Origin of the sequence: Agrobacterium sp. LAD9 (assembly GCF_003031125.1) — a bacterium.
GTDB lineage: Bacteria > Pseudomonadota > Alphaproteobacteria > Rhizobiales > Rhizobiaceae > Agrobacterium > Agrobacterium radiobacter.
The window spans coordinates 227,715-284,467 of record NZ_PHGS01000007.1 but is presented as its reverse complement, the minus strand read 5'-3'; the positions used below and the strand labels follow the sequence as shown (position 1 = coordinate 284,467).

55 protein-coding genes and 3 tRNA genes (2 of these 58 cut by a window edge) are annotated in these 56,753 nt (G+C 59.4%); 31 read left to right on the top strand and 27 right to left on the bottom strand.

The window, feature by feature from the left end:
- The 5 genes from DA915_RS08055 to recJ form a co-directional block, all read left to right on the top strand.
- A protein-coding gene (locus tag DA915_RS08055; RefSeq protein WP_031233911.1) for a nucleoside hydrolase crosses the window boundary here: on the top strand, positions 1–352 show its 3' portion. The gene continues 608 nt to the left of window position 1, outside the view; the window shows 352 of its 960 coding nt (coding positions 609–960); its start codon lies beyond the left edge, outside the window; its stop codon occupies positions 350–352.
- Between the two features lie 302 nt (positions 353–654).
- Positions 655–1,875, top strand: coding sequence for an LL-diaminopimelate aminotransferase (locus DA915_RS08050; protein WP_003502876.1), 1,221 nt, complete (start codon positions 655–657; stop codon positions 1,873–1,875).
- A 61-nt stretch (positions 1,876–1,936) separates the two neighbouring features.
- Positions 1,937–3,247: a homoserine dehydrogenase gene (locus tag DA915_RS08045; RefSeq protein WP_020012584.1), complete on the top strand. Its 1,311-nt coding sequence runs from the start codon at positions 1,937–1,939 to the stop codon at positions 3,245–3,247.
- Between the two features lie 187 nt (positions 3,248–3,434).
- Complete coding sequence (locus DA915_RS28845) at positions 3,435–3,659, top strand: hypothetical protein (protein ID WP_035212441.1); 225 nt, start codon at positions 3,435–3,437, stop codon at positions 3,657–3,659.
- Between the two features lie 95 nt (positions 3,660–3,754).
- Entirely contained in the window at positions 3,755–5,563 is a 1,809-nt protein-coding gene (gene recJ, locus DA915_RS08035; protein ID WP_080570139.1) for a single-stranded-DNA-specific exonuclease RecJ, read from the top strand.
- Positions 5,564–5,691: 128 nt separating this feature from the next.
- Here recJ and DA915_RS08030 read toward each other — a convergent pair.
- The 6 genes from DA915_RS08030 to DA915_RS08005 form a co-directional block, all read right to left on the bottom strand.
- Positions 5,692–5,766: transfer RNA gene (locus tag DA915_RS08030), tRNA-Glu, on the bottom strand.
- Between the two features lie 451 nt (positions 5,767–6,217).
- A tRNA-Glu gene (locus DA915_RS08025) sits at positions 6,218–6,292 on the bottom strand.
- A gap of 421 nt (positions 6,293–6,713) precedes the next feature.
- The gene (locus DA915_RS08020) at positions 6,714–7,487 is read right to left on the bottom strand and encodes an amino acid ABC transporter ATP-binding protein (protein ID WP_003502869.1); all 774 of its coding nucleotides are present in this window, start codon (positions 7,485–7,487) and stop codon (positions 6,714–6,716) included.
- A gap of 12 nt (positions 7,488–7,499) precedes the next feature.
- On the bottom strand, positions 7,500–8,657 hold the full coding sequence (locus tag DA915_RS08015; RefSeq protein WP_003502867.1) for an amino acid ABC transporter permease: 1,158 nt from the start codon (positions 8,655–8,657) through the stop codon (positions 7,500–7,502).
- Between the two features lie 2 nt (positions 8,658–8,659).
- Positions 8,660–9,856, bottom strand: coding sequence for an amino acid ABC transporter permease (locus DA915_RS08010; protein ID WP_020809434.1), 1,197 nt, complete (start codon positions 9,854–9,856; stop codon positions 8,660–8,662).
- Between the two features lie 109 nt (positions 9,857–9,965).
- Positions 9,966–10,988, bottom strand: a complete 1,023-nt coding sequence (locus DA915_RS08005) for an amino acid ABC transporter substrate-binding protein (RefSeq protein WP_003502863.1) — start codon at positions 10,986–10,988, stop codon at positions 9,966–9,968.
- A gap of 376 nt (positions 10,989–11,364) precedes the next feature.
- On the opposite strand from DA915_RS08005, the gene DA915_RS08000 reads away from it, so the two are divergent.
- Entirely contained in the window at positions 11,365–12,552 is a 1,188-nt protein-coding gene (locus DA915_RS08000) for a cystathionine beta-lyase (protein ID WP_107675572.1), read from the top strand.
- Positions 12,553–12,569: 17 nt separating this feature from the next.
- Here DA915_RS08000 and DA915_RS07995 read toward each other — a convergent pair whose 3' ends face one another.
- The gene (locus tag DA915_RS07995; RefSeq protein ID WP_107675571.1) at positions 12,570–13,751 is read right to left on the bottom strand and encodes an FAD-dependent monooxygenase; all 1,182 of its coding nucleotides are present in this window, start codon (positions 13,749–13,751) and stop codon (positions 12,570–12,572) included.
- A gap of 29 nt (positions 13,752–13,780) precedes the next feature.
- On the bottom strand, positions 13,781–14,026 hold the full coding sequence (locus DA915_RS07990) for a zinc-finger domain-containing protein (protein WP_003502857.1): 246 nt from the start codon (positions 14,024–14,026) through the stop codon (positions 13,781–13,783).
- A gap of 170 nt (positions 14,027–14,196) precedes the next feature.
- Here DA915_RS07990 and DA915_RS07985 point away from each other — a divergent pair, with 170 nt between their 5' ends.
- The 3 genes from DA915_RS07985 to DA915_RS07975 all read left to right on the top strand — a co-directional run bounded on the left by DA915_RS07985 (position 14,197) and on the right by DA915_RS07975 (position 16,285).
- On the top strand, positions 14,197–14,973 hold the full coding sequence (locus DA915_RS07985; protein ID WP_087744343.1) for an alpha/beta fold hydrolase: 777 nt from the start codon (positions 14,197–14,199) through the stop codon (positions 14,971–14,973).
- A gap of 142 nt (positions 14,974–15,115) precedes the next feature.
- Entirely contained in the window at positions 15,116–15,940 is an 825-nt protein-coding gene (gene cysE / locus DA915_RS07980; RefSeq protein WP_003502853.1) for a serine O-acetyltransferase, read from the top strand.
- A 141-nt stretch (positions 15,941–16,081) separates the two neighbouring features.
- On the top strand, positions 16,082–16,285 hold the full coding sequence (locus DA915_RS07975) for a DUF3126 family protein (RefSeq protein WP_003502851.1): 204 nt from the start codon (positions 16,082–16,084) through the stop codon (positions 16,283–16,285).
- Between the two features lie 55 nt (positions 16,286–16,340).
- Here DA915_RS07975 and DA915_RS07970 read toward each other — a convergent pair whose 3' ends face one another.
- Positions 16,341–17,732, bottom strand: a complete 1,392-nt coding sequence (locus tag DA915_RS07970) for a cytochrome P450 (protein WP_107675570.1) — start codon at positions 17,730–17,732, stop codon at positions 16,341–16,343.
- A gap of 110 nt (positions 17,733–17,842) precedes the next feature.
- Here DA915_RS07970 and DA915_RS07965 point away from each other — a divergent pair, with 110 nt between their 5' ends.
- Entirely contained in the window at positions 17,843–18,502 is a 660-nt protein-coding gene (locus tag DA915_RS07965; protein WP_107675569.1) for a TetR/AcrR family transcriptional regulator, read from the top strand.
- A gap of 95 nt (positions 18,503–18,597) precedes the next feature.
- Here the strand turns inward: DA915_RS07965 and fdhA are convergent, their stop codons facing one another.
- Positions 18,598–19,788, bottom strand: a complete 1,191-nt coding sequence (gene fdhA / locus DA915_RS07960) for a formaldehyde dehydrogenase, glutathione-independent (RefSeq protein WP_003502846.1) — start codon at positions 19,786–19,788, stop codon at positions 18,598–18,600.
- A gap of 161 nt (positions 19,789–19,949) precedes the next feature.
- The gene (locus tag DA915_RS07955) at positions 19,950–20,822 is read right to left on the bottom strand and encodes an ATP-binding protein (protein WP_020809425.1); all 873 of its coding nucleotides are present in this window, start codon (positions 20,820–20,822) and stop codon (positions 19,950–19,952) included.
- A gap of 206 nt (positions 20,823–21,028) precedes the next feature.
- Here DA915_RS07955 and yajC point away from each other — a divergent pair, with 206 nt between their 5' ends.
- The 5 genes from yajC to DA915_RS07930 all read left to right on the top strand — a co-directional run bounded on the left by yajC (position 21,029) and on the right by DA915_RS07930 (position 25,895).
- The gene (gene yajC, locus DA915_RS07950; RefSeq protein WP_020012565.1) at positions 21,029–21,376 is read left to right on the top strand and encodes a preprotein translocase subunit YajC; all 348 of its coding nucleotides are present in this window, start codon (positions 21,029–21,031) and stop codon (positions 21,374–21,376) included.
- A gap of 80 nt (positions 21,377–21,456) precedes the next feature.
- Positions 21,457–24,030 carry a protein translocase subunit SecDF gene (secDF, locus tag DA915_RS07945; protein ID WP_003502840.1) on the top strand — a complete coding sequence of 858 codons (2,574 nt, stop codon included), beginning with the start codon at positions 21,457–21,459 and terminating at the stop codon, positions 24,028–24,030.
- Positions 24,030–24,422 (top strand): Mth938-like domain-containing protein, encoded by a 393-nt coding sequence (locus DA915_RS07940; RefSeq protein WP_107675568.1) that lies wholly within the window; start codon positions 24,030–24,032, stop codon positions 24,420–24,422. Before secDF ends, DA915_RS07940 begins: the two co-directional genes overlap by 1 nt.
- A 23-nt stretch (positions 24,423–24,445) precedes the next feature.
- Positions 24,446–25,291, top strand: a complete 846-nt coding sequence (locus DA915_RS07935) for a phytoene/squalene synthase family protein (RefSeq protein WP_107675567.1) — start codon at positions 24,446–24,448, stop codon at positions 25,289–25,291.
- A 145-nt stretch (positions 25,292–25,436) separates the two neighbouring features.
- Positions 25,437–25,895, top strand: coding sequence for a hypothetical protein (locus DA915_RS07930; protein ID WP_003502835.1), 459 nt, complete (start codon positions 25,437–25,439; stop codon positions 25,893–25,895).
- A 20-nt stretch (positions 25,896–25,915) separates the two neighbouring features.
- Here DA915_RS07930 and DA915_RS07925 read toward each other — a convergent pair whose 3' ends face one another.
- From DA915_RS07925 to lipB, 3 genes are all read right to left on the bottom strand, one after another.
- Entirely contained in the window at positions 25,916–26,851 is a 936-nt protein-coding gene (locus DA915_RS07925; RefSeq protein WP_192886436.1) for a DMT family transporter, read from the bottom strand.
- Positions 26,852–26,924: 73 nt separating this feature from the next.
- The gene (locus DA915_RS07920) at positions 26,925–27,992 is read right to left on the bottom strand and encodes an NAD(P)-dependent alcohol dehydrogenase (RefSeq protein WP_107675566.1); all 1,068 of its coding nucleotides are present in this window, start codon (positions 27,990–27,992) and stop codon (positions 26,925–26,927) included.
- A gap of 66 nt (positions 27,993–28,058) precedes the next feature.
- Positions 28,059–28,790 (bottom strand): lipoyl(octanoyl) transferase LipB, encoded by a 732-nt coding sequence (gene lipB / locus DA915_RS07915; protein ID WP_107675565.1) that lies wholly within the window; start codon positions 28,788–28,790, stop codon positions 28,059–28,061.
- Positions 28,791–28,979: 189 nt separating this feature from the next.
- Between lipB and DA915_RS07910 the strand changes: the two genes are divergently transcribed.
- Both DA915_RS07910 and DA915_RS07900 read left to right on the top strand, forming a co-directional pair.
- Positions 28,980–29,064: transfer RNA gene (locus DA915_RS07910), tRNA-Leu, on the top strand.
- 581 nt (positions 29,065–29,645) lie between these two features.
- The gene (locus DA915_RS07900; protein ID WP_020012558.1) at positions 29,646–30,032 is read left to right on the top strand and encodes a PAS domain-containing protein; all 387 of its coding nucleotides are present in this window, start codon (positions 29,646–29,648) and stop codon (positions 30,030–30,032) included.
- A gap of 75 nt (positions 30,033–30,107) precedes the next feature.
- On the opposite strand, the gene DA915_RS07895 is transcribed toward DA915_RS07900, so the two are convergent.
- Positions 30,108–30,275 (bottom strand): Thivi_2564 family membrane protein, encoded by a 168-nt coding sequence (locus DA915_RS07895; RefSeq protein ID WP_107675564.1) that lies wholly within the window; start codon positions 30,273–30,275, stop codon positions 30,108–30,110.
- 110 nt (positions 30,276–30,385) lie between these two features.
- Here DA915_RS07895 and DA915_RS07890 point away from each other — a divergent pair, with 110 nt between their 5' ends.
- Positions 30,386–30,811, top strand: coding sequence for an OsmC family protein (locus tag DA915_RS07890; protein WP_107675563.1), 426 nt, complete (start codon positions 30,386–30,388; stop codon positions 30,809–30,811).
- Positions 30,812–30,814: 3 nt separating this feature from the next.
- Here the strand turns inward: DA915_RS07890 and DA915_RS07885 are convergent, their stop codons facing one another.
- From DA915_RS07885 to DA915_RS07875, 3 genes are read right to left on the bottom strand one after another with little or no spacing between them, the layout of a single operon-like run.
- Complete coding sequence (locus tag DA915_RS07885) at positions 30,815–31,309, bottom strand: peptide deformylase (RefSeq protein WP_107675660.1); 495 nt, start codon at positions 31,307–31,309, stop codon at positions 30,815–30,817.
- 17 nt (positions 31,310–31,326) lie between these two features.
- The gene (locus DA915_RS07880; protein ID WP_107675562.1) at positions 31,327–31,629 is read right to left on the bottom strand and encodes a hypothetical protein; all 303 of its coding nucleotides are present in this window, start codon (positions 31,627–31,629) and stop codon (positions 31,327–31,329) included.
- Complete coding sequence (locus DA915_RS07875) at positions 31,629–33,929, bottom strand: FdhF/YdeP family oxidoreductase (RefSeq protein ID WP_192886435.1); 2,301 nt, start codon at positions 33,927–33,929, stop codon at positions 31,629–31,631. Before DA915_RS07875 ends, DA915_RS07880 begins: the two co-directional genes overlap by 1 nt.
- Before the next feature lie 393 nt (positions 33,930–34,322).
- Here DA915_RS07875 and mgtE point away from each other — a divergent pair, with 393 nt between their 5' ends.
- Both mgtE and DA915_RS07865 read left to right on the top strand, forming a co-directional pair.
- The gene (gene mgtE / locus DA915_RS07870) at positions 34,323–35,750 is read left to right on the top strand and encodes a magnesium transporter (RefSeq protein ID WP_003502821.1); all 1,428 of its coding nucleotides are present in this window, start codon (positions 34,323–34,325) and stop codon (positions 35,748–35,750) included.
- Between the two features lie 71 nt (positions 35,751–35,821).
- Entirely contained in the window at positions 35,822–36,208 is a 387-nt protein-coding gene (locus tag DA915_RS07865) for a MerR family DNA-binding transcriptional regulator (protein ID WP_003495942.1), read from the top strand.
- A gap of 252 nt (positions 36,209–36,460) precedes the next feature.
- On the opposite strand, the gene DA915_RS07860 is transcribed toward DA915_RS07865, so the two are convergent.
- Positions 36,461–37,426 (bottom strand): heparan-alpha-glucosaminide N-acetyltransferase, encoded by a 966-nt coding sequence (locus DA915_RS07860; RefSeq protein ID WP_035212433.1) that lies wholly within the window; start codon positions 37,424–37,426, stop codon positions 36,461–36,463.
- A gap of 93 nt (positions 37,427–37,519) precedes the next feature.
- Entirely contained in the window at positions 37,520–38,212 is a 693-nt protein-coding gene (locus tag DA915_RS07855; RefSeq protein ID WP_003502819.1) for a DUF599 domain-containing protein, read from the bottom strand.
- A 501-nt stretch (positions 38,213–38,713) separates the two neighbouring features.
- Here DA915_RS07855 and cobU point away from each other — a divergent pair.
- From cobU to ccoP, 5 genes are all read left to right on the top strand, one after another.
- The gene (gene cobU, locus DA915_RS07845; RefSeq protein ID WP_107675561.1) at positions 38,714–39,235 is read left to right on the top strand and encodes a bifunctional adenosylcobinamide kinase/adenosylcobinamide-phosphate guanylyltransferase; all 522 of its coding nucleotides are present in this window, start codon (positions 38,714–38,716) and stop codon (positions 39,233–39,235) included.
- 239 nt (positions 39,236–39,474) lie between these two features.
- Entirely contained in the window at positions 39,475–41,121 is a 1,647-nt protein-coding gene (ccoN, locus tag DA915_RS07840; protein ID WP_060725810.1) for a cytochrome-c oxidase, cbb3-type subunit I, read from the top strand.
- 10 nt (positions 41,122–41,131) lie between these two features.
- Positions 41,132–41,863 carry a cytochrome-c oxidase, cbb3-type subunit II gene (gene ccoO, locus DA915_RS07835; protein WP_026364104.1) on the top strand — a complete coding sequence of 244 codons (732 nt, stop codon included), beginning with the start codon at positions 41,132–41,134 and terminating at the stop codon, positions 41,861–41,863.
- Between the two features lie 13 nt (positions 41,864–41,876).
- A complete protein-coding gene (locus DA915_RS07830; protein WP_003502810.1) occupies positions 41,877–42,029 on the top strand; it encodes a CcoQ/FixQ family Cbb3-type cytochrome c oxidase assembly chaperone in 153 nt (50 codons plus the stop codon).
- Positions 42,030–42,032: 3 nt separating this feature from the next.
- Positions 42,033–42,896, top strand: coding sequence for a cytochrome-c oxidase, cbb3-type subunit III (gene ccoP, locus DA915_RS07825; protein WP_003502808.1), 864 nt, complete (start codon positions 42,033–42,035; stop codon positions 42,894–42,896).
- 56 nt (positions 42,897–42,952) lie between these two features.
- Here the strand turns inward: ccoP and DA915_RS07820 are convergent, their stop codons facing one another.
- From DA915_RS07820 to DA915_RS07810, 3 genes are read right to left on the bottom strand one after another with little or no spacing between them, the layout of a single operon-like run.
- On the bottom strand, positions 42,953–43,399 hold the full coding sequence (locus tag DA915_RS07820; RefSeq protein ID WP_003502805.1) for a VOC family protein: 447 nt from the start codon (positions 43,397–43,399) through the stop codon (positions 42,953–42,955).
- A gap of 16 nt (positions 43,400–43,415) precedes the next feature.
- The gene (locus tag DA915_RS07815; RefSeq protein WP_003502804.1) at positions 43,416–43,772 is read right to left on the bottom strand and encodes a VOC family protein; all 357 of its coding nucleotides are present in this window, start codon (positions 43,770–43,772) and stop codon (positions 43,416–43,418) included.
- A gap of 10 nt (positions 43,773–43,782) precedes the next feature.
- Complete coding sequence (locus tag DA915_RS07810) at positions 43,783–44,187, bottom strand: SRPBCC family protein (RefSeq protein WP_003502802.1); 405 nt, start codon at positions 44,185–44,187, stop codon at positions 43,783–43,785.
- 120 nt (positions 44,188–44,307) lie between these two features.
- Between DA915_RS07810 and ccoG the strand changes: the two genes are divergently transcribed.
- From ccoG to gndA, 5 genes are all read left to right on the top strand, one after another.
- Complete coding sequence (gene ccoG, locus DA915_RS07805; RefSeq protein ID WP_107675560.1) at positions 44,308–45,891, top strand: cytochrome c oxidase accessory protein CcoG; 1,584 nt, start codon at positions 44,308–44,310, stop codon at positions 45,889–45,891.
- Positions 45,888–46,388, top strand: coding sequence for a FixH family protein (locus DA915_RS07800; protein ID WP_020812817.1), 501 nt, complete (start codon positions 45,888–45,890; stop codon positions 46,386–46,388). Before ccoG ends, DA915_RS07800 begins: the two co-directional genes overlap by 4 nt.
- Complete coding sequence (locus tag DA915_RS07795) at positions 46,385–48,676, top strand: cation-translocating P-type ATPase (RefSeq protein ID WP_107675559.1); 2,292 nt, start codon at positions 46,385–46,387, stop codon at positions 48,674–48,676. Before DA915_RS07800 ends, DA915_RS07795 begins: the two co-directional genes overlap by 4 nt.
- The gene (gene ccoS / locus DA915_RS07790; RefSeq protein ID WP_003502794.1) at positions 48,673–48,831 is read left to right on the top strand and encodes a cbb3-type cytochrome oxidase assembly protein CcoS; all 159 of its coding nucleotides are present in this window, start codon (positions 48,673–48,675) and stop codon (positions 48,829–48,831) included. Before DA915_RS07795 ends, ccoS begins: the two co-directional genes overlap by 4 nt.
- 164 nt (positions 48,832–48,995) lie before the next feature.
- On the top strand, positions 48,996–50,426 hold the full coding sequence (gene gndA / locus DA915_RS07785) for an NADP-dependent phosphogluconate dehydrogenase (protein ID WP_003502791.1): 1,431 nt from the start codon (positions 48,996–48,998) through the stop codon (positions 50,424–50,426).
- Positions 50,427–50,660: 234 nt separating this feature from the next.
- Here gndA and DA915_RS07780 read toward each other — a convergent pair whose 3' ends face one another.
- The 3 genes from DA915_RS07780 to DA915_RS07770 form a co-directional block, all read right to left on the bottom strand.
- Entirely contained in the window at positions 50,661–50,987 is a 327-nt protein-coding gene (locus tag DA915_RS07780; RefSeq protein ID WP_003502789.1) for an RcnB family protein, read from the bottom strand.
- 176 nt (positions 50,988–51,163) lie between these two features.
- Positions 51,164–52,195, bottom strand: a complete 1,032-nt coding sequence (gene mgrA, locus DA915_RS07775) for an L-glyceraldehyde 3-phosphate reductase (protein ID WP_107675558.1) — start codon at positions 52,193–52,195, stop codon at positions 51,164–51,166.
- A 124-nt stretch (positions 52,196–52,319) separates the two neighbouring features.
- Positions 52,320–54,785 carry a glycoside hydrolase family 2 protein gene (locus tag DA915_RS07770; protein ID WP_107675557.1) on the bottom strand — a complete coding sequence of 822 codons (2,466 nt, stop codon included), beginning with the start codon at positions 54,783–54,785 and terminating at the stop codon, positions 52,320–52,322.
- 488 nt (positions 54,786–55,273) lie between these two features.
- On the opposite strand from DA915_RS07770, the gene DA915_RS07765 reads away from it, so the two are divergent.
- Positions 55,274–56,326, top strand: a complete 1,053-nt coding sequence (locus tag DA915_RS07765) for a LacI family transcriptional regulator (protein WP_107675556.1) — start codon at positions 55,274–55,276, stop codon at positions 56,324–56,326.
- 182 nt (positions 56,327–56,508) lie between these two features.
- On the opposite strand, the gene znuA is transcribed toward DA915_RS07765, so the two are convergent.
- On the bottom strand, positions 56,509–56,753 hold the final stretch of the coding sequence (znuA, locus tag DA915_RS07760) for a zinc ABC transporter substrate-binding protein ZnuA (RefSeq protein ID WP_003502781.1). The gene runs 748 nt beyond the window's last position; only the last 245 of its 993 coding nucleotides appear in the window; the start codon falls outside the window, past its right edge — the gene reads right to left on this strand; the stop codon is at positions 56,509–56,511.

Below are 56,753 nucleotides of genomic sequence, written 5' to 3'. Positions count from 1 at the left end.
CTTCATGGCTGACATGGCAAAGGCCGGCGGCAAGCCGGTGCAGCTGCTTTCGGACCTGTCGCAGTTCTACATCGATTTCTACAAGACCCGCACCGGCGACGGCATGGTGGTGCATGACAGCTGCGCCTGCGTCTATCTTGTGGCGCCTGAGCTTTTTGAAACCCGCAGCGGCCCGGTACGCGTCGTCTGCGGCGGGCTTGCCGACGGCCAGACGATCCAGAAGCCGGATGGCCGCGCCTTTCCGCCCGGTGACTGGGATGGGCATCCGAGCCAGCTCGTCTGCACAAATATCGAGCCGGAGCGCGTGCTTTCGGTCATCCGCGCCGCAATTGTGACAGGGGAGCGCGGCTGAAGGGCGGGAATGGCCGTTCTTGAGCATGGCTTGCCTTGCATTTTCCAAGAATCTGGCGTTATGCAAGTTCCCTGATCGTAGTGCGCGATCCGCCATGCCGGAGGGGCTGAAAAGGCCGTGACGGAAGGACGGGCGGATGGCCGCTATGCGGCGTGGGCCGAGAAAACCCCTGTAGGTTTTCCCGTGCTTTGCGCTACAATGAATAACGCCTGCCGGGTCGGTTCGTGTCGGCGGCGTTTAACAACAAAAAACGAACCTTCGTTATGGACCGGCAGTACCGGTCCATTCCCATGAGGAAAGAGATGGAAGAGTTTCATAAGGTCCGGCGTCTGCCGCAATACGTCTTCGAACAGGTCAACCGTTTGAAAGCGAGCGCGCGAGCGGCCGGGGCCGATATCATCGATCTCGGCATGGGCAATCCCGACCTTCCGACCCCCAAGGCGATCGTCGACAAGCTTTGCGAGGTCGTTCAGGATCCGCGTACCCATCGTTATTCCTCCTCCAAGGGCATTCCAGGCCTTCGCCGCGCGCAGGCCGGTTATTATGCCCGCCGTTTCGGCGTGAAGCTGAACCCCGATACGCAGGTCGTCGCGACCCTCGGCTCCAAGGAAGGCTTCGCCAATATGGCGCAGGCCATCACCGCGCCGGGCGACGTCATCCTGTGTCCGAACCCGACCTATCCGATCCATGCCTTCGGTTTCCTGATGGCGGGCGGCGTTATCCGTTCGATGAATGTCGAGCCTGATGACAGCTTCTTCGGCCCGCTGGAGCGCGCCGTGCGCCACTCCATCCCGAAGCCGCTGGCGCTGATCGTCAACTACCCGTCGAACCCGACGGCGCATGTCGCCTCGCTTGATTTCTACAAGGACGTGATCGCGTTTGCGAAGAAGCACGAGATCATCGTGTTGTCCGACCTTGCCTATTCGGAGATCTATTTCGACGACAACAATCCGCCGCCTTCGGTTCTGGAAGTTCCCGGTGCAATCGACGTTGCGGTGGAATTCACCTCCATGTCGAAGACCTTCTCCATGCCCGGCTGGCGTATGGGCTTTGCCGTCGGCAACGAGCGGCTGATCGCGGCGCTGACGCGTGTGAAGTCCTATCTCGACTACGGCGCCTTCACGCCGATCCAGGTTGCGGCAACGCATGCGCTGAACGGTGATGGCTCTGACATTGCCGAAGTGCGCAATGTCTATCGCCGCCGTCGCGATGTCATGGTCGACACGTTCGGCAAGGCCGGCTTCGAGGTTCCGCCGCCGGCGGCGACAATGTTCGCCTGGGCGAAAATCCCGGAAAAGTTCCGCCATCTCGGCAGCCTGGAGTTTTCCAAGCTTCTGGTCGAGAAGGCCGATATTGCCGTTGCTCCCGGCATCGGCTTTGGCGAGATGGGCGATGATTACGTCCGTCTCGCGCTCGTGGAAAACGAGCACCGAATTCGTCAGGCAGCGCGCAATCTGAAGCGTTTCCTGTCGAGCGCAGACGAAACGATGCACAACGTCGTTTCGCTTAACGCCCACAGATAAGGGCAACCGAAGGCGGCCGGGCCTCGGCCGCCACCATCACCAGCAAATCAGGAACATACCCATGGCAGATTCATTGAGAATCGGCATAGCGGGGCTCGGCACTGTCGGCGCTTCGCTCGTGCGCATCCTCCAGCAGAGAAGCAACGAACTTGCGATTACCTGCGGACGCGCGATTGAGATTATTGCGGTGAGCGCGCGCGACCGTTCGCGCGACCGCGGCATCGATCTCAAGGGTATTACCTGGTTCGACACGCCCGAGCAGATGGCAAGCGAAGCCGATATCGACGTCTTCGTCGAACTGGTCGGCGGCGCTTCCGGCCAGGCGGAAAATGCGGTGCGGGCCGCACTCGCCCGTGGTCTCCATGTGGTGACAGCCAACAAGGCGCTGCTGGCCAAGCATGGCGTCGAACTGGCGACCATTGCCGAAGACAAGGGGGCGCTTCTCAATTTCGAAGCGGCGGTGGCCGGCGGTATCCCCGTCATCAAGGCGCTGCGCGAATCCCTGACCGGCAACCATGTGTCGCGCATCTACGGCATCATGAACGGCACCTGCAATTACATCCTGACCAAGATGGAGAAGGAAGGGCTGTCCTTCGAGGCCTGTCTGAAGGAAGCGCAGCGGCTGGGTTATGCCGAAGCCGATCCGGCCTTCGATATCGAGGGCAACGACACCGCTCACAAGCTCGCCATTCTGACCACGCTTGCCTTCGGTAACAAGATTTCGGCTGATGACATCTATCTGGAAGGCATCACCAATATCTCCAGCGAGGACATTCAGGCGGCCGCCGAACTCGGTTACCGCATCAAGCTTCTCGGCGTGGCGCAGGTGACCGAATCCGGCATCGAGCAGCGCGTGCATCCGACCATGGTGCCGCTCGATTCCGTCATTGCCCAGGTGGACGGCGTGACCAATGCGGTGGCGATCGAATCCGACATTCTCGGCGAATTGCTGATGGTCGGGCCGGGTGCCGGTGGCAACGCCACGGCGTCTGCCGTGCTTGGTGACATCGCCGATATCGCCAAGAGCCGTCCGGGCGCCCAGCAGGTGCCTGTCCTCGGTCGTCCGGCGAAATCGCTGTCGGAGTATCGCCGCGCCAAGATGAAGAGCCATGAGGGCGGTTATTTCATCCGCCTGACGGTGAAGGATCAGGCAGGCGTCTTCGCCTCCATCGCCACCCGTATGGCCGATAACAACATCTCGCTGGAATCCATCGTGCAGCGCCAGCGCGTGCATGTGGAAGGCGCGCCGCAGACCATCATCCTCGTCACCCATGCGACGATGGAAGATGCGATCCGCAAGGCCGTGAAGGCCATCAAGAACGAGAAATATCTCGTCAGCGAGCCGCAGGTCATCCGCATCGAGCGGACCTGAGACGCTTCATTATTTTGATGACATCGAGAGCCGCGCTTCCATATGGAGGCGCGGTTTTTCGTTGTATGGCTGCCTGTATAGCGCCGGTGGTCCGGCGCCCATAAAATTTGAGGGGAAGGCGTCGGAAGCGCTGGAAAACAAGGCGATTCGGCATTATGGTTAATCCTGTTCACCAAGCGAGGGAGGCGTGGCCGTGACATCGATCATCCTGTTCAAGGACAATAAGCGCGCTGGCATTGCGGCCGCCCATCACCGGGCGCGGCCTCACAATGCCAATGACAATATTCGCACTATGGAATTCGACATGGGGGAGCATGAGCGCAACTGGTGTTCGCTCGCCGTCTTCTCGCTGCTGCTGCTCGTTGGCGCTGTCTCGATCGTCAGCCCGTTTTTCTCGATTTTTTCGGTGTGAAACCTCATATGCGCGTTTTTGCTTGAAAAACGCGCCACCGCCATTTAGCCCGTCTTAAGAGCGCGATCAGGCGCATGACAGGACGAATGGACAGGATGGCAATGATGGAGCCGGCCGATACCGTGGCCCGCGCATTTTTAAGCGTGGAGCGGTCGGCGACAGAACAGCGCTGGGTATCGCGGCTGGATCAGGCCGGGCAGAACCGCGCGCTGGCCATGTCCCAGATTCACGCCATTCCCGAATTGATCGCACGCGTTCTTGCCGGACGCGGGGTGGGTGTCGATGACGCCCTGGCATTCCTTGATCCGACCATCCGCTCCCTGATGCCCGATCCGCATATGCTGACCGATTGCGAGAAGGCCGCCGAGCGGCTGGTACGCGCTATCGAGACCGGCGAGAAGGTGGCGATATTCGGCGACTACGATGTCGACGGTGCAGCCTCTTCCGCACTGATGTATCGCTTTCTCGCGCATTTCGGTCTGACGCCGGAAATCTATATTCCCGACCGTATTTTTGAGGGCTACGGGCCGAACCCGGCGGCGATGCAGCAGCTTGCTGCCAATGGCGCGACGCTGATCGTGACGGTCGATTGCGGCTCAACCAGCCATGAATCGCTGCAGGCCGCCAGGGACGCGGGAACGGATGTCGTGGTGATCGATCACCACCAGGTCGGCACGGAGCTGCCGCCGGCGGTGGCGCTGGTCAATCCCAACCGCGAGGACGATCTTTCAGGGCAGGGGCATCTCTGTGCGGCAGGCGTGGTGTTCCTCGTGCTGGTCGCCACCCTGCGCCTATTGAAGGACAGGCGGAACCGGCAGGCCTTCACGCTCGATCTGCTGTCCCTTCTCGATATCGTTGCGCTTGCCACCGTATGCGATGTGGTGCCGCTGAAGGGCCTCAACCGCGCCTATGTGGTCAAGGGGCTGATTGCCGCGCGCCACATGAACAATGCAGGTCTCGCTGCTCTGTTCAAGAAGGCGGGGCTTGGTGGCCCTGTGACGCCTTATCATTTCGGTTTCCTGATCGGGCCGCGCATTAATGCCGGCGGCCGCATCGGCGATGCGGCGCTCGGCAGCCGACTGCTGACGATAGATGATTCCTCGCAGGCCGAGGTGATCGCGGAGCGGCTGGATGAGCTGAACCGTGAGCGGCAGGCGATGGAAGCGGTGATGCTCGCGGAAGCCGAAGCGGAGGCTCTGTTCGAATATGGCGACGGCTCGGGTGCGGGCGTCATCGTCACCGCCCGGGAAAACTGGCATCCCGGCATTGTCGGCCTGCTCGCCTCGCGTCTGAAAGATCGTTTCCGCCGCCCGGCTTTTGCCATTGCTTTTGATCCCTCCGGCAAGGGCACCGGCTCCGGCCGCTCGATCAACGGTTTCGATATGGGGCGCATGGTGCGCGCCGCCGTGGAGGCTGGCTTGCTGGTCAAGGGCGGTGGGCATGCCATGGCGGCCGGTCTGACGGTGGAGCGCGCCAATCTCGGCAAGCTCAGGACCTTCTTCGAGGAGGCGGCCGCAAAGACCGTGAATGAGCTGGTGGAAAGCAGCGTGCTGAAAATCGACGGCGCCATCGGCGCTTCGGGCGCTACATTGCAGCTTGTCGACCAGTTGGAGCAGGCCGGTCCTTACGGATCAGGCCACTCGCAGCCGATCTTTGCCGTGCCGGCGCATCGCCTGCGCGACGTGCGGCTCGTGGGTACAGCTCACGTCAAGATCACGCTGGAGGCCATGGACGGCTCGCGGCTGGACGGTATCGCGTTTCGCGCTGCAGAAGCGCCTCTGGGGCAGATGCTGCTGAATGCACGCGGCAGGAACATTCACGTCGCAGGCACCGTGGGCGCCGATCTGTGGCAGGGCCAGAGGCGCGTGCAGCTGCGCGTTCTGGACGCGGCTTTCGCGCCCTGACGGGGCCTTGGAACTTACCCTGAATTTTGGGAACACTGTCTCTGACGAATGGCCGAGACACGCCAATGCGTCTTTACGCGATGCGTGAAGATTTTCGTGCAGGCTGCTGATTTTTATGGAGAAGCAAGTGGCACGCCCTAGGGGAGTCGAACCCCTCTTTTCAGAATGAAAATCTGACGTCCTAACCGATAGACGAAGGGCGCGTGCGCTTGTGGTGTGGCGCCCTTATAGTCAGGCTCCCGTTGCTCCGCAAGCGGAAAAATTGATTTTTTTCGCTTCACGACGAGTTTTTTTATGGAAGCCGAAAGGGCTGTGGAAAACTGAGCCGGGACCGGCCAAGGCCTTGAAATTTCGCCGCTATCGCTGCGCGCCGGTGATGCCTTCATGCCTCGTGGAAGGCCCGGGGGTGCTTTTCCCAACCCTTAGCTGGCATCTGCCGCCCGCCGGAAAGAACCGACGCTATGATTTGTGCAAAGGGGGAAAGGCAAGCCGGTCGATTTGCCCGCTGGCGCTTCATCCGGCTTGCCTTCCATCGGGGGGACAGCACTCTAACGTGCCGACCGGGAATCGGTTCCGGCGCATCGATCGCGCGCGACGAATTCGCGATCTGCGAAGCTGCTTTGTATTTTTGAAGGGGAAGAACACGAAGGCAAGTGGCACGCCCTAGGGGAGTCGAACCCCTCTTTTCAGAATGAAAATCTGACGTCCTAACCGATAGACGAAGGGCGCGTGCGCTTGTGGTGTGGCGCCCTTATAGTCAGGCTCCCGTTGCTCCGCAAGCGGAAAAATGCATGATTTGACAAAAAAATGACATGGACCGCCAGAAGCCCTGAGAAACAAGGATTCTTGTTTCGTAACAAATGGTTAAATGGTCGGGCTGTGGCTATTTTTGAGGCCTGTTGCTTTGGATGTGGGCTGTGAAACGACGACTCAGCACAAGCGTAGGCTGGATTGGAACTAACGGCGAGGCAGTAATGAGGTAGAACATATTTGCCGTCATCCTCGCCCCTGAGGCGAGGATCCGCTCTCTAATCGCCCATGGATCCTCGCCTCAGGGACGAGGATCACGGTGGGTGTGGCCAACTGTTTCTGCAATAAAAAAACGGGGCCGAAACGGCCCCGTTGGATAATGCGTTGATGGCAAAAGTTCTCAGTGCAGAATCTGGCTGAGGAACAGCCGGGTGCGCTCGTGCTGCGGATTGTCGAAGAATTCGGCGGGCGAATTCTGTTCAACGATCTGGCCCTGGTCCATGAAGATGACGCGGTTTGCGACCTGGCGGGCAAAGCCCATTTCGTGGGTGACGCACAGCATCGTCATGCCGTCTTCGGCAAGGCTGACCATGGTGTCGAGCACTTCCTTGACCATTTCCGGGTCGAGCGCCGAGGTCGGCTCGTCGAACAGCATGATCTTCGGCTTCATGCAGAGCGAGCGGGCAATCGCCACGCGCTGCTGCTGGCCGCCGGAGAGCTGGCCGGGATACTTGTGCGCCTGCTCGGGGATCTTGACGCGCTTCAGATAGTGCATCGCCACTTCTTCAGCTTCCTTCTTGGGCATCTTGCGAACCCAGATCGGCGCCAGCGTGCAGTTTTCGAGGATCGTCAGGTGCGGGAAGAGGTTGAAGTGCTGGAACACCATGCCGACTTCACGACGCACTTCGTCGATCTTTTTCAGGTCGTTGGTAAGCTCGATACCATCAACGTTGATCAGCCCGGACTGATGTTCCTCCAGCCGGTTGATGCAACGGATCATGGTCGATTTGCCCGACCCCGAAGGACCGGCGATGACGATGCGCTCGCCTTTCATGACCTTCAGATTGATGTCGCGCAGGACGTGGAAGTCGCCATACCACTTGTTCATGCCGACGAGTTCAATTGCTACGTCCGTTGTCGAAACGGCCAGTTTTTTTGTTTGGGTTTCTGCCATTTTGAGCGTCCCTTATCGTTTATGCCCGGTGTCGAGGTGCCGTTCCATGAACAGCGAATAACGCGACATGCCGAAGCAGAATATCCAGAATACGAAACCTGCGAAAATATAACCTGTCATTGCGGTGACGGGTGTCGCCCAGTTCGCATCCGATTGGTTGAGTGTGACAATGCCGAGCAGGTCGAACATGCCGATGATCGAAACCAGCGACGTGTCCTTGAAAAGCCCGATGAAGGTGTTGACGATACCAGGAATGACGAGCTTAAGCGCCTGCGGTAGCACGATCAGTCTCGTCTTCTGCCAGTAGTTCAGGCCGAGCGAATCCGCCCCTTCGTATTGTCCTTTCGGAATGGCCTGCAGGCCGCCGCGGATCACCTCCGCCATATAGGCGGATGAGAAGAGCGACACGCCGACTAGCGCGCGCAGGAACTTGTCGAAGGTCCAGCCGTCGGGCAGGAACAGCGGCAGCATGATGCTGGCGAAGAACAGCACGGTGATCAGCGGGATGCCTCTGATGACTTCGATGAAGAGCACGCAGAGCATTTTGATGACCGGCAGGTTCGACCGTCGGCCGAGCGCCAGAAGAATGCCGAAGGGGAGCGACACGGTGATCCCGAAGAAGGACAGGATGAGCGTCACCATCAGGCCGCCCCACAGCTGCGTTTCCACCTTCGGCAGGCCAAAGACGCCGCCGATGAGCAGGAAAAACGCAATGAAGGGCAGGATGATGAAAAGCACCAGCGCGTTGAGGCGCTTGAACGGCGCTTTTGGAATCAGCATCGGTATCAGCAGGATGGCGAACGTCACCATCACGAGGATGGGACGCCAGCGTTCGTCGATCGGATAGCGGCCGAAGACGAATTGTCCGAGCTTTGCCGAAACGAAAGCCCAGCACGCACCGGACTGGCCGTCCGGCAGCGCGCCGCCCTGCGAAGCGGTCAGGCAGGCGATACGATCGCTGCCGGTCCACACCGCGTCAATGAACAGCCACTTGATGACCGGCGGCACCAGATAGGCGAGCAGGGCAAGGGCGATCACCGTCAGGACCGTGTCCTTGGGGGTGGCGAAGAGTTTGGTGCGCAGCCAGTGACCGAAGCCGACCGCGCTCGAGGGCGCGGGTCTGGCGTCCTCGATGGTCTGCCGCACGAAAGCGTGATTGCTTGTTGTCATCGTCATCTCTCCACCAGGGCCATTTTCGCGTTGAACCAGTTCATGACCACGGCCGTGAGCAGGGACAGCGAGAGATAGATGACCAGCCAGATCGCAACAACTTCGACCGCCTGACCCGTCTGGTTCAGGATCGTGCCGCCGACGGAGACGATGTCGGCGAAGCCGACCGCGACCGCAAGCGAGGAGTTCTTGGTCAGGTTGAGATATTGACTTGTCAGCGGTGGGATGATGATGCGCATCGCCTGCGGAACGACGATCAGGCGCGTCGTGGTGCTGGAGCGAAGCCCGAGCGCATCCGCAGCTTCCGTCTGGCCCTTCGCCACGGCCTTGATGCCGCCGCGAACGATCTCGGCGATGAAGGAGGCGGTGTAGAAGGAAAGCGCGAGAAACAGCGACATGAATTCAGGTGCGACGACCGCGCCGCCCGAGAGGTTGAACCGCCCGGCAATCGGGTAGTCGAAAGTCAGCGGTGAGCCGAGCGCGAGAAATGTCGCGGCCGGAAGGCCGATGATGAGAAGTGTAGCCGTGATCCCGGTGCGGAACTGCTGACCGGTCTTTTCCTGTCTCGCCTTTGCCCAGCGGTAAATGAAAAAGCTGATGACGATGGCGACCAGAAGGGCGAGCGGTATCAGCCACGTGCCTTCGCCCCAAAGGGGCTTCGGAAAGAAGAAACCGCGATTGTTGAGGTAGCTTCCGAGCGGAAGCTCCAGCGAATCACGCGCCTGCGGCAGGACTGAGATGACGCCCTTGTACCAGAAGAAGATGACGAGCAGGGGCGGGATGTTGCGGAAGATTTCCACATAGGCCTGCGCGAGCTTCGAAATCAGCCAGTTGCTGGACAGCCGGGCGATACCGACGATGAAACCGATGATCGAGGCGGCGATGATGCCAAAAAACGCAACCTGGATCGTGTTGAGAATGCCAACGAGCAAAGCCCGGCCATAGGTCGCGTCGCTGGTATAAGCGATCAGCGACTGGCCGATATCAAAACCGGCTCTTCCATCGAGGAATCCGAAGCCGGACGAAATGTTTGACCGTTGAAGATTGGTGATCGTATTCGTCACGATGATCCAGACGAAGGCGGCCAGGATGACGACTGTCAGGACCTGATAGAAAATTCCGCGTATGCGTGGATCGTAGATAAGTGACGACGCGCTTTGCGCGCGCGATCGTTGCGAACTGACCGCGTTGCCTGCCATAGGCACCTTTCCCTTTTATATGCTCTTTGCGAGCTTATTTATATAATTTTAAAATGGAGGCCGGGCGTTGCCCAGCCTCCTGTCATGATCTAGCCGACGATGGGGCCGATCAACGGACCGGCGGTGCGTATTGCAGGCCGCCCTTGGTCCACAGCGCGTTCTGGCCGCGCTCGATCTTCAGCGGGGAGCCTGCGCCGACGTTGCGGTCGAAGACTTCGCCGTAGTTACCCACCAGCTTGATGATGTTGTAGGCCCAGTCGTTGGTGACGCCGAGATCGGTACCGATCTTGGTGCCTTCTTCTGTGCCGAGCAGGCGCTTGATATCAGGGTTGGCGCTGGTCTTCTGCTCATCGACGTTTTTCGAGGTGATGCCCAGTTCTTCGGCATTGACCATGGCGTAGTGAACCCAGGTCACGATGTCGAACCACTGGTCGTCGCCCTGGCGAACGGCCGGTCCAAGCGGCTCCTTGGAGATGACCTCAGGCAGAACGATGTTGTCGTCCGGGTTCTTCAGCTTGAGGCGGATGGCGTAAAGACCGGACTGGTCGGTGGTGTAGACGTCGCAACGGCCGGAATCATAGGCGGAGGTTGCGTCGGCTTCCTTTTCGAAAACGACCGGGTTGTACTGCAGATTGTTGGTCTTGAAGTAGTCGGCGAGATTGAGCTCGGTGGTCGTGCCGGTCTGAACGCAGACGGCGGCGCCGGAAAGCTCGAGCGCGGACTTAACATTCAAGCCCTTCTTGGCGATGAAGCCCTGGCCGTCATAATAGTTGACGGTACGGAAGTTGAAGCCGAGCGACGTGTCGCGGCTGATCGTCCAGGTGGTGTTACGGGTCAGAACATCGACTTCACCGGACTGGAGAGCCGGGAAACGGTCCTTGCTCGAAAGGGCGACGAACTTGGCCTTGGAAGGATCGCCGAAAACCGCAGTGGCAATACCACGGCAATAGTCCACGTCGATACCGGACCATTCGCCCTTGTCATCGGGATTGGAAAATCCCGGAATGCCGGCGCTGACGCCGCAGGTGACGAAACCCTTGCCCTTCACATCCTGAAGTGTCGCAGCCGAAGCGACCGAGGCTCCTCCCAAAACTGCTGCGCCGATGGCGGCTGACAGAATTGCCTTTTTCATTTTTCCCAACCTTTGTTTGTTATCGTCACTTGGAAGAGGACCGGCATATTGTCTTGCCCCAGCTCCCCCTTCAGCGAGACCTTTTCGATCCGCTTTTTCTATCACAATCGCAATTGGCAGCGGGGTCAAGACGTGCGGGCAATAATTGTGCCTATAAAACGGAATTTTCCAAATTTTGGTCGGGAAGTGTGCAAAGGGTGAAAATATAAGCATATTTTTGCGGAAATTTGAACTTGCACAGTATTTGTATACTTGTTGTATGCTGGCTCTCGGTGGATCAATTCAGGCCGTTTGAGAGGAGCCTGCGGGACTTGACCTTGCGGTCCGCTCTTAGCATTGTCGCACGCGTCAATGTTCCTTCGAAAGCTGATCTGAAATGACCAAGACAAATGACCTGCTTTCCGTCGCAGGTGTGAATACGCGCCTGACCCACGGCGGCAACGATCCCGCGGACTGCTTCGGTTTCGTCAATCCGCCCATCGTGCGTGGCTCTACTGTGCTTTTCCCCGATGCCGAGACGCTTTCGACCGAAAACCAGAAATACACCTATGGCACCCATGGCACGCCGACGACCGATGCGCTGTGCAGTCTCGTCGATGAGCTGGAAGGGTCTGCCGGAACCATTCTCGTGCCGTCGGGCCTTGCGGCGATCACCGTGCCGTTCCTCGCCTATCTCGGCGCTGGCGATCATGCGTTGATTGTCGATTCCGTCTATTATCCCACGCGCCGCTTCTGCAACATGATGCTGCGGAAGCTCGGCGTCGAGGTGGAATATTACGACCCGGCAATCGGCACGGGCATCGAGGCGCTGATCCGTCCGAATACCAAACTCGTGCATCTGGAAGCGCCGGGCTCCAATACCTTCGAGATTCAGGATGTCCGGCTGATCACCGAGATCGCCCACAGGCATAATTGTGTGGTGACGATGGACAATACCTGGGCGACGCCGCTTTATTTCAGGCCGCTCGATTTCGGCGTCGATGTCTCCATTCACGCCGCCACCAAATATCCTTCGGGTCATTCGGACGTGCTGATGGGTTTCGTCTCGGCCAATGAAAAGCATTGGAAGACGCTTTATCAGGCCAATACCAATCTTGGCATCTGCGTCACCTCTGACGATGCCTATCAGATCCTGCGCGGCATGCGCACCATGGGAATTCGGCTGGCGCATCATCAGAAAAGCGCGCTTGAAATCGCCACATGGCTGGAGAGCCGTGACGACGTCGTTCGCGTGCTGCATCCGGCCTTGCCGAGCTTTGCCGGGCACGAACTCTGGAAGCGCGATTTCAAGGGCGCAAGCGGCGTCTTCTCCTTCGTGCTGAAGGCGGAAGAGGGCAAATACAAGCAGACGGCGGCTGCCTTCCTTGATGCGCTGACGTTCTTCGGGCTCGGCTATTCCTGGGGCGGATACGAATCGCTTGCTGTTTCGGTGTCGCTTGTCGACAGGACCATCGCCAAGGGCCCCTCCGAAGGGCCGGTCATCCGCCTGCAGATCGGGCTCGAGGATGTCGCCGATCTCCAGAAAGACCTTGAAGCCGGGTTCGCGGCTGCCGCCGGGGTCTGATTTCAGATCCCGCAGCCTCAGCCTTTCGCGTGATAACCGTAGAGCCAGTCGAAGTCCTTCAGGAAGGCTTCCGTCGGACGTGTGGAAAACACGAAGTCCCGCGCGGTGCGGACCGGGCCTCTGGCATGATAGGCAAAACGATTGAGAGAGGCCCGCTTGCGGGCCTTTTCTATGCGCGGCAGGCGCAGGGCCTCGAAAGCGGCAAGGGCCTGCGGCACGGGCAGCGAGGCTCTGGCGTTGCTGCCTGCCATGGTTCCCGCAAGTTCAAACGCATCCTCGATCGCCATGGCCGCGCCCTGGGCGGCGAACGGCATCATGGCGTGCGCCGCGTCGCCGATCAGCACCGTGTCACGGCCGTTGTGCCAGCGGCCGGGGCCAGCCTGATAGAGCGGCCAGAAAGTCGGGTTTTCAGACGAATCGAGCAATCGGACGATGTCAGGGCTGAAGCCGCGAAACTGTTCCAGCAGCATGGCTTTCTGCCGTCCGCTCGATTCCGCCCGCCATGTTGCGCCGGGGTCGGCGCCGAGCGCGATGGCGACGATGTTGAAGCCGCCGATTTCCTTCAGCGGATAGGCGACGATATGGCCGCCCGAGCCGAGATAGGCCGTGACGGCGCTTTTGTTGATGGCTGACGGCACGTCATTTGCTGTGACCGTGAAGCGCCAGGCCACATTGCCGGAGAAAGTGGCGGTGGGAGCGGAAGGCACGGCGAAGCGGGCCGCCGACCAGACGCCATCCGCGCCGACGATCAGATCATGGTCGCGGAAGGTGGTTGCGGCGATGATATCCGCTGTCGCATTTTCGATGCGTTTTCCGAGATGCAGGCGGCAAAGCGGGTTGCGTATCACCGCCTGGAGAAGTGCGTTTTGCAGCGTCGAGCGGTGCAGCACGCCATAGGGTGCGCCCCAGCGGCTGCGGGCCACCGCGCCCATCGGTAGGGAGAGCAGCGTGGCAAGCGATTTTCCGGAGGCGAGTTCGACGCTGACAGGTTCGGTCCAGCGCGCCTCGATATCAGGCAGTACCCCGAGCGTGGCGAGAATGCGGGCGGCATTGGGGGAAAGCTGCAGGCCGGCGCCAACTTCCGCCAGTTCGCCGGCCTGTTCGATGATGTCACAGCCGATACCGTGCCGGGCAAAGGAAAGGGCAGCGGTGAGACCGGCAACGCCGGCACCGACAATGGCTACGGATTTTATGGGCATGGTGCGCCCCGATCAGAAAAGGTGGAAGGTCAGGCAGCCTTCACATGGAAGACGCAGCCCGGAGGATTGGTCTGCTCTGCCTTCAGCGACGGATTGTAGCGATAAAGGGTCGAGCAGTAGGAACAGACCTTCTCATTGTCGTCGCCCATATCGATGAAGATATGCGGATGATCGAAAGGCACGGAAGCGCCGGTGCACATGAATTCCTTGACGCCGATCTCGATCATGCGGTGTCCGCCATCGTTCTGGAAGTGGGGAATGGAATGGCCGGCCATGTTCGTCTCCAAATGCAACATCGTTATCGAGCCGCCGCTGGTTTTCGCGCATCGGCTCGTCGTTGCGGATATGTAGCCTCAAACGCATTGCATCTCCATAAAAATCGTCAGCAAAACATGTTCAACATTGCTAATTCCTGCCATATGGTCCGGCAAAAAGGATGTCCTTGATGAATCTCAACACGCCGCAGTTTTCCGATTTTTCCCATGACGGCCTTCGCCTTGCCTATTTCGACGAGGGTGATCCGGCGGGCGATCCGGTTTTGCTGATCCACGGCTTTGCCTCCAGCGCCAATGTCAACTGGGTGCATCCCGGCTGGCTGAAGACGCTGGGTGAAGCGGGCTACCGGGTGATCGCCATTGACAATCGTGGCCATGGCGCAAGCGACAAGCCGCATGATCCGGAAGCCTATTATCCGCCTGTCATGGCCGGCGATGCGGTGGCGCTGCTCAATCATCTCGGCATCGCCGAAGCGCATGTGATGGGATATTCCATGGGTGCGCGCATTTCGGCCTTCCTTGCCATGGCCCATCCTGAGCGCGTGCGTTCGCTGGTCTTCGGCGGGCTCGGCATCGGCATGGTGGAAGGCGTCGGTGACTGGGATCCGATTGCAGAGGCGCTTCTTGCTCCTTCGCTCGATGTCGTGACGCACGAGCGCGGCCGCATGTTCCGCGCCTTTGCCGACCAGACGAAAAGCGACCGGCTGGCGCTGGCCGCCTGCATCGAGACATCGCGGGTTCTCGTCACGCGCGAGCAGGCGGCAAAGATCGACGCTCCGACGCTGATCGCAGTCGGAACGAAAGACGACATCGCCGGATCCGGCGCGGAACTTGCGGCGATTATGCCGCATGCGCGGGCAATCGATATTCCCGGCCGCGACCACATGCTGGCCGTCGGGGACCGGGTGTTCAAGGCGGCGGTGCTGGAATTTTACCGCTCGCTATGAGCGTGATGGCAAGAAACGGTTTTTCATGCTGCATGAAGAAAAACTGAAGCCTTGCCGCCTTTAAAGTCGTCATTCGAATCCCATTTCTAATGCACGTCTTTTTCTGTATAAAGAACGACTACTGCAAACGAGGAGACCATTCATGGTCGCACGTACCGAGGCCCGTCAGCCCGAACAGCTGGCGATCGTCGATCCGATCTGGGGCAGCCTGCTGCATGAGGCGCGTAGCGCCGCGGCACAGGATCCGCTGCTTTCGGCCTTCCTTTATTCGACGATCCTCAATCACCGGTCTCTCGAAGAATGTGTGATCTACCGTATCTGTGAACTCCTCGATCATCCCGACATGCAGGCCGTGCTTCTGCGCCAGACCTTCCAGGATATGCTGGATGACTGGCCGGAATGGGGAAGCGTGCTGCGCGTCGATATCCAGGCCGTTTACGACCGTGATCCCGCCTGCACGCGCTTCATGGAGCCGCTCCTCTATTTCAAGGGGTTCCAGGCCATCCAGACCCATCGCCTTGCCCATTGGCTGCTGCAAAAGGGCCGCAGGGATCTGGCGCTTTATCTGCAAAGCCGCTCATCGAGCATCTTCCAGACCGATATCAATCCGGCCGCGCGCATCGGCAAGGGCATCTTCCTCGACCATGCCACCGGGCTGGTGGTCGGCGAGACGGCCGTCATCGGTGACAACGTCTCCATCCTGCATGGCGTCACACTTGGCGGCACCGGCAAGGAGGGGGCGGATCGCCACCCGAAGATCGCCAATGGCGTGATGATCGGGGCGGGGGCGAAAATCCTCGGCAATATCGAAATCGGCAGCTGCTCGCGCATCGCCGCCGGTTCGGTGGTGCTGAAGCCGGTTCCGCCGAAGACTACCGTTGCCGGCGTGCCGGCGCGCGTGGTGGGAGAAGCAGGGTGTTCGGAGCCCTCGCGCCTGATGGACCAGCTTATCGGAGCGGATATCTGACTGGCCCTGTCGCGCTCTGATGGGGCCGGCATTTTCACGGTCGTCCGTGTGGAAGACGCGGATGACTTGCCGCTTTCACTTTACTTTGGCCTTTGTCCCATGCCAAAAGCGGCTCAACGCGAACCGCACAGGAGAATAGTGGTGAAAGCCGACGAAATCAAAAAACTCGACGCCTATTTCAAGCGCACTTTCAATGAAAAGATGATTGTGAAGGCGCGTCCGCGCAAGGACGATTCCGCCGAAGTGTATCTTGGCGAAGAGTTTCTCGGCGTCGTTTATATCGATGACGAAGACGGCGACCGTTCCTACAACTTCTCCATGGCGATCCTCGACGTAGATCTCTGATCGTCACCATCCGGTGACGGATGGAGTTTCGCACTAAATCAGTCGCCCGCGGTGGTTACGCCGCGGGCGATTTGTTTTGTCGCGGGCTCACCTGCATCATCAGGCGGTTTTCCGGCCGCAAGGTGACCCGCATCAGCGGCTCCGTATTTGCCGGGCTTTTGTTCTTGAGGTGGACGTCCTGCAAAAGCACGGCAAGGATTGCGACAGCCTCCATCATGGCAAAGGCGTTGCCGATGCAGACGCGCGGGCCCGCGCCGAAGGGCATATAGGCGTAGCGGTGGCGCGCCTTGATCTTTTCGGGTTCGAAACGTGACGGGTCGAAGCGGTCGGGTTCGTCCCACAGCGTGGTGTGCCGGTGGACGGCGTAGATCGGCACATAAAGAACGGTGCCCGCCGGGATATCGTGCTCGCCGAGCCTGAAGTCCTGCAATGCGGTGCGTGTCACGACAGGGGCGGGCGGGTAGAGCCGCATCGCTTCCGAAAATACCTGTCTGGTATAGGTCAGGCGGGCGATATGATCCGCCGCCACCGGTTCGCCGGCGGTAACGGTTTCAATCTCGTCGATGACCTTGCTTTCCACGTCGCTGTTTTGCGAGAGCAGATGGAAAGTCCAGGCAAGGCCGAGGGCCGTGGTTTCATGACCGGCCGTGATGAAGGTCAGGAGATTATCGATGATTTCCGTGTCGCTCATCATGCGTCCGGTTTCCGGGTCTTTCGCTTCGAGCAGCATGGAAACCAGATCGTTCCTTTCGATCGGATTCTGCCGTCTTTCGGAAATGACGGTCGCAAGGCTGGAACGAAGATAGCCGACCGCCGCGCGGGCCTTGCGCCGGCCCGGATGCGGAAGCCATTCCGGTGCGCCCAGCATGGCGAGCGCGAAGGTCCAGCCCGTGGGTTTCAGATAATCGGTGATGCTTTGCTCGACACGTCCTATATCGATGCCATGGCCGCCGGACATCATGGTTTCGACAATGATATCGAACGTCGTCCGCATCATCTCATGGCCGATATCAATGTCACCGGCAGTTGATCGCCACCGCCCTTGCGTGCGACGCGCGGCGTCGATCATGACCGGCAGCAGTTCCAGTAGCTTCTCATGCCGAAAGGCCGCAGCGACGGATTGCCTTTGCCACTTCCAGTGATCGCCGTCGGCCGTCAGCAGGCCCTGGCCGAGTGCGGGGCCGAGGGCGCGGCGTACATCTTCGCCCTTGCCGAGCAGATGGGCGTTCTTGACCAGAGCTTCATGAATAAGTGCGGGGTCGGCAAGATGAACCCGCATGACGCCGCCGAGGTGGGTAAAAAACGCCGGCTCGTTGAAAATTTCCGGCGGCAGAGCCTTCAACGGATTGCGGATGAGCGACAGGGCGACGCGTACCGTCGCGAATTTGGAGACGGGAGCGGTTCCGGGCGTATCGGGGGAGGCGGTGCGAATGTCGGTGCCGGTCATTTACAGGTCCTTTGTCCGCGTTGAACACTTACATTTTCTGTTAAGGTGTATACCTTATTTTTGGTATTTAAGGTGCACGCCTTAGGTTTCAATGGTTGGGTTCGACATCAATGAAAAAAATCAATACCGGACGCACGCCCGTTCGTCCCACGCGCCAGAGAATTCTCGACGCCGCACTTGTGCTGTTCAACGAGCGCGGGCCCGATCATGTGACGACGGCCGAAATCGCGAGAGCGGTAGAAATCAATGAGGGCAATCTCTATTACCATTTCCGCACCAAGGAAGCGCTGTTTCTGGCGCTGTTTGCCCGGTTCGAGGCCGATGCGCTGGCGATTGTCGGAAAGATTGACGGGGCGGATGAGGCGGCGGCGGCAACCTATGCCGGTTTTCTGCGGCTCTGGTTTTCGCTTGTATGGGACTATCGTTTCCTGTTTCGCGATCTGGTCGGTCTTATCTCTTCCGCCCCGGCGCTGGTGGAGCCTGTGCGAACCATAAGCGCCGCCATGCGTCTCGCTGTCGGCGATATCGTCGCCCGCATGGAGAAAGCGGGCCTGGCAGTTATTCCCGAGGAAGAACGGCCGGCCGTCCTGACAAATCTCTGGATCGTCTCCACCTATTGGGCGGCCTATCTCAACCTTCAGGAAGGTATCACCGAATTTGGATCGCAGCAGCTGGACTGGGGATTGGAGCAGGTCTCAAGCCTGTTCAGACCCTATCTCTCCCCGGAAGCGAAAGCCGAACTGGAAGCGATGCTGGTAGTGGAGCCGTAAGTCTCACCGGATGGTGACAAGAGGGAAACAAAGACGCCCGCGACGATATCCGTCGCGGGCGTTTCTACGAGTATCAGCCGTCTACCGCTGAAGTATCAGGCAGCCTTCAGCAGATCGCCATGCGGATCGAGGACGAACTTGGTGGCCGCACCCTGGTCGAAGCTTTCATAACCCTGCACGGCGTCATCAAGCGCGATGATCTTGGCGTTGACGATATCGGCAATCGGCAGGCGGTCATGCAGAATTGCCTGCATGAGCTGGCGGTTATATTTCAGCACCGGCGTCTGGCCGGTGTGGAAGGATTGCGCCTTTGCCCAGCCGAGGCCGAAGCGCAGCGAAAGGGCGCCCTGTTTTGCCGCATTGTCAACCGCGCCGGGATCTTCTGTGACATAAAGCCCGGGGATGCCGATAGAGCCGGCGGCGCGGGTGATTTCCATCATCTGGTTGAGAACGATGGCTGGCTGTTCACCGCCGGAATGGCCGCGTGCCTCGAAACCGACGGCGTCGATTGCACTATCAACCTCATTGGTGCCGACGATCTCGGCGATCATGTCGCCCAGCCGGTCGCCCTTGGAAAGATCGACGGGTTCAAAACCGACTTTTGCTGCATGGGCAAGGCGATCCTTGTTGAAATCGCCGATCATGACGACGGCAGCACCCAGAATGCGGGCGGAGGCGGCAGCGGCGAGACCCACCGGGCCGGCGCCTGCGACATAGACCGTAGAGCCGACGCCGACGCCCGCCTTGACCGCGCCGTGGAATCCGGTCGGCAGAATGTCCGACAGCATGGTGAGGTCGCGGATTTTCGACATCGCCTTGTCGCGGTCCGGGAACTTCAGCAGGTTGAAATCGGCATAGGGGATGGTGACATAACGGGCCTGTCCGCCGATCCAGCCGCCCATATCGACATAACCGTATGCGCCGCCGGCGCGGGACGGGTTCACCGTCAGGCAGACGCCGGTATCCTGCGACTTGCAGCAACGGCAACGGCCGCAGGCGACGTTGAACGGCACGGATACGATATCACCGACCTGCAGCATCTCGACGTCGATGCCTTTTTCAATGACTTCACCGGTAATCTCATGGCCAAGAACGAGGCCCGGCATTGCCGTCGTGCGGCCGCGCACCATGTGCTGGTCGGAGCCGCAGATATTGGTGGAAATCACCTTGAGAATCACGCCGTGCTCGATACGGCGGCCATCCGGCGCCTCAAGCTTCGGGTCGTCGATGTCGCGGACTTCGACCTGACCCGGCCGCATGTAGACGACGCCTCTGTTCCTGCTCATATCCATCTCCTCCGTGGTTTGAACACCGTGCCTGTCCGCTCCTCCGCGGGCAGGTGACTCCATGGGTGCAGCAAACCATGTGAGGGGAGATGTGGCGTTCGGGAATACGACACTGGTTGTGGCCGTAACGACACCGGCTTTCATCCGGTGTCACGGTGGCGTTATCTGTCGAGCGGTTTTCTGAGGCGGCCGGCGGCATCCTGAATATATTGCCAGGCAACGCGGCCCGAGCGGCCGCCGCGGGTGGTTGCCCATTCCAGCGCTTCATGATGAAGCGTTTCGCGGTCCAGACCCAGATCGAAATGCGTGGCATAGCTGTCGATCATCGTCAGATAGTCTTCCTGGCCGCATTTGTGGAAACCGAGCCACAGGCCGAACCGGTCCGAAAGCGACACTTTTTCCTCAACCGCTTCCGAAGGGTTGATGGCGGTGGACTGCTCGTTTTCCATCATGTGGCGCGGCAGAAGATGGCGGCGGTTGGAGGTCGCATAAAACAACACATTGTCCGGCCGTCCCTCGATGCCGCCGTCGAGTGCTGCCTTCAGCGATTTATAGGCCGTATCGTCATGGTCGAAGGAGAGGTCATCGCAGAAAACGATGACGCGCTGGCCTGACGCCTTCAGGATGTCGAGCAAAGCGGGCAGGGTGTGAATGTCCTCGCGGTGTACTTCCACCAGTTTGAGCGAAACGCCGCTTGCCGCGCGCACATCTTCGTGAACGGCCTTGACCAGCGAGGATTTACCCATGCCGCGCGCACCCCACAGGAGCACGTTGTTGGCGGCAAAACCTTCCGCGAAGCGCAGCGTGTTTTCATGCAGGATGTCACGCACATGATCGACGCCACGGATCAGCTTCAGCGCGATGCGGTTGGGGCGGGGAACCGGCTGGATAAAGGAGTTGGTCGGCACCCAGACGAAACAATCGGCCGCATCCCAGTCGTTTACGGCGGGCGCGGGGCCGGCCAGCCGCTCCACGGCGAGGGTGAGCCGGCGCAGTTCTGAAAGAAGCAGGGAGGCCGTTTCTTCTCGAATCATGGTGTTTCTTCCGCTTGTCTGGTGTTCAAAACTCTGTTTTGCGCCCGGCCTAGCATGGTGTTTGGCGCCCATAAAGGTTAAGAGGTCCGGAATCGGTACGGCGTGGGCCCTGCATCTGTTGCAATCCCGGCGTTCCCCACTATATTCCGGCGGCTTGAAAGCTGGGGCGGCATCCAAGGTCGTGCCGTAATTCTGAGGAGTTTTATATGTTCATTAGTCAAGCTTTTGCCCAGGACGCAGCAGGCGGCGCATCTGCCTTCGGTTCCGGCCTTGAAATGCTTTTCCTGTTTGCGCCGCTTATGGTGGTCTGGTACTTTTTCCTTATCCGCCCGCAGCGCGCGCAGATGAAGAAGCGTCAGGAAACGCTCACCAATATTCGCCGTGGCGATCAGGTCGTTCTTGGTGGCGGCATCGTTGGTAAGGTGACCAAGGTCATCGATGACAATGAACTCGAAGTCGAAATCGCCGAAGGCGTGAAAATCCGTGCCGCCCGCGCTTACATTGCCGAAGTGCGCGTGAAGGGCGAAGTGGTCAAGACGGAAACCGCTTCCTGATCCTGCCGGACAACCGAATGCCCGATTGCGAATTTTGACGGGTTGCGCGGAGCGCGACCCCAACCCTGACCGAGATCGAAATGCTTCATTTTTCCCGTTGGAAAACAGTCTTCATCTGGCTGCTTGTGCTGGCAAGCGTCTTCATCGCCTCTCCCAACCTGTTTACGGACAAACAGCTGGAGGGCATGCCTGCCTGGTACAAGGACAACAAGGTAACGCTCGGTCTCGACCTTCAGGGCGGTTCGCACATCATGCTCAAGATCGAGCGTTCCGACATCGTCAAGGAACGGCTTGAAACGATCGTGGGCGATGTGCGCACCCAGCTTCGCGACGCCAACATCCGCTATTCGGGGCTCACCGGCAACGGCCAGCAAATTCAGGTCCGCATCAGCGATCCCGCTCAGGTGGAAGCCGCAAAGAACGCGCTTCGTGACCTGACGCAGCCGGTGTCCGCCGGCACGCTGGTCGGCGGCTCCATCACCGAAGTGACGATGAATGACGGCGGCGACAATCTGCTCCGGCTCAATCTGACGGATGAAGGCATCGATTACCGTCTGTCTTCGGCCGTTTCGCAGTCCATCGAAGTCGTGCGCCGCCGCGTTGACGAAGTCGGCACCACCGAGCCGCTCATCCAGCGTCAGGGTTCCGACCGCATCATCGTGCAGGTTCCGGGGCTTCAGGATCCGCAGCGTCTGAAGTCGCTTTTGAACCAGACGGCCAAGCTCTCCTTCCGCATGGTCGACACGACGATGCCGGTGCAGGAAGCGATGAACGGCCGTCCGCCGGCTACATCAGAGGTTCTCTACTCGCAGGACGATCCGCCGGTTCCCTATCTGGTGGAGCGCCGCGCGCTCGTTTCCGGCGACAATCTCGTCGACGCGCAGGCAAGCTTCAACCAGCAGACCAACGAACCCGTCGTTACCTTCCGCTTCGACAGCCGCGGCGCGCAGCGCTTTGCGCAGGCGACGCAGCAGAATGTCGGCAAGCCTTTCGCCATCGTGCTTGATAATCAGGTCATTTCCGCGCCTGTTATCCGCGAACCGATTATTGGCGGTTCGGGACAGATTTCAGGTAATTTCTCGGTGCAGGGCGCCAACGACCTTGCGGTCCTGCTGCGCGCCGGTGCACTGCCGGCTACGCTGACCGTGGTTGAAGAACGCACTGTCGGTCCGAGCCTTGGTAACGACTCCATCACCGCCGGTCTGACGGCCAGCGTCATCGGCGCCGTCGGCGTCCTCATCTTCATGTTCGTGTTCTATGGCTTCTTCGGCCTGCTCGCGAACATCGCACTCATCGTCAACGTCGTCATGCTGCTCGCTGTCCTCAGTGTGATAGGATCAACGCTGACCTTGCCAGGTATTGCCGGTATCGTTCTGACGATCGGTATGGCGGTGGATTCCAACGTTCTGATCTATGAGCGCATACGCGAGGAGGTGAAGAGCGGCAAACCGCTGATCCAGTCACTGGATAACGGCTTCACCCGCGCCTTTGCGACCATTATCGACGCCAACCTGACGACGCTGATCGTGGCGAGCGTGCTGTTCTACATGGGCACCGGCCCGGTCAAGGGCTTCGCGGTCACGCTGGCCGTCGGTATCATCACCACCGTCTTCACGGCCTATACGCTGACGGCGTGGATGTTCGGCTACTGGGTTCGCCGCAGCCGTCCGAAACATCTGCCGAAGGGTGTCCGCACCGCCATGTTCGACGGCCGCGACATTCCGTTCATGCGCTACCGTCGCGTGGTGTTCATGATCACCGGCGTCGTCATGCTCGCCTGTGTCGGTGGCTTCGTGGCCAAGGGCCTGAACCTCGGCATCGACTTCCAGGGCGGCTCGGTCATCGAAGTCCGCGCCAAGCAGGGTGAGGCCGATCTCGCCGATATCCGTGATCGCCTGAACCAGCTCAACCTCGGTGAAATCCAGGCGCAGAACTTCGGTACGCCGCAGGACGTTCTCATCCGCATCCAGGCGCAGGACGGCGGCGAAAATGCCGAGCAGTCTGCGATCACCATGGTGCGCGGCGAGCTTGAGGACAAATATGACTTCCGCCGCGTGGAAGTCGTCGGTCCGGCCGTTTCGGGTGACCTCACCTTCACCTCCACGGTTGGCATCCTGCTCGCCATGACGGCGATCATGATCTACATCTGGGTTCGCTTCGAATGGCAGTTCGCCTTGGGCGCCGTCATTTCGATGGTGCACGATGTGGTCTTCACCATCGGTCTCTTCGTGTTCCTGGGGATAGAATTCAACCTCACCAGTATCGCGGCGATCCTGACGATCATCGGTTATTCGCTGAACGACACCGTCGTCATCTATGACCGTATCCGCGAAAACCTCAGGCGTTATAAAAAGATGCCGCTGTCGATGATCATCGACGTGTCGCTGAACCAGACGCTGTCGCGTACGATCCTCACCGGTCTGACCGTGCTTCTGGCGCTGCTGTCGCTCTACCTCTTCGGTGGCGAAGTCATCCGCTCCTTCACCTTCGCCATGCTGTTTGGTGTCGGTATCGGCGTGTTCTCGTCGCTCTACATCGCCGCACCGGTGCTGATCGCCTTCAAGCTGCGTCCCGACAGCAAGGATGCTGAAGACGAGAAGGACGACAAGAAAGAAAACAACACAGGCGCCATCGGCGGCAAGCCTGCCGTCTGATGGCCGGCGGGATCGAAATACGCCCGGCCCATTTTCCCGGCCGGGCGCCCATCGATGCCTATGGCAATGGCGGTTTCCGTTTTGCCGACATGTCGCATCGCGGCTCTCTTCTCCTCCTGCCTTCGGGCGTTTACGGGTGGGAGCCGGTTGATGCAAAAGAACTGACCGTCGGGCATTTCGAGAAGGTTCTGGCGGAAGCACAGGATATCGAAGTGCTGCTGATCGGCACGGGTGACGGCATGCGGGTCCTGCCGAAAGAACTGCGCGCCGCCTTTAAGGAGGCGGGCATTTCGGTTGATCCGATGAGTACGGGTGCTGCGGTGCGCACCTACAATATCATGCTTTCGGAATCGCGCGCCGTGGCCGCGGCGCTGATTGCCGTCGAAGGCTGACAGGACGTTTCGCGCGGGGAACCATGGCACCCACAGAAAATCTCGACGTCAGCCTCGCGACGCTGCGCGATACCGATCGCGACCGTTACCTTGCCTGTCTTCTGTCGCCTGCCGACAGGCGCAATGCCCTTGCCGCGCTCTATGCCTTCAACGCCGAAATCGCCCGCATCCGCGATTCCGTGCGTGAGGCGCTGCCCGGCGAAGTGCGCATGCAATGGTGGCGCGACCTTATCGATGGCAATCCGCATGGTGACAGCCAGTCCCACCCGGTGGCTGCAGCGCTTCTGACAACGATCGAACAATATCGCCTGCCGCGCCCGGTTCTGGCCAACATGATCGAGGCCCGGATCTTCGATCTCTATGACGACCTGTTCGAGGATCGCAATGCGCTGGAAGGTTATGCTGGCGAAACCGCATCCGCTTTGATCCAGCTTGCAAGTCTCGTGCTTTCCGCTGAAGACGCCGCATCCAGCGCGGAAGGGGCAGGTCATGCGGGCGTCGCGCAGGCCATGGCCGGCATGTTGCTGCTTATGCCGCTGCACCAGCGTCGCGGGCAGGTCTATATTCCCGCCGATATGCTGGCTGCGGCCGGGCTCGACCGCGAGACTTTTCTGGAAGGTAAGGACAGGCAGCGCATCGGCATTGCCATCGAGATTTTTGCGACCCATGCGCTGGATCATATGGAGAGGGCACGACGCGCAAAGATCTCGAAAAATGTTTTTGCCGCCTATCTTCCCGTCGCCCTGTCCGGCCCTGTCATCACTGCGGCGAGAAAGACGGGGAGCGGCGTATTTGACGGCGACCTGCAACTGTCGCAGCTTCGCCGGCAATGGCTGCTGGCAAAGGCCTCCTTCCTCAAGCGTTTCTGATTACGCAGACCGCGTAACGCAGCGAAACGACATCGATCCGGCAGAGCCACACTTCACACAAGCCTCGGTCTGTATGAACCTGAGCCGGGTTCGCGTCTTTTCGATTCGCGAATCGTGATGTTTCGATGCTGAGGGAGCGCCCCGGATGAGTATTGCGATCTGGATTATCGTTTTCGTGCTGCTTTCGGTCTTCGCTGTCTACGCCTGGCGCATGACGCGGGCGACGGATGAGGATAACAGTCATGATGTGGGGCAGGCGATCATGGATTTCGCCCGTGCCTTTCCCAACGAGGCGATCAGAAGTCTGCACATGACGGCGGATGGTGGTGCTGCCTTCGTGCGGCTGCACGACAACAAGGCCGGCTTCATGCGCAATATGGGGTCGCATTATGTGTGTGTGATGATCGATCCCGAGCGCATCAGGGTCGAAAGTCTGGAAAGCGGTGACGGTTTCGTCGTCACCTTTTTCGATATGCCGAAATATAGCGGCTCATACCGGTTCAAATCGGCCGGAGAGGCGGCCGAGGTTTCGCTCTGGCTGCTTGGCAGTCTTGTGGAGGCGCAGGATCATCACGACGACGGGCCGCTGCCCTCGGATAGTTGAGAGACGGCGAGGGTCGGCAGTCATTGCCCGTCAAGCGGCGGGTTTGCGCCGGCTTGCTTGCGCTCGCGCCAGATGATGAACAGGCCGGATGCGACGATGATGAGAATGCCGAGCCATTTTGATGGCGTCGGGAAATCGGAAAACAGCGCATAACCGAGGATAGTCGCCGAGATGATCTCGAAATACTGGAACGGCGCCAGCAGAGAAAGCGGCGCCAGCCGGAAGGCCCTGACGATCAACAGGTGCATGTAGCCGGATATCGATCCCAACAGGATTAGCAGGGTGAGGGCAAAGCCGGATTGCGGAAGCGAGACGGCAAAATCCTTGTCGCCGAGTGCATCACCGGCAAGAAGGGCCGCCCCCATGAACACCGTACCGGCAATGCCGGACATGGTCTGCATGATCAGCGGGCTGTCGGCATCGCCGATGGCGCGGTTCAGGAACAGGTAAAGTGTGTACAGAAAGGCGCAGGCAACCGGCAGAAGCGATGTCCAGCCGAAGATTTCGAAACTCGGCTGAATGACGATCAGGGCGCCGCCGAATCCGACTGCGATCGCCGTCCAGCGCTTCCAGCCCACCTTGTCGCCGAGGAAGATCGCCGACATCATCGTCAGCATGAATGGTTCGACGAAATAGATCGCGAAGACATCCGCAAGCGGCATGTATTTGACGGCGGCGAAGAACATCAGGCTGGCCGAGGCGTGCAGCACACCGCGCAGGCAGTTCATCCATGGCCGTTTGGCGCTGAACAGCGCCCTGGGTGACACCACGAGCAGCAACGGCAGGGTGCAGAGCACCTGGAAAAAGAAGCGGTAGAAGGTCACCTGCGCCGGCGACATGCCGCCACTGACCGCCATGTATTTGGCGATCGCATCCATGACCGGCAGCACCAGCATGCAACCCGCCATGATGGTCATGCCCTTGGCGATATCGTTGAAACCGGTCTGGCTGGTCATGGATCAGGCTGCGCTTTCGACCCAAAGGTCCAACGGGAGAGGGGACGCCTGCAAGGTCGCCCCCCTTCAGGGGTCAGGCGGCCTTCTGGCGCGGCAGGCTCTTCATATCAATGACGAAGCGATAACGCACATCGCTTTTTATCATGCGTTCATAAGCGTCGTTGATCTGATCGATATTGATCATCTCTATCTCGGCGGCGATGCCTTTCTCGGCGCAGAAATCCAACATGTCCTGCGTTTCGGGAATGCCGCCGATCATCGAGCCGGCAAACGTCTTGCGGCCGGGAATGAGACTGAAGGCCATCACCGAGAGCGGCTTTTCCGGTGCGCCCACCTGCACCAGCGCGCCGTCACGTTTCAGCAGTGCGAGATAGGCGTTGATATCGTGGTCGGCGGCCACAGCGTCGATGATGAGATCGAGACTGGAAGCGGCCCTGTTCATCTGTTCGGCATCACGCGAGATGATGACCTCGTGGGCGCCGAGTTTTTTAGCGTCCTCCGCCTTGCCGGGCGACGTCGTGATCATCACGACAGTCGCGCCCATGGCGTTGGCGAGCTTGACCGCCATATGGCCAAGGCCGCCGAGACCAACGACGCCGACACGCTTGCCGGGACCGGCATTCCAGTGCCGCAGCGGCGAATAGGTGGTGATACCCGCGCAGAGCAGGGGTGCGGCGGCGGCCGGATCGAGGCCTTCGGGAATGTTGAGGATGTAACGGTCGTCGACGACCACATGGGCGGAATACCCACCAAGCGTATGCGCGCCGCCGCCCATCGCCTTGTCAGGCGAATTATAGGTGCCGGTCATGCCGTTTTCGCAATATTGCTCCAGCCCTTCGGCGCAGCTTGCGCATTCACGGCAGCTGTCGACGATACAGCCGACGCCGACACGCTCACCTGTCTTGAACTTGGTCACCTGCGAGCCCACCCGTGCAACGCGGCCGATGATTTCGTGGCCGGGAACGCAGGGGTAGAGGGATCCCTGCCATTCGCCGCGGGCCGTGTGAATATCGGAGTGGCAGACGCCACAGAATTCGATCTCGATTTCGACATCGCGCGGGCCGGGATCGCGACGTTTGATGGTCGCGAGCTTCATCGGCGAAGAACCGTCGTCGCAGGCATAGGCGGACGTTGTGAACATGGTCGTTCCTCCTCTTATGGTGATCGATGCTGGAAACACCGGCCTGCGGCAAAGGTTGCGGTGCAATCAGCCGCCAGCGCCGGTTTCGGGCACTGCCGCGCCAAACACCTCCTCAAAGGCCTCGCGCAGCAGAACGTCGACGTCGCCGATCATAACCGGCAATCCGAGATCGACAAGGCTGGTGACGCCATAGGCGCTGATGCCGCAGGGAACGATGCCGGAAAAATGCGAGAGGTCGGGATCGACATTGATCGACAGCCCGTGAAAGCTCACCCATTTCCGCAACCGGATGCCGAGCGCGGCGATCTTGTCCTCGGCCATGCCACCATCGGGCAGAAGAGGTTTTTCCGGACGCCTGACCCAGACGCCGACGCGGTCCTCGCGCCGCTCGCCCCGGACATTCATCTTGTCGAGCGTGCGGATGATGACATCCTCCAGCGCCGCCACATAGGCGCGCACATCCTGCCGCCGCCGCTTCAGGTCGAGCATGACGTAAACGACCCGCTGTCCCGGCCCGTGATAGGTATATTCACCGCCGCGACCGGTGGCGAAGACGGGGAAACGATCAGGCTCAATGAGATCAACGGCATCGGCACTTGTGCCCGCGGTATAGAGCGGCGGATGTTCCAGAAGCCAGATGAGTTCGTCAGACTCCCCGCCGGCAATGGCGGCCACTTCGCGTTCCATCCCCTCGATCGCCAGTTCGTAAGGCACGAGACCTTCCGAGATTCGCCAGCGGACGGGCGGCGAACCGGCGGCGGGAAGCATATTTGTCTCGATATCGGTGCGTGTGAGCATGAAAAAGTCCTTTCCACAGCCTTCTCGCAAAATGGCGACAGGGCCGCAACCCCAGCATTTCCGGGCTTCCTGCATATAGGATGGTGCAGTGCGATTTTTAATTTCAAAAAACTGTCACGACGCTCTTGTGCACCGAAAATCCTTTTGCTACATGCACCCCCGTCGGCGCAAGTCGACGCCTACCACGATGCGGTCGTGGCGGAATTGGTAGACGCGCAGCGTTGAGGTCGCTGTGGGGCAACCCGTGGAAGTTCGAGTCTTCTCGACCGCACCAAAGAAACCCGCTTCGGCGGGTTTTTTCTTTTTTAGTCAACTGATTAGCCCTATGCCTTGGAAACCACGAAGGTTCGTTGGTGCGCAAATCGGCCATGTCAATGTTTTCACTCGCAGCCGGAACGCTCTGATTGAAGGGCGGCAAATCACCGACTTGCCGCCGTCCGGATTGAATGGACGAGGTGAACTAGCGTCGGTTGCGCTGCCCGTCACCGACACGGTAGGGGTCGCCGTCCATGACCTGATCCATTCGCCACTCGTTTCCACGATATGGACTATGCCACGTCTGGCACCCGGCTAAAAAGACGGTTGCGGTCAGCAATCCGAAAGTGAGGGCGGTTCGCACCATATTGAACTCCTTCGACATGTCATCGCAAGCATGTAGGCGCAGGCAGGTGGTTTTGCGATGCCTTTTCAGAATTATCGTCCATCTCGGAACGCCATTTGGATTCGGTGATCAGCAGATTTCCGTGGATATCGATACACGCTGCAGTAGCCAGACGTTTCCCCCCATAAAAACGAGGGGTGGAATATTAGAGGTCTGATGTTAGCTTTTGTCAGGAAAAATGTCTGGGGGTTTTCGTGCTGGGGGACAAAACGGATTCAGACAATGCGCTCGGCTATTACATGTGGAGCATTTCCGACAACAGGCTGATCATGGATGCTGTCACCGCGGAATGTCATGGGTTTCCCGAACCAGTTGCGTCGCGCGGGGTGACGATTGAGGAGATTCTCGAAAGAATCGATGTCGAAATGCGCGATCAGGTGGCGCAGGCCATTTTTGAGAGCATCACCACCGGCGTGTTTTTCGATCAGCGCTACAAGGTCAATCTACCGGATGGTTCAAGCCGGTGGATCGTGGCGAAGGGCAGGGCGATTTTTGATGCCGACAATACGCCGTTTCTCGGCATTGGCAGCGTCCGGGATATTACGCTGAAGAAAGCCTATCAGTTCGAGCCTCGCCAATAGCGATCAGGCAGGTGAAAAACGCGCATAAAAAGAGGCGGCTTTCGCCGCCTTTTTCGTCTGCACTACGCCGGGACATCAGAAGCCGGCGAGATATTTCAGCAGCGAAATAATGCCGATGATGATGACGATCACTTGAGCGATCTGTTTCGCACCGCCGCCGACCGGCAGTCGTGCGATAAGCCACAAGACAAGCACAATCACCAGGAAGGTGATCAGAATGCTGACGAGCGTAGATGTAACCATATGTCCCAGCTCCCTTTTTAATCAATATTCGACGGTCGTTCACCGTTGCGTGAGTAAAAGCGCGAGGCTAATTTTGGTTCCATCGGTGTAATCGCGGTGTGAGGTCGGGTGTGAATCAGTTCAGGGTTAAAAAGCGGCCGACAGGGGCTGTCGTTACACTTGGCCGTCTTGGGCATCCCGACGTCGTCACGGCCACCGGCGGCGCCCTGACGGTGATGACGGGGGCGTCAGAGCCGGGTTTCAATCCGCTCGATCTTCTTTATTCGTCGCTGGCGGCCTGCCTGGCGCTTAGCGCCCGGATTGCGGCGAGCCGCATGGCCGTGCTCGACCGGTTCGAAAAGGTCACGGTGCATGTGTCGGGCGAAAAGGCCGATGAGGAGCCATCGCGGATCGTGCGTTTCGATGTCCGGATCGAGATAAAGGGGGATTTCGATGAGGCCACCCGCAGCGCCATCGCCCATATGGCCGAGGATATCTGTACCGTCAGCAACACGCTGAAGGGCGATGCGGAATTTGTGCTGTCGATATCAGGCTGACCGTCAGGGTTTTCGGGATTTTTCCCATTTTTTTACCAGCCGGTCGCGCTTGAGTTTCGAGAGGCGCTTCAGCCAGAAAATACCGTTCAGCTGGTCGATCTCGTGCTGGATACAGATGGCGTGAAACCCCTCGGCGTTCTGCCGGTGTTCGCCGCCGGATATATCCTGAAACCTCACCTCGACTTCGGAAGGCCGCTCAACCTCGTCGGTAAAGCCCGACATGGAGACGCTTCCTTCCATATGCCGCATCGTCTGTGCGGATTGGCTGACGATTTCAGGGTTGACGTAGGTGAGGACAGTTCCCGGCGTCAGCTCCAGAACGAAAACGCGCTGCTTGACGCCGATATGGGCGGCGGTGATGCCGACGCCGGGGGCGGCGCGCATCGTATCGATCAGGTCGGTGACCAGATCGTGCAGCTGCTCGTCGAAAACCGTGACCGGCGCGCAGATTTCGGACAGACCGGGATGGGGATAGGGCAGGATCGGCCTGATTGCCAAGGAACGCTCCGTTCGTTTCAAATCCGGGATGAAGAGGCGGCAAGTGCCTGTCCTTCTTCAGTCGTCTCCAGAAAGCTGCGCTGGGTGCGGGCGTCGCGTTTTGTGACCCGTACGAAACGCGGTGACAGGAGAGTGATTTCGCGCAGAATAAGGGCGTGTGCAAGCCCAAGCCGGTTGGCGATGCTGCGGCTGTCGGCGGCGATGTTCAGATAAACCGCCAGAAGGATCGCCGCGCCCGTGGCCGTCAGCACCTGTGAGGAGCTTTCCTGAACCCGCTCCACCGCCGCCATGAACGCAGCGGCGGATTGCTCCTCTTCCATCAGGAGGCGTCCGGGCGCAGGCGAACGGAGACGAGCACCGATTTCGATGTCGGCGTGAAGCTGCCTTCGCCATAGCTCGACAGCGGCACCAGCACGTTCAGTTCCGGGTAATAACCGCCGACGCTGCCGCGCGGGATATTATAGGGCACCAGTCGGAAATCTTCCGCGATACGCTCCATGCCATCGCCATATTCGCCGATGACATCGACGCGCTGGCGGGAATGGGCGCCGAGCGCTTCCATATCTCCAGGGTTCATGAATATGACGTGGCGTTCGCCATAGACGCCGCGATAGCGGTCATCCATGCCGTAGATCGTGGTGTTGTATTGATCGTGGCTGCGGAATGTCTGCAGTACGAAGAGGTTATCACACATCAGCGCCTGCTGGTGTTCGGTCTGTTCCGGCAAGGGGCCGCTATAGAAGGTGGCCTTTTTTGCCGGCGTGTTCCATTCCCGTTCGGCCGCCGCATTGCGCAGATGAAAACCGCGCGGCACACGGACGCGTTCGTTGAAATTGTCGAAACCGGGAATGACCCGCTCGATCATGTCGCGGATGAGATCGTAATCATCGGCAAGCGCCTTCCAGTCGAGATGCGCATTGCCAAGCGTTGCTTCGGCGATGCCGGCAACGATGGCGACTTCCGAACGCAGCTCCTCCGAGGCCGGCGGATTGATGCCGCCGGAACCGTGCACCATGCTCATGGAATCTTCCACCGTAACGATCTGCGAGCGGCCGGCCGAATTGCGGTCGATTTCCGTTCGGCCGAGGCAGGGCAATACGAAGGAGGTTTCGCCCGGCACCAGATGCGAATGGTTGAGCTTGGTGGCGATGTTGACGGTCAGCTTCTGCTTTTCGAAAGCCTTGACGATCAGCGGGCTGTCGGGTGTCGCGCGCATGAAATTGCCGCCGAGGGCGATGAAGGTCTGAGCCTTGCCCTCCAGCATCGCGGCGACGGCTTCCACGGTATTGTGGCCGGGTCTGCGCGGCATGGGGACGCCGAGTTCCTTCTCCAGCGCCTCGAGAAGCGCCGGCGGTGCTTTTTCGTCGATGCCGACGGTGCGGTCACCCTGCACGTTGGAATGGCCGCGCACCGGGCAAAGGCCGGCGCCGGGGCGGCCGACATTGCCGCGCAGCAGCATGAAATTGGTGATTTCACGAACGATGATGACCGAGTGGCGGTGCTGGGTGACACCCATGGCCCAGGTGGCGATGACGGAACCGGCATTCATGTAGATACGGGCCGCCTCCTCGATCTCCGCGCGGGTGAGGCCGGACTGGTCGAGGATGCTTTCCCAGCTCGTCGCTTCAACGGCGGCACGGTAGGCCTCGAACTCCGCCGCATGTTCGGCGATGAAGTCGTAATCGATGATGGCGGGTTCGCCTGCCGCCCTTGCGGCATCGTCGGCGGCAAAGACCGCCTTGCTCATGCCGCGCACCGCCGCCATGTCGCCGCCCTGGCGCGGCTGGTAATAATTGGTGGCGATGCGGGTGCTGCCGCCGGTAATCATCTCGACCTTGTCCTGTGGGTCGGCGAAGCGCTCCAGACCCTTTTCGCGGATGGGGTTGAAGACGGCGATCCGGGCGCCGCGAAGGGCGGCGCGGCGCAGGTCACCCAGCATGCGGGGGTGGTTGGTGCCGGGATTTTGCCCGATAACGAAAATGGCGTCGGTCTGCTCGAAATCCTCAAGCAGCACGGTGCCCTTGCCGACGCCGATCGATTCTTTCAGGCCGACGCCGCTCGCTTCGTGGCACATGTTGGAGCAGTCGGGGAAATTATTGGTGCCGTAGAGCCGGACCATCAACTGATAGAGGAAGGCGGCCTCGTTGGAGGCGCGGCCGGAGGTATAGAACTCCGCCCGGTCCGGGCTGTCGAGACTGTTGAGGATGTCACCGATTTCGGCGAAGGCATCGTCCCAGGAAACGGGCAGATATCTGTCGCTTGCCCGGTCATAACGCATGGGATGGGTCAGGCGGCCCTGTTTTTCCAGATCGTAGTCAGACCAGCTGCGCAGTTCGGAGACGGTGCGGCTGGCGAAGAAATCCGGCGGCACCCGGGCTTCCGTCGCTTCCCATGACACTGCCTTGACGCCGTTTTCGCAGAATTCGAAAGAGGAGCCGTGTTCTGGGTCACCCCAGGCGCAGCCCGGGCAGTCGAAACCATCCGGTTGGTTGGTCTTCAAAAGTGTGCGGGCGCCGGAAATCGGGGCGCCGGATTCCAGAAGGCGTTTGCCGACGCTTTTGAGTGCGCCCCAGCCACCTGCGGCGGAGGATGCCTTGCCTATGAAATCCGTCTTGCTCATGGTTGTGATTCCCGGGATATGTCTTCTCGCGCCCGCCTGCCGACGCTTGCCGTTTGTCAAAAGCAACTTCAAAAGCGCTGATCCACACTGCCTGTCAATGTCTTAATTGTGCATTGCGGTGAAACCCTTATTTGCCCGTTCGACATTTGAAATGGGAACGGCGTAAAGGGGGTGGACGTTGTCGCAAAGCAAGCCGCAAAGATTGGCTAAACATGCTTGTGGCCGCTGGCTGAGACCCTGCCGGCCAATAGGAAGAGGAATGTTGAATGGATTTTGCGCCGCAGTCGGAAAGCTTGTTCATTTGCCGCTATCCGGTTGTTGACAATATACCTTTTAACGCCATTCTGCCTGCGCATCCGTGCACTGCGGCATTTGAATACGAGGGGACGCCAGATGACAGACCGTGACGACGATCCTGTCGCGCCCGAGGACGTGAAGCCGACGGAAGCGCCCTCCGATATTTACGCCGAAGATGGGTCTGTGCGCTCCGACTTTCTGACGATGGTGGGTGCGGCGATCGCTGACCGCGATCTGCTTTTCCTGCGCAAGAATGTGGCGCGGCTGCACGAATCGGAACTCGGCGACCTCCTGGAATCCATCCTGCCTGAACAGCGCCACGCGCTGGTGCGGCTTCTCGGTTCCGATTTCGACATGACGGCGCTGACCGAGGTGGATGAGGGCATCCGTCTCGATATCGTCGACCAGATGTCGAACGAGCAGATTGCCGCCGGCATCGGCGAGCTGGATTCGGACGACGCCGTCTATATTCTTGAGGACCTCGACGACGAAGACCGCGAGGATATTCTCTCGCAACTGCCGTTCACCGAACGCGTGCGGTTGATGCGGGCGCTGGATTATCCGGAAAGTTCGGCCGGCCGCCGCATGCAGACGGAATTCGTGGCCGTGCCGCCGTTCTGGACCGTGGGGCAGACCATCGATTATCTGCGCGAAGAAGAAGAGCTGCCGGAATCGTTCTCGCAAATTTTCGTTATCGATCCCACGTTCAAGCTGGTTGGTGCGCTTGATCTCGATCGCGTGCTGCGCGCCAAGCGTCAGGTGAAGATCGAAACGATCATGCACGAGACCAACCACTCCATTCCGGCTGAGATGGATCAGGAAGAGGCCGCGCAGCTTTTCGAGCAATACGACCTTCTCTCCGCAGCCGTAGTCGATGACAACGGCCGGCTGGTGGGCGTGCTGACCATCGATGACGTGGTGGACGTCATTCAGGAAGAGGCCGAAGAGGATCTGCTGCGCCTTGGCGGTGTCGGTGACGAAGAGCTGTCTGATAGCATTGTCAGCACCTCGCGCTCGCGTGTGCCCTGGCTTGCCGTCAATCTCCTTACCGCCTTTCTGTCCGCCTCGGTCATCAGCCTGTTCGATGCGACGATCCAGCAGATTATCGCTCTGGCGATCCTGATGCCGGCGGTGGCCGGTATGGGCGGCAATGCCGGATCGCAGACCATGACGGTGTCGGTGCGGGCGCTCGCCACCAAAAGCCTCGATATTCACAACGCCGCCCGCATCATCAGGCGCGAGGCGGGTGTGGGCATCCTGAACGGCATGCTGTTCGGTTGCGCCATCGGCATTGTCGCCGGTGTCTGGTTTCAGGATATCCATATCGGTGGCATCATCGCCACGGCCATGTGTCTCAACATGCTGGCGGCGGCGCTGGCGGGCATTCTCATTCCGCTGGTGCTCGACAAGTTCGGAGCGGACCCGGCCGTTTCTTCGGCAGTCTTCGTCACGGCGGTCACCGATATTGTCGGCTTTTTCGCCTTTCTGGGGATCGCGACCTGGTGGTACGGTATTTCCGGATAGGGGAAGCGGGCGAAAATTGACTTTTACGTGAAGGTCAAATAATATTATCCGGTTATGAATCGGATAGGCCCTTGGACAAGTATTATAGCATAACCGAACTGACACGCGAATTCGGTGTTTCCACCCGTACCTTGAGATTTTATGAGGACGAGGGGCTTATTCACCCTGAGCGTCGCGGGCGCACCCGGCTTTTCAGGGCTGCGGACCGCCGCCTCATTCAGGAAATCCTGCGCGGCCGTCGTATCGGTTTCACGATCTCCGAAATTCGCGAAATCATTCATGTCTACAAGGAGCCGCCGGGCGAATCGGGCCAACTGGTGCTTCTGATGAAGAAGGTCGATGAAAAGCGCGCCGATCTCAGGCAAAAACGCAAGGACATCGAAGAGACGCTGGCGGAACTCGACAATGTCGAAGAAGCCTGTCTGACGCGGCTTGCCGAAATCGGCGTGGGGACCTGAACCCCGCCCTGTAGCGGTTTGGCTACTCCGTTAACGTAACGTCGAGAATGGCTCTGAAGTCTTTCCACTTTTGCTGCATATGGAACGAGCGGGTTTCGCTCATTTCTTCTCCCCACCGGGGAGAAGGTCGCGGCAGCGGGATAAGGGGCGAGGGTAAAGATAGTTCGGCGAGGGTTCCCCCTCATCCGGCCCTTCGGGCCACCTTCTCCCCGGCGGGGAGAAGAAATGGATCGTAAGCCCTGACGTTTATCCCTATTGCGCCTCAGCCGTGCACTGCTGCGCCACTTCGCTGACCTTCGTCTGCTGATCCGCGCTGAGTTTGCCTTCCATCATCATATCGAACAGGTTTTCGGCCTGCAGCTTCTCCAGCGTGCAGCCGCAGAAACGCTGGCATAGTTCCAGCCCGTTTGCCTGCTCGACGCAGCTTTTTTCACAGCTCGATTTGTACAGCTCGACCTGATCGACAGGCGGAGGCGGAGCGATGAGCGACAGGGTGTAAACGAGGCCGATCAGCACCGGCTGGTGGATAAGGTAAAAGGCGAGGCTGTGGCGGCCGGCGCTGGCGATCAGGTTACGAGGTGAACTCGGGCTTCGAAAGCGATCGAGCCAATCGCGTGGCGTGACGAATTGCGAAACCGCAAGCCCGGCGAGGAAGGGCGCAAGCCAGGGCAGCAGCGGCACATAATCGTTCGAGCGGGGCGGCATGGTGGAAAAACCGATCCAGGCCAGCCATTTTGCGTTGAACAGTTCGGATTGCAGATATTGCGGCAGGATGAAAGCGATCACCGCAAAAAGCAGCGTCACGACTGCAGGGGCTCGCAGGAACAGCAGCCCCACGAGGCTTGCGGCGGCGATATTGTGCAATATACCGAAGAAGATGAAACTGTCCGGAAAGGCGAAATAGGTCGCGACGGTAATGAGCAGCGCCGAACCGGCCACCATCGCAAAACGTTTGCCGAAAGACGGCCAGTTCACGCCCTTGCCATGGGCGAGAAACAGGCTGAAACCGGCCAGGAACAGGAACGAGCTGGCGATGCCGCGCGCATAGAGTTTCCACAGGCCTGTCGTCGCCGTGCCGGGTTCGAGATAGCCGAAATATTCCAGGTTCCATGTGAAGTGGTAGGACGCCATGGCGATGAGGGCAAGCCCGCGCAGGGTGTCGAGACCGCCGATGCGGCCCTTGCGGCGGTTTTCGTTTGCGGCTGCGTCTGTGTCCATGTTTCCCGCTTTTTTCAGCTTTTCGAGGGAGCTGACATTCACTTGGATTCGCTCGAAATGACCCGAGGGCTTGGCCCTTGAAGTGCGGCTATTTCAAGGCTGGTTTTCTTCCATGATCGCGCGCCGGGCCTCGGAAAAGAACTGGCGGCGCAACAGCGCCACGATGATGATGACCGTACTGGCAATGAAGACATAGGGGCTGATGAACCAGCCGAGATAACCGATGGACAGAAAGATCGTCCGCAGGCCGTCATTGAAGTTCTTAGCAGCGATGATGTTCATCTTTATGACGTTTTCGGCCGCTCGCTCCGCTGCCTCGCGATCCGCGTTGACATCGTGGACCATGGGGATGGCGCCGAAAAGGATCGTGCAATAGTTGAACAGGCGGTAGGACCAGCCGAATTTGAAGAAGGAGTAACCGAAAAGACAGGTGAGCCCTATGACCTTCAGTTCGAAGGCCGTGCGCCCGGCATAATGCACGAAAGGCATGTCGCGAAACACCGATTCGACCTGTTCGGTCGCGCCCAGAAGAGCGAAACATCCACCGATGGCGAAGATGGAGGTGGAGGCGAAAAAGGCGGTGCCGTTCTGCAGGCCGGCCATGATCTGCGTGTCGATCATCTTCAGGTCGCGCTTCAGCGAATTCATGATCCAGTGGCGACGGCGCTCGGCCATGGCCTGATTGAGGCTGGCTCTCGAAAACAGCCTCGTTCCCGTCGTTACATGGGTATAGATGGCCCATAGCAGGATGAAAACGACGATCGAGATATAGTCCATGACGGTCATCACGGGCAGGCCACCTTGCTGTTTGCGAATCTTCGAAAGCATATTGATTTGAAGGCCATGGCAAGGCAATGGCGGTGACTGCCGTCACTCGATATTCTCCTTCGGCGTTGCGGTTTCATCATTCGGTTTTTCGCTAACTTTCCGGTAACCAAGTCGCTTTATCAATCCACTTGCGGACGACAGGTCTGCCGGTTCCGGGTAAGGTTTTGCGTACCGGTTCCGCGTAAATCCCGGCACGGTCACCCGCCGATTGACAGGATGGCATTTCGCACCTAGCCTTTCATCAGGACCGGTGTTTCCGGTATCCGGGGTAATCAGGGCTTTTCATGTCCCGCATCCTGCGGGCAGGTCTTGTTTCTCCGGTCCGGTATCAGCGGCAGTCCGGCATGAACAACCGGGGGACGCCTTTTTCTACGAATCGTTCCCTTCATGACCGCCTGTCCCTGGCTTGCGTCACCGCAAAGATGCCGGTCCGATTCATTCTTTTCCTTCAGGTTTCCCATGACAGATAAAAACCGCTCCGTTTTCATTCTTGGCGGCGCGCGCTCCGGCAAATCGCGTTTTGCCGAGGAACTTGCGGGAAAATCCGGCGGACGCCTGCATTACCTCGCCACCGGGCGAGCATGGGATGACGAGATGCGCGACCGCATCAGCCATCATCAGGAGCGGCGCGGCGGGGAATGGACCACCCATGAAGCGCCGGTCGATATCGCCGCCTTTCTGCAGCGGCTCGACGACGCGGGAAATGTCATTCTCATCGACTGCCTCACCCTGTGGCTCACCAATCTGATGATGGAGAATGCCGATATCGAGGCTGCCTTCACCGCAGTTGAGGCGGCGATCATATCGTCGCAGGCGACGCTGATATTCGTCTCCAATGAAGTGGGTCTCGGCATCGTGCCTGAAAATCGCATGGCGCGTGAATTCCGCGATCACGCCGGCCGTCTGCATCAGCGAATCGCGGCCATTGCCGGCGAGGTCTATTTTGTCGCCGCCGGGCTGCCCCTGAAGATGAAGGGCTGAGACGACACCCGTCCAGGCCGGCCGATATCTCCCGGCGTTTTTTGCTCTTACGCAAATTCCTCTCGTAAAGCCGCGCCCTGTTTTGACGGGGCTGCGACAGCTTTGCATTCTTGATCTGGATCAAGGTGGGCTTTCCCGCGCGGTGGCAATGCTCCAACCGACGCAAAGGCGCGTTCCCGCTCTCCCAGGCGCGTGCCGTGCCTTTCGTCGGTCGGCTTGCACGTTGGGGGAAACCAACAATGAATTACACGTTAGAAACCGCGATCGTGGCCCTCGGGGCCTTTCTCGCGTTGCTCGGGGCAGCCTTTGCCCATGACAGTCTTTTCGCTGCCCATATGTGGGTGCTGTTCTTTACACTTCTGGTCAGCACGGTGCTTCTGCTGCGCCGTGTCTCCTTTGCGCCTGTCGATCAGGCGGCGCGTGCGCGCCTCAAGTCGGAATATTTCGATGAGGTGGTGAAATACGGCGTCATCGCCACCGTGTTCTGGGGTGTCGTCGGTTTTCTGGTGGGTGTCGTGGTGGCGCTGCAACTCGCCTTTCCCGATCTCAACATCGCGCCCTATTTCAATTTCGGCCGGATGCGGCCGCTGCACACATCAGCGGTGATCTTCGCTTTCGGGGGAAATGCGCTGATTGCCACGTCTTTCTACGTGGTGCAGAGAACCTGTCGCGCGCGCCTCTTCGGCGGCAATCTCGGCTGGTTCGTGTTCTGGGGATATAATCTCTTCATCGTCATGGCCGCCACCGGCTACCTGCTCGGTATTACCCAGGGTCGCGAATATGCGGAGCCGGAATGGTATGTCGATATCTGGCTGACCATCGTCTGGGTTGCCTATCTCGTCGCCTTCCTCGGCACGATCTTCATGCGCAAGGAGCCGCATATCTATGTGGCGAACTGGTTCTACCTGGGATTCATCGTAACGATTGCCATGCTGCATATCGTCAATAATCTCGCCATTCCGGTCTCGTTTCTTGGCGTCAAGAGCTACTCGGCCTTTTCGGGCGTGCAGGATGCGCTGACGCAATGGTGGTACGGCCACAATGCCGTTGGCTTCTTCCTCACCGCAGGCTTCCTCGGCATGATGTATTATTTCATTCCGAAGCAGGTGAACCGTCCGGTCTATTCCTACCGCCTGTCGATCATCCACTTCTGGGCGCTGATCTTCATGTATATCTGGGCCGGCCCCCACCATCTGCATTATACTGCGCTGCCGGACTGGGCGCAGACGCTCGGCATGGTGTTCTCGGTCATGCTGTGGATGCCCTCGTGGGGCGGCATGATCAACGGTCTGATGACGCTTTCGGGCGCATGGGACAAGATCCGCACGGACCCTGTCGTGCGCATGATGGTGATGGCCGTTGCCTTCTACGGCATGGCGACCTTCGAGGGTCCGATGATGTCGATCAAGGCCGTCAACTCGCTCAGCCACTATACCGACTGGACCATTGGCCATGTTCATTCCGGCGCACTCGGCTGGAACGGCATGATCACCTTCGGCGCGATCTATTACCTGACGCCGAAACTGTGGGGCAGGGAGCGTCTCTACAGCCTGCAGCTGGTCAACTGGCACTTCTGGCTCGCCACGCTCGGCATCGTCGTCTACGCCGCCGTCATGTGGGTGGCAGGCATCCAGCAGGCGCTGATGTGGCGCGAATATGATAGCCAGGGCTTCCTCGTCTATTCCTTCGCGGAATCGGTAGCAGCGCTGTTCCCCTATTACGTGATGCGTGCATTGGGCGGCCTGATGTTCCTCAGCGGCGCGCTGATCATGGCCTACAACGTCACGATGACCATCCTCGGTCATCAACGCGACGAAGGCGTCCGCAAGGATGCCGAAGTTTCGGCGCAGCCCGCCGAAACCCGTTCGCTGCAGCCTGCTGAATAAGGAGAGGCCGATGTCCATACTCGACAAACACGGCGTCATCGAACGCAACGCCACGCTGCTTCTGGTCGGCTCCCTGCTGGTCGTCTCGATCGGCGGCATCGTGGAAATCGCACCGCTCTTTTATCTCGAAAACACCATCGAGAAGGTGGAGGGCATGCGGCCCTACACGCCGCTGGAGCTGGCCGGGCGCAACATCTACATCCGCGAGGGATGTTATGTCTGCCACAGCCAGATGATCCGTCCGTTCCGCGACGAGGTGGAGCGTTACGGGCACTATAGCCTGGCGGCGGAATCCATGTATGACCATCCGTTCCAGTGGGGTTCCAAGCGCACGGGGCCGGACCTCGCGCGCGTCGGTGACCGCTATTCGAACGAATGGCACGTGCAGCATCTGGCCGATCCGCGCTCGGTGGTGCCGGAATCGATCATGCCGTCCTATGCGTTCCTCAAGACCACGCCGCTGAAGATCACCGACGTCTCCATGGAGCTGAAGGCCAACCGCGCCGTTGGTGTGCCCTATAGCGACGAGATGATCGAGAAATCCGCGGCCGATCTTGCCGCCCAGGCCGACCCGAATGCGGATTCGTCGGAACTCCTGGCGCGGTATCCCAAGGCGAAAGTGGGTGATTTTGACGGCGATCCGGCCAAGCTCACCGAAATGGATGCGCTGGTCGCCTATCTGCAGATGCTCGGCACGCTGGTCGATTTTTCGACCTATGACGATGCCGCCGGATACCGGTGAGGAGGTGTAAGCCATGGAAACCTACACGGCCATGCGCCACTTCGCCGACAGCTGGGGCCTGCTTGCCATGACCCTGTTCTTCGCCGGCGTCGTCGTTTTCACCCTTCGCCCCGGCTCGAAGAAGGCCGCGGACGATGCCGCCAGCATTCCGCTCAAGGAGGACTAGGATATGTCCGAAAAACACATTGATGACATCAGCGGCGTCGAAACCACCGGCCATGAATGGGACGGTATCCGTGAGCTGAACAATCCCATGCCGCGCTGGTGGGTCTGGACCTTCTACTTCACGATCCTCTGGGCCATCGGCTATACCATCGCCTATCCGGCATGGCCGCTGATCAACGGGGCGACGCAAGGGCTGCTCGGTTGGAGCAGCCGTGGTGAGATCGCCGCCGAAATCGCCGATGCAAAACAGTCGCAGAGCGTTTTTGTCGACAAGATCGCCAAGTCGTCGCTTGCCGATATTCAGGCCGATCCGACCCTGATGCAATTTGCCCTTTCCGGCGGTGCAGCCGCTTTCAAGGTCAATTGCATTCAGTGTCACGGTTCTGGTGCGGAAGGCGGGCAGGGTTATCCCAACCTCAATGATGACGACTGGATGTGGGGCGGCAGCGTTGACGACATCTACACGACGGTGAAGCACGGCATCCGTTTTGCAGATGATGCTGACACGCGCGCGTCGGAAATGCCGGCCTTCGGCGACATTCTCAAGTCGGACGAAATCCGCGAGGTTGCGGCTTACGTCGTCAGCCTGACGGGAAAGCCCGCCAACCCGGCGCTGGTGGAACCCGGCAAGCAGGTCTTTGCCGACAATTGCGCTTCGTGCCACGGCGAGGATGCCAAGGGTAACCGCGAGTTTGGCGCACCGAACCTCGCCGATGCGATCTGGCTGAAGGCGCATGGAGAAGAGGGCATCGTCGCGCAGATCCGTTCGCCCAAGCATGGCGTCATGCCCGCCTGGGGTGAGCGCCTTGGCGATACGACGGTCAAGCAGTTGGCGATCTTCGTGCATTCGCTTGGTGGGGGCGAGTGAAGCAAGCGGAATGTAAAGAAGGGGCGCCGGGGAGGCGCCCTTTTTTATTGTTTAGATCAGGCGTTTTCCGCCCGTCCATCCGGATATTCGGCTGGTCCCTTCAACTCGATCTTGTTGCCGAAGGGATCACGGAAATAGAACGAATGTCCCATTCCTCTCGCGCCGCCGTGAAAGGCTTCCTGTTCTATCGTGACGTTAAATTTCGCCAGATGTGCGCGAAGTGCATCATGGTTCAGAGGACCGGTCGCTATGCAGATGTGATCGACATTACGTCCTCCGGCGACGGGCGGAGCAGCCTTTGTGCCACCGGGATGCGTGACATCCCACAGCACGATCAAGGCATTTCCGCACCAGACTTGTTCCATCCCGAGAGCAGGGTAAGAGTAACCATCCCTACACCCCAGCACGTTCCGGTAAAAATCGAGCGCCCGCATCATGTCGTCGACGATGAAGACGATATGATCGATACCGACCAACGAAAAAGGCGGCGTTGTCAAAGTCATGACGGGCTCCTGCCAATCAGTTTTTCGACCAGACGGCCAGTTCGTATCCATCCGGATCGGTGAAATGAAAACGGCGTCCGCCGGGAAACTCGAAAAGCGCGACGCTGATCTGGCCGCCGGCGGCCTCGACGCGGCGCTGGGCATCCTCGATATCGGCGGCGTAGAGAATCACGAGCGGCCCGCCTTTGGCCGAGACGGGTGCCGTGGTGGTGAAACCGCCGGTCAGCCGGCCGTCGGAAAATTCGCAATATTGCGGACCGTAATCCTTGAAGGACCAGCCAAAGGCGCCGCCGTAAAATTCCTTGCTGCGCTCGATATCGGTGACGTTGAATTCGACATAGTCGATCCGCCGGTCGTTTGTATTCGTGGTCATCGTTCCTCCATCAGTCCTTTTCGAGCAGCGCCTTCAGCGTTTCGAGATCGGCCGTGATCGCTCTTGCATCCTGCTCGAAATCCTCATCCGTCATATCCTGAAGGCGAAGGAGGGTGAAACTCACCTCCGTACCGCTGCCGTTCGGCGTCACCCGTAGCGCGTTATAAACCTTGATGCCATCCGGCAATGTCACGACATGGTCGATGACGCCGAATTCGTTTGCGGGCGCAAAATTGACGCGCACCTCGCCAAGCGGTCCGCCCTCGGCGATCCAGTCCTCGCCATCGGATTTGAGGCCGCCCGCAAGGCCTGCGGCCCAGCTGGGCATGTTCTGCGGGTCTGAGGCGAAGTCGTAGACCTGGGCCCAGGGTTTTTCGATCGACAGATGAATGATTCTCGACTGCATGACAGGCATTTCATCCTCCCTTGGCGGCGCGTTCCCATACTGCGCCACTTTGTCGTCACTTGATGTAAGTCAAGGATGTTTCACCGGGGAGATGGGAGAAAGCAAGGAGATAAAAACGGACATCTTACCATGAACATCTATCGCGCCGGACAGGACAGCCCGCAACAGCCCGTCGAAAGGCTGGAGGCGGAAGCCGTCAATTCCGCAAAAACGCGCAAACCGCTCTACGAAGCCCGCAAGAAGATTTTTCCCAAGCGCGCGGAAGGTCGGTTCCGGCGGTTCAAATGGCTGGTGATGCTCGTCACCCTCGGCATCTATTATCTGACGCCGTTCCTGCGCTGGGACAGGGGGCCTTATGCACCCGATCAGGCTGTGCTGATCGATATCGCCAACCGGCGCTTTTATTTCTTCTTCATCGAAATCTGGCCGCAGGAGTTCTTTTTCGTTGCGGGATTGCTGGTCATGGCGGGGCTGGGGCTGTTTCTCGTCACCTCAGCCGTTGGGCGCGCATGGTGCGGTTATACCTGTCCACAGACCGTCTGGGTCGATCTGTTTCTGGTGGTTGAACGGGCGATAGAGGGAGACAGGAACGCCCGCATGAAACTGGACGCCGCGCCCCTTACATTCGGCAAATTGCGCAAGCGCGTGCTGAAACATGCGATCTGGCTGGTGATTGGCGTTCTGACCGGCGGCGCCTGGATTTTCTATTTCGCCGATGCGCCGACGCTGGCGATGCAGTTCATGACGGGGCAGGCGCCGATGATCGCCTATTCGACCGTCGCCACGCTTACCGCCACCACCTATGTTTTCGGCGGGCTGATGCGGGAGCAGGTCTGTACCTACATGTGTCCCTGGCCACGCATCCAGGCGGCGATGCTGGATGAGAATTCGCTTGTTGTCACCTATAATGACTGGCGCGGCGAACCGCGCTCGCGGCACGCCAAAAAAGCCGCTGCGGCGGGCGAGAGCATCGGCGATTGCGTCGATTGCAACGCCTGTGTCGCCGTCTGTCCCATGGGCATCGACATCAGGGACGGGCAACAGCTGGAATGCATCACCTGCGCGCTCTGCATTGACGCCTGCGACGGGGTGATGGACAAGATCGGCAAACCGCGCGGGCTGATCGCCTATGCGACGCTTGCGGAATACCAGTCCAACATGGCGCTGGCGACCGGCAACGGAACGCACGCCATCCAGCCTGCCAATGTGCGCGAGGAGGATGGCAGCTTCAGGAAGAGCATCCGCCACTTCAACTGGCGCATCGTCTTCCGGCCGCGCACGCTGCTTTATACGGCCATCTGGTCGGCGGTCGGCATCGGCATGCTGTTTGCGCTGGTGACGCGCGAGCGGCTGGCGCTCAACGTCCTGCACGACCGCAATCCGCAATATGTGCTGGAATCGAACGGTTCCATCCGCAACGGCTATACCGTGCGCATTCTCAACATGGTGCCGCAGCCGCGCACGATGAGCCTCACGATCGAGGGCATCCCGAATGCGGTGATGAAGATAAACGGCATGCCGGATACGGCCTCGCGCACTTTCGACGTCACGGTCGAGCCGGATGAGGCGACGACGCTGAAGGTCTTTGTCACCCTGCCTGGCAAGGATGTCGCGCGAACGGCTGAAAATTTCGAGTTCATCGTCAGCGATACGGGCGGCCATGAGACGGCCCGTTACGATGCTGTCTTCAACGCTCCGGGAGTGAAAAAATGACCGTGAATAATCGCCAGACATCCGGCTTCACTTTTACCGGCTGGCACATGCTCGGCGTCATGCTGCTGTTCTTCGGCACCATCATCACGGTCAACATGATCATGGCCTGGAATGCAGTGAACAGCTGGAGCGGGCTTGTCGTGCCCAATACCTACGTCGCCAGCCAGCAGTTCAACGCCAAGGCGGAAGCCGCCAAGGCACGGGCCGCGACCGGCATCAAGGGCAAGCTCGTGGTGGACGAAAAGACCGTACGCTATGAGGTTTTCCATCCGGATAAGGGGCCCGTCGACACGGACAGCGTGACGGCGCATTTCCGCCGGCCGGTCGGTGAAAGCCAAAATTTCGACATGGAGCTCACCCCGCTTTCCACCGGCGTCTTCACCGGTGTGCATGACATGCTGCCCGGCCAGTGGATCGTCGAGGTCACCGCCGTCAAGGATGGCCGCATCATCGTGCATGAGGGGACGCGGATCGCCGTCATCAGGGGGCGCAAATGAGCTGCTGCGCACCGGGAACGGAAGGCTCGCTGCAGCTTGGCGAGCCGCTCAATCCGCCATCGTCGGAGGAATTGCTGCTGGCGAGCCGCGATCTGGGGCAGGGGCTGCGGCAGACTGATCTCAGCGTGCCGGATGTCTATTGCGGCGCCTGCATCACCACCATCGAAACCGCGCTTAGCCGTCTCCGCCAAGTGGAGCGGGCGCGCGTGAACCTGTCGTCCAAACGCGTCGCAATCGTCTGGAAGGAAGAGGTCGATGGCGTCAGGACCGATCCTTCCGATCTCGCCCGCGCCATTCTTTCGACCGGATATCGCACGCATCTTTTCGCCAGCGGTCAGGATGCTTCCGACGCCTTGCGTTCGCAATTGATCAGGGCGGTGGCGCTGTGCGGTTTTGCCTCCGCCAATATCATGCTCCTTTCCGTCTCCGTCTGGTCAGGCGCGGATGCGGCGACGCGCGACATGTTCCACTGGATTTCGGCGATGATCGCCGCGCCGGCGCTGATCTATGGCGGCCGCTTCTTTTACCAGTCGGCCTGGAATGCGCTGAAACACGGCCGCACCAACATGGATGTGCCGATCGCACTCGCCATCACGCTCTCCTATGTCGTTTCGCTGTGGGAAACGATCCATCACGGCGAACATGCGTGGTTCGACGCGACCGTGTCGCTGCTGTTCTTCCTGCTGATCGGCCGCACGCTTGACCATATCATGCGCGACAAGGCGCGTTCGGCCATTGCCGGGCTTGCAAGGCTTTCGCCGCGCGGCGCGACCGTGATCGGTGAGGATGGAACGCGGGAATACCGCCAGCTTGCGGACGTCCAACCCGGAATGTCGATTGCGATCGCCGCCGGAGACCGTGTGGCGGTGGATGCCGTGGTCGTCTCCGGCAGCAGTGATCTCGACATGTCCATCGTCAACGGCGAAAGCGCACCGCGCCGCGTTACGGCAGGTGACAGCCTGCAGGCCGGTACGCTCAACCTCACCGGTTCGCTGATCGCGCGGGTAACCGCCTCGGCAAAGGAGTCCTTCCTGTCGGAGGTGATCGGGCTTATGGAGGCGGCCGAAGGCGGCCGGGCGCGGTATCGGCGCATCGCAGATCGCGCCGCGAGCTATTATTCGCCCGTCGTGCATCTTCTCGCGCTGGTGACATTTCTTGGCTGGGGCTTTTTCGGCGGCGACTGGAAACAGGCGATGCTGATCGCCATTGCGGTTCTCATCATAACCTGCCCCTGTGCGCTCGGCCTTGCCGTTCCCGTCGTGCAGGTGGTGGCCGCAGGAAGGCTCTTCCGGCACGGCATTATGGTCAAGGAAGGCTCGGCCATGGAGCGGCTGGCCGAAATCGATACCGTGCTGTTCGACAAGACCGGCACCCTGACCGTTGGAAAGCCGAGACTGGTCGAGACAGGCGATGTGAAGCCGGCCACCATGGCGATTGCTGCGGGGCTTGCCGCCCATTCGCGCCACCCCCTCTCGAAAGCCCTGCATGCCGCCTATAACGGTGCCATGCCGACCTATGAGACGGTGCGGGAAATTCCGGGCTCCGGCGTCGAGGCCGAGACGGAAGCCGGAACCTACCGGCTCGGCAATCGCCGTTTCGCCTGCCCGGATGAAGCGGGCGTCGACAATGGCGATGCGCGGTCGGAAGTCGTGCTGTCCCTTGACGGCCGGCATCTGGCGAGCTTCGGCTTCGAGGACAATCCGCGCGCGGGTGCGGTTGCGGCATTGCGCAGCCTCTCAGTGCGGGGCCTCGTGCAGGAAATCGTCTCGGGTGACCGGGCGGCGGCTGTCAGCGCCATGGCGCAGCGGCTGGGGATCGGCAACTGGAGTGCAGACCTTTCGCCGGGGGACAAGGCGGCCCGCTGCGCTGCGCTCGCTGGCGAGGGTCGCAGAGTGCTGATGGTGGGAGACGGCATCAACGATGCGCCGGCGCTTGCCGCCGCCCATGTTTCCATGGCGCCCGCAACCGCCGCCGATATCGGCCGGCAGGCTGCCGATTTCGTGTTCATGCAGGAGGATCTCGATGCGGTGCCCTTTGCTATCGAGACGTCGCAGCGGGCAGGTAGGCTCATCCGGCAGAACTTCGCTCTCGCCATCGGCTACAATGTCATCGCCGTGCCGATTGCGATTGCCGGTTATGCGACGCCGATGATCGCGGCCATCGCCATGTCGACCTCCTCGCTGATCGTCGTCGCCAATGCGTTGCGTCTTGCCGGCACGGCTGAAACCGTGCGCTCTCGGAACGACGTTAAAACAGGATTTGCGGGAGAGGGGGCGCAGCTGGCATGAACATGCTGATCTATCTCATTCCCGTCGCGCTGTTTCTAGGTGCGCTCGGCCTTTTCGCCTTCCTTTGGTCGGTGCGCTCTGGCCAGTATGAGGATATGGACGGGGCCGCCTGGCGTGCACTGGATGACGGTGACGACCGACCCCGGCGATCATAAGAGGCGAGGTGAGCTTGTCGTTTCGAGCCGGCCCTGACCTGTCGCAAATATGCAAAGCTGATTTGCGTCATCAAAATTTAATCGTTTCAGTCGCGGCTAGCCTTGCCGTTTGTTCATTACAGTGCCACAACACGACCACCTAAAAGCAAGATGGAGGCACATCCGTGGAACAGGCAGAAATCGGTTTGATCGGTCTCGGCGTCATGGGCTCGAACCTGGCGTTGAACATCGCGGAAAAGGGCAACAAGATTGCCGTATTCAACCGAACCCCTGAAGCGACGAAAAAATTCTACGCTGAAGCCGGGGACTTGCAGGGACAGCTGATCCCTTGCGAAACCATCGAGGAATTCGTCGCCGCCATTCGTCCTCCGCGCCCGATCATCATCATGATCAAGGCTGGTGACCCTGTCGACCAGCAGATGGAAATCCTTAAACCCCATCTTTCTAACGGCGACATCATGATCGATGCGGGCAATGCGAATTTCCGCGATACGATCCGCCGTTTCGATAATCTGAAGGATAGCGGCCTGACCTTTATCGGCATGGGCGTTTCCGGCGGCGAAGAAGGTGCCCGTCATGGACCGTCGATCATGGTTGGTGGCACCGAGGATAGCTGGAAGCGCGTCGAGAAGGTGCTGACCTCCATTTCCGCCAAGTACAACGATGATCCGTGCGTGGCATGGCTCGGCAATGACGGCGCCGGCCATTTCGTCAAGACGATCCATAACGGCATCGAATATGCCGACATGCAGATGATCGCCGAAATCTACGGCATTCTGCGTGACGGTCTTGGCATGAGCGCAGTCGAAATCGCCGACGTGTTCGCCGAATGGAACAAGGGCCGCCTGAACTCCTACCTGATCGAAATCACCGAGAAGGTTCTGCGCGCCGCCGATCCGATCACCGGTAAGCCGATGGTCGATCTGATCCTCGACAAGGCCGGCCAGAAGGGCACCGGCAAGTGGTCGGTCATCGAGGCGCAAAACATGGGCGTCGCCGCAACCGCTATCGAGGCGGCCGTGGCTGCCCGTATTCTCTCCTCGCAGAAGGACGAGCGCGAAGCTGCCGAGAAGATCTTCGGTCTACCGACCGTTGCACCGGCACCCGCTGACAAAAAGGCCTTCATCGCCGACCTCGAAAGCGCGCTTCTGGCCGCCAAGGTCGGTGCTTACGCACAGGGCTTCGCCATCATGTCTGCCGCATCGAAGGAGTTCAACTGGAACCTGCCGATGCCGACGATCGCCCGCATCTGGCGCGCCGGCTGCATCATCCGCTCGGAATTCCTCGATGAGATCACCTCGGCCTTCACCAAGGACCCGCATGTGGCCAACCTCATCGTGACGCCGGCCTTCTCCGGCATCGTCAAGGATACCGACGCACCGCTGCGCCGTGTTGTTTCTTATGCCGTTCTCTCCGGCCTGCCGGTTTCGGCACTGGCTTCGGCACTCGGTTACTTCGACGCCTATCGCCGTGGTCGCGGCAGCGCCAACCTCATCCAGGCGCAACGCGACTTCTTCGGCGCACATGGTTTCGAACGCACCGACGGCGTCGACAAGCCGCATGGCCCGTGGGGCAGCGGCGCCGATATCTTCTGATCGGCTGAAATTATAAACGACAAAAGGGTCGGCTTTGAGCCGACCCTTTTTGCTTGGTGGATATGTCGAAACCTCTCCTTCGTCATTCTCGGGCTTGACCCGAGAATCCACAGCCCATTGCGATCAATGGATCCTCGGGTCAAGTCCGAGGATGACGTCGAATTTGGAGCGATATTCGCAAGAATTATCAGGCCCGCATAAGCGGGCCTTTTCCACGGCATCCGATGATTTCACTCAGCGTGCGGCAGAGAGGCCGACGATCAAGCCGGTGACGGCGTTGATGAGCAGGAACTGGTTGTCGACGCGCACCCAGCGCTGGTCACGGCGCGGCTCGGCAAGACGGTAGCGGCGATAGTCGCGGCGGTCGACCGTGTGGCGGCGTTCGCCTGCAGACAGGCGCTGGCCGCGATCCCAGCGGTGCTTCTTGACGATGACCTTTTTCGTGGTGATCTGGCGCTCGACGGTAACGCCACGGTGGCGATCGTCATGACGGCTCTGTGCCTGCGCCATCGGAGCAGCGAGAACGGTGGCAGCCAGAAGAATGGTGATGAACTTTTTCATGAATGTTTCCTCGTGTTTCGATGAGGAGAACTTACGAATAAACGAATGAACGGAAACTGAATTTAAAATTACATTTATGTAATGGTTGTTAATGGTTAGGAGCGTGAGTTAATCTTTTATTTTGAGTTTTTCGGGGCAGCCAGACCACCCGGCGGAACCGGGCGGTCTCTTCTGCATCAGACGCGTTCGGCGGATTTTGCCCAGAGGTTGATATCCGCTTCCTTGGCATAACCGTTGATTTCCGCAAGCTCTTCGGCCGTGAAATCCGGCCGGTCGAGTGCCTTCACGCAATCCTCAACCTGTTCGACGCGGCTTGCCCCGATCAGCGCCGAGGTGATGCGGTCGCCGCGCAGAACCCAGGCAATCGCCATCTGCGCCAGCGTCTGGCCGCGCCGCTCGGCAATGCTGTTGAGCGCCCGGATGTTCTCGACGTTGCGTTCGTTGAGGAAGGCCGGGTTCAGCGACTTGCGCTGCGCCGCGCGGCTGCCATCAGGCACGCCGCCGAGATATTTCGTCGTCAGCATGCCTTGCGCCAGCGGCGAGAAGACGATGGAGCCGATGCCCAGTTCTTCCAGCGTATCGACGAGACCATCCTCCTCGATCCAGCGGTTGATCATCGAATAGCTCGGCTGGTGGATGATGCAGGGCGTGCCGAGGTCCTTCAGGATGGCGGCGGCCTCACGGGTGCGCTTCGAGTTGTAGGACGAGATGCCGACATAAAGCGCCTTGCCCGAGCGCACGATCTGGTCCAGCGCGCCACAGGTTTCCTCAAGCGGCGTGTTGGGGTCGAAACGGTGGGAATAGAAGATATCGACGTAATCCAGACCCATGCGCTTCAGGCTCTGGTCGCAGGAGGCAATTACGTATTTGCGGCTGCCCCATTCGCCATAGGGGCCGGGCCACATGTTGTAACCGGCCTTGGAGGAGATGATCATCTCGTCGCGATAACCTCTGAAATCCGTCTTCAGGATTTCACCGAAGGCGGTTTCGGCGCTGCCGGGCGGCGGGCCGTAATTATTGGCGAGATCGAAATGGGTGATGCCGAGATCGAAGGCGCGGCGGCAGATGGCCTGTTTCGTCTGGTGCGGTGTGTCGTTGCCGAAATTGTGCCAGAGGCCGAGCGAAATCGCCGGCAGTTTCAGGCCGGTCTTGCCGCAATGATTATATTTCATGGACGCGTATCGGTTTTCGGCCGGTTGCCAAACCATGGTCTTCCTCCACTTGCTGATGACTGGCTGCCGGAGAACCCGGCAACTTTTTGAAGCGATGAAAACAGGCGCAGGTTCACCTGTCATTCCCGAGAGGGATGGTTATGCCTTTCTCCGCATGGTTTCAATGCGAGGATTGGCAGGTATGAAGATCGAAGATGCGGAAATGCGGCTGGGGGCCGCCCGCCTTCGGCGTGAAGATGATACGGCGCGTTTCGCCGGCGGCCAGATCGAAGAGATTATCGGAATAACGGCCGGGTTGATCTGCCTCCAGCATGACGAAGAGCGCGAGACCTGCAGCGGTGACATCGATTTCGTACTGGCCGTTTTTCAACGGGCCGACGGAAAATTCGAGCCCTGCAGGCTGAAGCTCCAGCGCCTTGTAGGTGTCGCGCACATGGTGGCCTTCGCCGGTCATACCGTTGGAAGCGATGAAGCTCCAGGCGAGGATGGCGCCGTCGGGCAGGCTATCCATGTCTATCTCGGTCAGCGTTGCGGCCCTGTCCGTTGCGCAGGTGCCGTTGGCGGATTTCAGCGGCACGCGGTTGCCGTCCATGGTCAGCGCAACGATGTTCATGTCGATTTCGACGTCTTCCACCGTGTCGTTGACCATGGAGAAGCTCACCCGACGCCCGTCCTCGGAGGGAATGGCCGAGACGGTCACCGCCTGGAAGAAGCGGCGGGCGGCATAATGCAGCGCTTTCCAGCCGCCGCCATAATCGAGGCTGGACCATGAGGCGACCGGCCAGGTGTCGTTGAGCTGCCAATAAAGCGTGCCCATGCAATGGGGCTTCAGCGAACGCCAGTAGTCCACAGCCGTGCGGATGGCGAGCGCCTGCTGAACCTGACTCAGATAAACGAAATTCTCGAAATCCTTCGGGAAACGGAAATAGCGGAACATGGTGCCGGCGATCCGCTCATTGCCGCCGACATTCTTCTGGTGCAGCTCAATGACCGGGGAGGCGATGTTCATGTCCTTTTCTTCCGCATAGGTGCGGATGACGGGCATGGATGTGTAGGACTGGAAACCGAATTCGGAGCAGAAACGCGGCTTCACCGAGCGGTAATTGTCGAACGACTTGTTTTCGTGCCAGACGGACCAGTAGTGCATGTCACCGGAACCATCCGCATGCCAGGCGTCACCATAATCGAGATAACCGGAGGCCGGGCTGGAGGGCCACCAGAGCGCTTCGGGAGCGGCTTTTTTCAGGGCTCTTTCGATCGTGCGGTTCAGGCGGTCGTAAGCCACGAGATAACGGTCGCGATTGTTGCGGGATTCATCGAACCAGGTCAGCGCACCCACCAGCTCGTTGTCGCCGCACCAGAGCGCGATGGACGGATGCGAGGAGAGGCGTTTCACCTGGTAGTCGACCTCATGTTCGACATTGTCGAGAAAGTCCTCGCTGCAGGGATAGAGATTGCAGGCAAACATGAAGTCCTGCCAGACCAGCAGGCCGAGCCGGTCGCAGAGATCGTAGAACCAGTCCTCCTCATAAAAACCGCCGCCCCAGACGCGGATCATGTTCATATTGGCCTCCACCGCAGAGCAGAGGAGATCTTCGGTCTTTTCCCGGCTGGCGAGCGAATAAAGTGCATCTGCGGGGATCCAGTTGGCGCCGCGGCAGAAGATTTCCCGGCCGTTGATGCGGAAGGCGAAGCGGCTGCCGGCCTCGTCCTTGTCCGTCAGAAGCTCGATCGTCCTGAAGCCGATCTGGCGGGTGACGGTCTCATCAGGCAGTTCCACCGTCAGCTTGTAGAGCGTCTGTTCGCCACTACCGGCCGGCCACCAGAGCTCCGGATTCTCCACAAAGAAGACGTGGCGCACCACCGTCTCGCCGGCACCGACGCCGCAATCGAGTCTCAGCCTTTCATCGTTGAGGGACAGGTAGACCGGCAGGCTCGCCGGTCCCTCGGCAAACAGCGTGACAGCCACATGCAGCTCGACGCCGCCTTCGACATGGTGCTGTGAGGTGACGACATGTTCAATGCGGGCCGTATCGAGGCGCTTCAGCAGGATTTTGCCGTAAAGGCCGAGCGGCGCAATTGCGATGTTCCAGTCCCAACCGAAATGGCATTGCGGCTTGCGCAGCATGTTGCCGTTGGCAATGGGCGAATTGCCGGGGTGATAGGGAATGTAAAAAGGCTGCCGCGCCTGCCGTTCTGCGCCGGCCGCGATGTTGGAATGGAAATGGATGCGGATGGTGTTTTCACCCGGCCGCACCGCGCGTGAGATATCCGGGCGGTAGCGGCGGAAGCAATTGTCGGCGGTTAAGACCGGGACGTCGTTGACGAAGACGATGGCGACGGTATCGAGGTAGTCGATATCGAGATACCAGCTGGAATCCGCCTCATCGAGAATGAATGTGCGCTCGATGAGCCAGTCGCGCTCAGCCACCCATTGCACCACCTTTTCATTGGCGCCGTAATAGGGATCGGGAATGATGCCCGCATTTTTGAGCGCGCTGTGAATATCGCCCGGTACGGAAAGCTGGGTGGTATGGTCTCCTTCCACCGAGGTCAGGCGCCAGGGCCCAGCCAGATCAATGACAGTTTCGGGCGAGGAAGAAGAAATCATAATCGGACCCTGCATAGTATGAATTCGAAGAAGACTGGCCGGCATTATGGTGCAGGCTTGTGTCAGAATCTGGGGGAATGGATGCCCGCAAAGCGGCTGCGACACGCTTATCCGGCTTTGCGATTTCCTCCCTCCGGCAACGTTACCGTAAAACAATCGTTCCGTCATTCCTTTGAGTGGCTACGAGCGACATGAAAAAGGCCGGGTGCCTATGCGTCGGGATGGCGAGGTCATATCCTAAGAAAAATTATAAACTTTGTATTTTTATATCAGTGATTTGCATCAAGATATTAATCTCGTCAGTTAAGATGTGTATCCGTGGATTTCTGGAAATTCTGTGCCGGAAGAAGGGGGAAGTATCGGGAAATATTTTCCGGACCTATATCGTTTTAGCTGAATTGGCGGATAGTCGGACAAGACCGGCCGTTGACCGCGGACCTTTGCCTTTGCAACAGAGAAAAAGCTATCTATGATTATCGTTCGGTAAAGCGTGGCGAAATGACATGAACGATACTGGCAAAACCGGCGGGGGCGAAACCCCTGCAACGACGGGCGAGCGCCCGACCTTGAAGACAATCGCCTATATGACGGGTCTCGGCATCACCACCGTCTCGCGCGCGCTGAAGGATGCGCCTGACATCGGTGCTGAAACCAAGGAGCGCGTGCGGCTGATTGCCCGGCAGATCGGCTACCAGCCAAACCGCGCGGGCGTGCGCCTTCGCACCGGCAAGACCAATGTGATTGCCCTTGTGCTGAGCGTTGATGAAGAGCTGATGGGTTTCACCAGCCAGATGGTGTTCGGTATCACCGAGGTTCTTTCCACGACACAATATCATCTGGTCGTGACGCCCCACATCCATGCCAAGGATTCGATGGTGCCGATCCGCTATATTCTCGATACCGGTTCGGCGGATGGGGTCATTATTTCGAAGATCGAGCCTAACGATCCACGCGTCCGTTTCATGACTGAGCGTAACATGCCCTTCGTCACCCATGGGCGTTCGGACATGGGTATCGAACACGCCTTTCATGATTTCGACAATGAGGCCTATGCCTATGAGGCGGTTGAGCGGCTGGCGCAATGCGGACGCAAAAGGATCGCCGTCATCGTGCCGCCATCGCGGTTTTCGTTCCACGATCACGCCCGCAAGGGGTTCATCAGGGGGATTAGGGATTTTGGTCTCACCGAATTTCCGCTGGACACCATCACCATCGAAACGCCGCTTGAGAAAATCCGCGATTTCGGTCAGCGGCTGATGCAGTCGGATGACCGCCCCGACGGTATCGTTTCGATCAGCGGCAGCAGCACCATCGCGCTGGTGGCGGGTTTCGAAGCTGCGGGTGTGAGAATCGGCGAGGATATCGATATCGTCTCGAAACAGTCCGCGGAGTTCCTGAACTGGATCAAGCCGCAGATCCACACCGTCAATGAGGATATCAAACTGGCGGGCAGGGAGCTTGCAAAGGCCCTTCTGGCGCGCATCAACGGCGCGCCGCCGGAAACCTTGCAGAGCATCAGCAGCCCGGTCTGGTCTTCGATGACGCCGAAGCCGTAGATGGCTCGCTTCGCAATAGGTGCTGCAAGTTTTGACCCCGTTGCGTTCGCGACTTTTTTAAAGTTTTACTTTAATTTGTAGGCGTAATATTTTGGTATAAATTATCTTTTTATCGCGCGCTGACTGGCTTTCGGCTAAAAGCCCGGAATGACAGCCGGGGCGTCAGCGCACGACAATACGCATCAGGACAGGCAATCCTTCAGAGAGCCCGCAATGCCGCGCATCAGCTTGAAGTAGAGATCGGGACCGGGCTCCAGCGTCGCTGCTTCCGGGTCGAGCGTCGCCGATTTTGCTGCAGTACCCTCGGTGATGACCGAAATCAGCTTCGGCTCGAATTGCGGTTCAGCGAAGACGCAGGTTGCGCCGAGCTGGCGAACCTTTTCCTGCATCTGTTTGACACGGTCAGCACCTGGCAGGGTTTCGGGGC

Bases quoted from the DNA above. Each gene is read 5' to 3' on its own strand.
- ccoN (WP_060725810.1), top strand. From the start codon at position 39,475: ATGAATTACACGTTAGAAACCGCGATCGTGGCCCTCGGGGCCTTTCTC.
- DA915_RS08005 (WP_003502863.1), bottom strand. From the start codon at position 10,988: ATGAAAAAGGCAATTCTGTCAGCCGCCATCGGCGCAGCAGTTTTGGGA.
- DA915_RS07985 (WP_087744343.1), top strand. From the start codon at position 14,197: ATGAATCTCAACACGCCGCAGTTTTCCGATTTTTCCCATGACGGCCTT.
- DA915_RS08000 (WP_107675572.1), top strand. From the start codon at position 11,365: ATGACCAAGACAAATGACCTGCTTTCCGTCGCAGGTGTGAATACGCGC.
- DA915_RS07830 (WP_003502810.1), top strand. From the start codon at position 41,877: ATGGAAACCTACACGGCCATGCGCCACTTCGCCGACAGCTGGGGCCTG.
- DA915_RS07815 (WP_003502804.1), bottom strand. From the start codon at position 43,772: ATGACCACGAATACAAACGACCGGCGGATCGACTATGTCGAATTCAAC.
- fdhA (WP_003502846.1), bottom strand. From the start codon at position 19,788: ATGAGCAGGAACAGAGGCGTCGTCTACATGCGGCCGGGTCAGGTCGAA.
- ccoO (WP_026364104.1), top strand. From the start codon at position 41,132: ATGTCCATACTCGACAAACACGGCGTCATCGAACGCAACGCCACGCTG.
- DA915_RS07780 (WP_003502789.1), bottom strand. From the start codon at position 50,987: ATGAAAAAGTTCATCACCATTCTTCTGGCTGCCACCGTTCTCGCTGCT.
- DA915_RS07965 (WP_107675569.1), top strand. From the start codon at position 17,843: ATGAAAAAAATCAATACCGGACGCACGCCCGTTCGTCCCACGCGCCAG.
- ccoP (WP_003502808.1), top strand. From the start codon at position 42,033: ATGTCCGAAAAACACATTGATGACATCAGCGGCGTCGAAACCACCGGC.
- DA915_RS07895 (WP_107675564.1), bottom strand. From the start codon at position 30,275: ATGGTTACATCTACGCTCGTCAGCATTCTGATCACCTTCCTGGTGATT.
- cobU (WP_107675561.1), top strand. From the start codon at position 38,714: ATGACAGATAAAAACCGCTCCGTTTTCATTCTTGGCGGCGCGCGCTCC.
- DA915_RS07940 (WP_107675568.1), top strand. From the start codon at position 24,030: ATGGCCGGCGGGATCGAAATACGCCCGGCCCATTTTCCCGGCCGGGCG.
- secDF (WP_003502840.1), top strand. From the start codon at position 21,457: ATGCTTCATTTTTCCCGTTGGAAAACAGTCTTCATCTGGCTGCTTGTG.
- DA915_RS08045 (WP_020012584.1), top strand. From the start codon at position 1,937: ATGGCAGATTCATTGAGAATCGGCATAGCGGGGCTCGGCACTGTCGGC.
- DA915_RS07930 (WP_003502835.1), top strand. From the start codon at position 25,437: ATGAGTATTGCGATCTGGATTATCGTTTTCGTGCTGCTTTCGGTCTTC.
- yajC (WP_020012565.1), top strand. From the start codon at position 21,029: ATGTTCATTAGTCAAGCTTTTGCCCAGGACGCAGCAGGCGGCGCATCT.
- ccoG (WP_107675560.1), top strand. From the start codon at position 44,308: ATGAACATCTATCGCGCCGGACAGGACAGCCCGCAACAGCCCGTCGAA.
- DA915_RS07880 (WP_107675562.1), bottom strand. From the start codon at position 31,629: ATGGAAGAGGAGCAATCCGCCGCTGCGTTCATGGCGGCGGTGGAGCGG.
- DA915_RS07920 (WP_107675566.1), bottom strand. From the start codon at position 27,992: ATGTTCACAACGTCCGCCTATGCCTGCGACGACGGTTCTTCGCCGATG.
- DA915_RS07925 (WP_192886436.1), bottom strand. From the start codon at position 26,851: ATGACCAGCCAGACCGGTTTCAACGATATCGCCAAGGGCATGACCATC.
- DA915_RS07770 (WP_107675557.1), bottom strand. From the start codon at position 54,785: ATGCAGGGTCCGATTATGATTTCTTCTTCCTCGCCCGAAACTGTCATT.
- DA915_RS07855 (WP_003502819.1), bottom strand. From the start codon at position 38,212: ATGACCGTCATGGACTATATCTCGATCGTCGTTTTCATCCTGCTATGG.
- cysE (WP_003502853.1), top strand. From the start codon at position 15,116: ATGGTCGCACGTACCGAGGCCCGTCAGCCCGAACAGCTGGCGATCGTC.
- DA915_RS07800 (WP_020812817.1), top strand. From the start codon at position 45,888: ATGACCGTGAATAATCGCCAGACATCCGGCTTCACTTTTACCGGCTGG.
- mgtE (WP_003502821.1), top strand. From the start codon at position 34,323: ATGACAGACCGTGACGACGATCCTGTCGCGCCCGAGGACGTGAAGCCG.
- DA915_RS07935 (WP_107675567.1), top strand. From the start codon at position 24,446: ATGGCACCCACAGAAAATCTCGACGTCAGCCTCGCGACGCTGCGCGAT.
- recJ (WP_080570139.1), top strand. From the start codon at position 3,755: ATGGCAATGATGGAGCCGGCCGATACCGTGGCCCGCGCATTTTTAAGC.
- DA915_RS07765 (WP_107675556.1), top strand. From the start codon at position 55,274: ATGAACGATACTGGCAAAACCGGCGGGGGCGAAACCCCTGCAACGACG.
- DA915_RS07810 (WP_003502802.1), bottom strand. From the start codon at position 44,187: ATGCCTGTCATGCAGTCGAGAATCATTCATCTGTCGATCGAAAAACCC.
- DA915_RS07795 (WP_107675559.1), top strand. From the start codon at position 46,385: ATGAGCTGCTGCGCACCGGGAACGGAAGGCTCGCTGCAGCTTGGCGAG.
- DA915_RS08010 (WP_020809434.1), bottom strand. From the start codon at position 9,856: ATGGCAGGCAACGCGGTCAGTTCGCAACGATCGCGCGCGCAAAGCGCG.
- DA915_RS08020 (WP_003502869.1), bottom strand. From the start codon at position 7,487: ATGGCAGAAACCCAAACAAAAAAACTGGCCGTTTCGACAACGGACGTA.
- DA915_RS08015 (WP_003502867.1), bottom strand. From the start codon at position 8,657: ATGACAACAAGCAATCACGCTTTCGTGCGGCAGACCATCGAGGACGCC.
- DA915_RS07990 (WP_003502857.1), bottom strand. From the start codon at position 14,026: ATGGCCGGCCATTCCATTCCCCACTTCCAGAACGATGGCGGACACCGC.
- DA915_RS07995 (WP_107675571.1), bottom strand. From the start codon at position 13,751: ATGCCCATAAAATCCGTAGCCATTGTCGGTGCCGGCGTTGCCGGTCTC.
- DA915_RS07955 (WP_020809425.1), bottom strand. From the start codon at position 20,822: ATGATTCGAGAAGAAACGGCCTCCCTGCTTCTTTCAGAACTGCGCCGG.
- ccoS (WP_003502794.1), top strand. From the start codon at position 48,673: ATGAACATGCTGATCTATCTCATTCCCGTCGCGCTGTTTCTAGGTGCG.
- DA915_RS07860 (WP_035212433.1), bottom strand. From the start codon at position 37,426: ATGGACACAGACGCAGCCGCAAACGAAAACCGCCGCAAGGGCCGCATC.
- lipB (WP_107675565.1), bottom strand. From the start codon at position 28,790: ATGCTCACACGCACCGATATCGAGACAAATATGCTTCCCGCCGCCGGT.
- DA915_RS07820 (WP_003502805.1), bottom strand. From the start codon at position 43,399: ATGACTTTGACAACGCCGCCTTTTTCGTTGGTCGGTATCGATCATATC.
- DA915_RS08050 (WP_003502876.1), top strand. From the start codon at position 655: ATGGAAGAGTTTCATAAGGTCCGGCGTCTGCCGCAATACGTCTTCGAA.
- DA915_RS07875 (WP_192886435.1), bottom strand. From the start codon at position 33,929: ATGAGCAAGACGGATTTCATAGGCAAGGCATCCTCCGCCGCAGGTGGC.
- mgrA (WP_107675558.1), bottom strand. From the start codon at position 52,195: ATGGTTTGGCAACCGGCCGAAAACCGATACGCGTCCATGAAATATAAT.
- DA915_RS07970 (WP_107675570.1), bottom strand. From the start codon at position 17,732: ATGACCGGCACCGACATTCGCACCGCCTCCCCCGATACGCCCGGAACC.